Raw genomic sequence first — 57,154 nt, 5'->3', positions numbered from 1 at the left:
ACTTCGGCTAAAGCTTCGGCAAGTTCTACCCCGAACCCGTGAACCAGATTGTATTCTAGATATTCATTATTGGCGTAAAGCTCTTGTTCATACTCGCTAAATTTGTCTCCTACGCTAACACACGTTAGCGGCAACACATCATCACGGGTGTGGGTGAAGAAGTCACTTAGGGCGCGGTGCGGTGCTTTGCGCTGGCGCGGAAATTCAAACACATATTTGGCATTCCCGATCACCTCTTCGAGATTTTGGCGGTTAGCGTTTGCATCGATATTCCATCCACAGCTCTCATCGAAAATCAATAGTTCGCGGTCGCTACTTCGTACCGGATAGTATCCGTAGATCACCGTAGGATCAAACAATCCTCGTTTTACAATTTCACGTTTGATCCGCTCATACGCCGGATAGACTTTTGTCTCTAGAAGTTTTTTATACTCTTCTACCGGCATACCGGCTCGTTTGTATCCCCAGTGCAGTTTAAAGAGGCTCCGTTTATTGATCCATTCGCATACCATATCAAAATCGAGCTGCTCTTTGCGCAATACGCGCCGTCCCCAAAACGGAGGGGTCGGAATTTTTACTTCGCTTGGCATTTTTAGCTCATGATATGGAGGGATCACAATATCGATCACCTCTTTGGCAGGTTTTTCAATCATATCGCCGCCGAGGCGGGTATCAAGTCCTACGCTCGGATCGGCGTTGTATTTTTCGATGCGGCTCATTGCGATAACGCCGTCAAACGCGTCGCGACAGTAAAAGATTGCTCCACCGTAGATCGGTCGGCAGAAGTCATCGACGAAACTTCGGGTGAGCGCCGCACCGCCCAGCAATACCGGTGTCGTAATCCCACGGGAAGCCATGATTTCGAGATTGTCTTTCATTACTTGGGTCGATTTCACAAGTAATCCCGACATACCGATGGCGTGGATATCGTTCTCTTTCATAACGTCGAGATATTCTTCAAGCTCCGTTTTGATCCCGATATTGATTACCTTGAAGCCATTATTGGAGAGGATAATATCGACAAGATTTTTTCCTACGTCGTGGACATCACCTTTGACGGTGCCGATCACGAGGGTAGTATCGGTATCTTTTTCCTGTTTCGAGAGATAAGGGTTGAGATAATCGACGGTTGTTTTCATCGTCTCGGCACTTTGCAGAACAAAAGGCAGTTGCATTTTTCCCGATCCGAAAAGCTCACCGACCACTTTCATCGCATCGATGAGGATCTCATTAACGATGCGGTCGGGATTGATGGTATGACGCGCTTTTTCTACCAAAGGAATCATCCGCTCTTTATCTCCATCGAGGAGGAGTTGGGCAATTTTTTCCTCATCACTCATCGCCTCATAGGCTTCGTCGTTTTTGCCGTTATCAATAGTTTTGTCACTGAAATGACCGATAAATTTAAAGAGGGACTGATCATCGGGATGGAACAGTAGCTCTTCACAGATAGAGCGATCTTCCTCTGACATTTTGGCAAGCGGTACGATGTGTTTGACATTGATGATGACCGAGGTCATTCCCGCTTCGATACAATGGTGTAAAAAGACGCTGTTCAAAAAGACACGGGCATTCATGCTAAGACCGAACGAGATGTTCGAAAGCCCCAGTGTCGAGCCGACGTTCGGATATTTGGCGTGAAGTTGACGTATCGCTTCGAGGGTTTGGATCGCGGCATCTCGATACTCCACATCACCGCTTCCGACCGTAAAGGTGAGCATATCAAACATCAAGTTTCTAGGATTGATGCCGTGGCGGTTGACACACAGATCATAGATCCGATCGGCGATGCGCATTTTATCTGCCGTCGTTTTTGCCATCCCTTTTTCGTCGATGACGAGACAAACAAGTGCCGTTCCGAATTTTTTGGCGAGGGAGCAGATCGCATCGAGCCGCTCTTCACCGTCTTCGAGGTTGACCGAGTTGATGATCGGTTTTCCGCCGATACATTTGAGTGCCTCTTCCATCGTGTTGACCCGCGTCGCGTCAGGCATGAGGGGGAGGGGGATTTTTTGGTTGTAGAGTCTCATTACATGCGCCATATCGACGGCACCATCACGCCCCGCAAACTCGACGTTGACATCGAGGCAGTGCGCGCCATCACGCACTTGTGCCTGACCTACGCTGAGTGTCCCCTCGTAATCACTCGCGATGATGAGTTCGCGAAACGCTTTTGATCCCGTTGAGTTAGAGCGCTCTCCGATCAAGAGGGGTGCGGGTTGTTGGATCAGCTCGACACTATTAAAGAGTGATGCGATAGAGGGTTTCATTGCTCCGCTTGGTTTTTTCGGGGCGATAGAAGAGACTTTGTCGACTAATGCGCGGATATGTTGAGGGGTCGTTCCGCAACATCCGCCGAGAAAACTTACTCCATCGTAGTTTAAAAAGTCGCATTGGAGTTGTGCGAACTCATCGGGTCCCATCGGGTAGTACGAGTAACCGCCGCGATTTTGAGGGAGCCCCGCATTGGCGTGGACGGAGATCGGTTTAGCCCACACTTCTGAGAGGGTACGAACATGTTTGCCGTATTGCTCCGGTCCCGTCCCGCAGTTAAATCCGAGGCTGATGATGTCAAAGGGCTCCAAGATGGTAGCAATCGTTTGTGCATCGGTTCCGATGAGCATACTTCCCGCAAGCTCGATGGTAACAGAGACCATAATAGGAAGCTCAGTTCCTCGCTCACGGTTTGCCGCTTCGCAGGCATGGAGTGCCGCTTTGATTTGGAGCGGGTCTTGGCAGGTTTCTAAAAGAAAAATATCACATCCGCCGTCGATGAGTCCTAAACAACACTCCAAATATCCCGTAAACATTTCATCGTAGTGAATGTGTCCTAGAGAGGGGAGTTTCGTTCCCGGTCCGATGGAACCGAGGACGAATCGGGGATGTTCGGGTGTGGAGAATTTGTCACACTCCGTTTTACATACCGCCGCACCTGCACGGGAGAGCTCGTACGAGCGGTGTCCGATCCCGTATTCGTCCAAAACCCAGCTAAAAGAACCGAAAGTATTGGTGGTGATAAGATCGGCTCCTGCCGTGAGGTAGGCGTGAAAAATATCGCTCATCACTTCAGGGCAGGTGACATTAAGGAGTTCGTTACACCCCTCTAACCCCTCCCACGCGATATCAGGAATTTTGTCGGCACGCTCCTGAAGCTGAGTCCCCATAGCACCGTCAATGATAAGCGGGCGTTTGGAAATAATTTCAAGAAGTGTGTGCTTGAGCGACATCGTAGAGACCTTATGCAATAAAAATAATATGCGATTTTATCGAAGTGTAGCCTAAAGGGTTCTAAGTATGAAAATATAATTCTTTGGATACACTCATAAACATGAAAAAACTGCTCTTATTATCTCTTTTCTTTCTAACATTGGTATGGTCGAAAGAGTCTGTGACCCTACAGCTCCCGTGGCTACATCAGTTTCAATTTGCCGGATATTATGTGGCTAAACACAAAGGGTATTACTCTGATGCGGGGTTAGATGTTACGATTTTAGATGCGCACAATAAGCAACCCCCATTAAATGCGGTGTTAAAAAATAAGGCGCAATATGGCGTCGGACGCTCTTCGTTGATTGTCGATTATATTAACGGGACGCCGATCGTTCTTATGGCGGCGGTTTTCCAATCTTCGCCGATGATGTTGCTTACCCGTAAAGATGCCAATATCAATACTGTTTCTGAATTAAAAAATAAGCGGATTATGTTGACAGATGACACTGTTGAAGGTGCAGAGCTGCAGACGATGTTTCGAAGTGTCGGATTGAGTACCCATGATTTTAAGGTACAGGCGCATAGTTTTGATCCGATGTCTTTAGCTCGCGGCGAAACCGATGCGATGCTCGCCTATGTATCCAATGAGCCTTATGTACTTAAAAAAGCAGGCATAGAGACTCATGCAATCCATCCGAAAGAGCATGGGTTTGATTATTACAGTGATATCCTATTTACTACGAAAGCAGAGACGGCGCTGCATCCTGAACGAGCGGAAGCATTTTATGATGCATCGATTCGCGGATGGTTGTGGGCATTTGATCATATCGAAGAGACGGCGGAGATCATTTATCGTAACTATAATCCGCAGCATAAGTCACTGGATGCCTTGATTTATGAGGGGAACGTGCTTAAAGAACTCGCATTGCTTCCCAATACGACTTTCGGTTCGATTGATCCGGAACGTTTGGAGATGATTGCGCAGGGGTATCGACTGATGGGGGTAATTAGAGCAATCCCCTCGTTTGAACCGTTACTGTATAAGCATAACGGGTTACGGCTAAGTATCCAGGAGAGAGCCTGGTTAAAAGCACATCCTGTGATCCGTGTAGGAATAGATCATAACTGGCCTCCCATTGAATCGGTAGATGAAAAAGGGAGACATACAGGGATTAGTGCTTCGTATTTGAGCCTTCTTGAAAAACGGTTGGGAGTCCGTTTCGAGGTTGATTACAGTCGGAAGCTCTGGAGCGATTCACTCCTCTCCGTTAAAAACAAAGAGCTTGATATGCTTTCCGGCGCAGCGGTTACGGATAAAAGACGTGAGAGTTTAGTATTCAGCCGTCCTTTTTTAAAGCAGTCAATGGTCATCATTACCAACTCAAGGGTCGGATATATCAATGATTTAAATGATCTCAGCGGAAAAAAAGTGGCCGTCGTCCGCTCTTATGCGAGTGAGGAGTTTTTACGCACCCATTACCCAAACATTATTCCGGTTTTGGCCGATACGTCGCTTGAAGCACTTCAAAAAGTGGCTTCCGGTGATGTGTATGCGTGCGTTGAGGGATTAAGTGTTGCGAGTTATTTGATTGAGCGACACAATCTTAACAATATCAAAGTGGTAGGAGAGACGCCGTTTCGATATGAACTCGCATTTGCCTTTCGTAATGACTGGGGCATGTTGGCCTCCATCTCTGATAAGGTTCTCGCCTCAATTACTTCTGAAGAATATGAAGAGATACACGGGCGTTGGCTTGCGATGGAACAGCATGATCCGATCAATTATCATTTGGTCTGGGGCATTGCCGGATTTATGGCGATATTATTTCTGTTGGTTGCGTATAAAAATCGCCGATTGGATGTGCTCGTACGTCAACGTACTACAGAACTTGAAACGTTTAACCAGCGCCTCCAAGAAGAGATTGAAAAAGCGGTTGAGAAAAATCGGAAGCAGGAAAAACTTCTTATGCAACAGGCTAAAATGGCGGAGATCGGTTCTATGCTCGAATCCATTGCCCATCAGTGGCGTCAACCGCTGAATATTTTAGGACTTTCAATGACACGGCTCAATCTAAGCTGTGCCATGGGGGGGAAGGGTGAATCGACAAAAGTGATCGAGATTGCTGAAGCACAAATTGAATATATGTCACAGACTATCGATGATTTCCGTAATTTTTTCAAACAAGATCGCAGCCAAATTCCGGTCAACATTAATGGTATGGTTAATGATGTCGAAGCATTGCTAGGCCCTTTGTTAATTCGTAAAAAGATCACAATAGAGAGAGAAATTGATCCCGAAATAGAAGTTTTGGTTTACCCTAACGAGCTCAAGCAAGTTTTGATTAATCTGGTCAATAATGCGCGTGAAGCGATAGAACACCATCGTGGAGAAGAGCGTCTTATCCGTATCCGATGTACTACGGATGAGCGTTACTGTACGATTGCCATCGAAGATACGGGAGGGGGCATTGATGCATCGATTATCGATAAAATTTTTGACCCCTATTTTACGACGAAATTTGAATCTCAAGGGACGGGTATCGGTTTGTATATGGCCAAAACGATCATTGAAAAACACTTTTTAGGAAAACTGAGTGTCTATAATACTCTCAAGGGAGCTTGTTTTGAAATCCGTCTTAATCGAGAGATAAAAGGGGGTTCAAGCATACCACCTCAAAGCAATGACTCCCGTTCTCATACCGATAGTTGAGGGTGAAGTTGTGGGCATCGATGATAGATTTAATAATATAGAGTCCTAATCCGAAACTGTTCGTATTTTCATGATGATGCAAAAACGGTTCGCTCAATGTCTCCAGCGTACACTCCTCTCCCCAAGGTTCTCCCAAATTAGAGAAAAGAAACCTCTCTCCTTTTTGGAGAACACTCACTTTCCCCTCAGAGCTGTATTTAATGGCATTATCGATGAGGTTTTTAAAGACGGTAACCATGACCTCGCAATCGGCGACAATAAGTGTTCCGTCTAATGAGAGATCGATGGGGTCATCGTGTAGAAAAAGCAACGCTTTTGCCCTCTCAAGAAGAACTTTAGGATCGCATGTTTGTAGATGGGGAGCGAGTGCGCCCGATGTGATCTGCTCTAAGCGAACCAGCTCTGCGATTAGGTGTTCCATCCGAAAAAATGCCCGCTCCAAAATCGATTTCTCTTCAGACTTTTTTATAAACGGAAGAGAAAGTTTACCGACGGTGATCGGAGTTTTTAACTCATGCATGATGTTACGTAAAAAGAGCTTGCGTGCTTCGAGCAGGGCTTGATTCTTCTCCATGGCACTGTCCAGTGCGCGGGAAACGAGAGAGATTTCATCCTTCTTTTTGCTATGCATAGGGGTATAAATCCCCGATGCACCATACTGTGCTATTCCTTGGGTGATGGTTTTTAGAGGAAAAAGAGTTTTAATGATGAACCAATACAGAAGCAGTAGCGCCACTATCAAGGAGATCAAAAGTGCTTCACTCCAATGGGATTGTTTTGCCGCATCAGTTTTGATGACCAACAGAGGCGGTGAGGCTTTTGTTAAGTAAATGTAGAGATGATTCTCATCTCTCAAAATTTGTATTCGTCCCTCATGGAGTGAGGATTTAATCTCCTCAGGATAGTTTTTGGGGATAACGGTAAGGGCATTTTTGAGTGTTTTGATTAAATCAGGGTGAGGTTCGGCAACGCTGTAACCGTGCTCTTGCAAATAGGATCTGCGCATAGGGGGAGCGAGCGGGACACTTTTGCGTAAAACCAAAAGGATATTACCCGCTTCACTTTCTAATCTATGGGTATACTCTTGGGCCAGTTTTTGTTGCAAGAGAACAAAACCTAATCCCATCGCGATAAAGGTGACGAGAAAAAAGAGGGTAATACGGAGAAAAATACTATGCGTCATTACTTATCCTGAAAACCGATAGCCGCTTCCCCGAATAGAGTGAATGAAGCGGGGATTTTTTGGATCTTTTTCGATTTTTTGTCGTAAACGGCTAATAATGACATCGATCGTTCGTGCTGAACTTTCATAGGAAATTGCTTCAGAATTATTAGAGAGAAAGTCACGACTTAGTGTCTGATTGGGACGGAGGATAAAGAGGGATAATAGCTCGTATTCAGCACGTGTGAGGGAAAGGGACGAGCCGTTATAGAGAATGCTCTGCTCTTTTTCGTTAAGAATAAAGAGTTTATTTTTTTTCTCCATTGTAGGACGATAACGGCGTAGAACACTTTTGATCCGTGCAATCAGCTCACGCGGCTCATACGGTTTGGGGAGATAGTCGTCCGCTCCGTACTCCAGTCCGATCACTTTATCATTGATATCGCTTCGCGCACTTGAAATGAGGATAGGGATATCGGTTTTTTGACGGATCATTTTGCACAGCTCCAATCCATCCATCTGGGGCAGCGTCAAATCCAAAATAATGAGATCAAAATGATCGCTATCTAATAGACGTAAACCCTCCGATGGAGTGGAAACGGCATTGAGTGCAATTCCGTAATTTTTGAGGTAGTTAACTAATAAAGTTGTGATATCCGGATCATCTTCGACCATGAGGGCTTGAAGCATTGGTAGTCCTATAAAGGTATTATCCTGAAAGTATGACGTAATGAATGTTAACGGAAGGGAAAGGGTGGCATTTGGGAGGGGTTATTGCTCACTGTGAGCAAAAAAGAGTTTTAGTCAACCATCCAGCTGGCGCGTTTGGATCGGCGTAATTTTTTGACAAGGGTTTTTTCTAACGGTGTCATTTTTTCCATTGGGTTCTCCTTCTTTAGATTTACAAACGGCAGTTTATCGGTGAATCGTTACGGAACGGTAACTTAAAGGCTCAAAGCAATCCTCTTTATTCAACACCCTTACAGTGGAATGGGTAGATAATCACTCCAAAAAAGAGAAAGAGCGGGAACCATGGAAAAAGCTTTAGTGGGCGGCGGATGTTTTTGGTGTATCGAAGCGGTCTATAATCGTCTTGAGGGGGTTCAGCACGCACTCAGCGGTTATGCCGGAGGCTCGCGTAAGAACCCTAGTTATGAGCAAGTGTGCAGTGGAGCTACGGGGCATGCGGAGGTCGTTGAGATTACGTATGACCCCAAGATTATTTCGTATGAAGCAATTTTAGATATTTTTTGGGCGATTCATGATCCGACCACCCTTAATGCCCAAGGAGCTGACCGTGGGACACAATATCGTTCCGTCATTTATTACTACAATGCAGAGCAAAAAGAAAAAGCAGAATACTCTATGGCAAAGGCGCAAAAATCGCTCAGTACTCCTATCGTGACCGAGCTATCGCCTGCTCCTGAATTTTATGAGGCAGAGGGGTATCATCAAAATTATTACAGTGAACATCCGACGCAAGGATACTGTCATGTCGTGATTGCACCAAAGATTGAAAAATTTATGAAGAATTTTGGGGATAAAGTAAAAAGAAGTTAAATGAAGTGGCTCTCCCAGATACCTGCGGCACAAAACATGGACGGGTGTGCTGCTGTATTCCTACCCTGACACGATGTCCATCCATGCCCTTGCACAGGTCTAGAAGAGTTGGCGAATTATAGCCGTTTAAACCTGCAAATGCAAGATGGTGATATAATAAACCTATGATTTACCTTATCACTGCACTCGATGCCGAAGCGAGACCTTTGTGTGAATATTATCGTCTTAAACGCGATACGTCGCTCCCCTACACCCTCTATCGAAGCGAAGAGATGGTGTTGTTGGTGAGCGGAATGGGGAGAACGAATGCACTGATGGCATTGAGCGCGTTGTTGGGATGGCGGATTCCCGAAGATAAGGATATTTTGATCAATATCGGAATCTGCGGAGCACCTTTAGAATACAGAATCGGCGAAGCGTTGCTGATCCATCAAATTTTGGATGGAGATCGACGCTATTATCCCGATATTCTTTACTCCCATCTTCTCCGTGAAACGTCGATGAGGTGTGTCGATACCCCCCAATCACTATGCGGCGACTATCCGGTTGATATGGAGAGCAGTGCGATTTTTCAAGCCGCATCCCGTTTTTTCAAGCTTCATCAAATGGCATTTCTTAAAATTGTCTCCGATCACTGTACTCCCGAACTCGTGACGAAAGAGGGGGTTATGGAACTTCTCCGTTCTCACGTGGATACCTTGGATACCCTTATCTCAAGATTGCGCGCTATACAGAAAGAGTCGTCTTTCTTTTCCGCAGATGAACGGGATACAATCGATGTTTTTAAGACTCGTTTTACGAAAAGCCAAGGAGACGCTCTCGAAGATGCGCTCACGTATTTTCGATTCAGAAACAAAGGGAAATTTCCCCCCCTAAATCTTCTGATTCCTAACTCCAAACGTGAAAGGAGCTTATTGCTTGAAGAACTCATCGCAACCCTCACCGCCTAAGCTTTTTTCTCATCTCTACATCGAACGAGATGTGCTGGATCACCCGCAGAGCCAAATGATTCGGAGAAAATTTGCCGACTCGCAGGTTATACTAATTGATCATTACAAAGAGGTGTTTAACCGACCCTCACAAAGTTTTGCGGCGCAAAGCCATTCTAAAAAACTAATTCTCGCCCGAAAAGAGGGGAAGTTTTTGCATGAAGGGAGCCAATACAGCGACGGCTTCGGACATGAACAGTTTTTTTATGCCTCCAGCGTTAAGGGGTGTTTGTATGACTGTGATTACTGCTATTTGCAGGGGCTTTACCCCTCGGCTAACACGGTGTTATTCGTCAACCTCGAAGATGTGTTTGAACAACTACGCCCCTATTTAGGGAAAGTTACTCTTGTAGCGACCTCTTATGATACCGATACCCTTGCCATCGAATCGCTAACACACCAAACTTCAATGTGGTTAGATTTTGCAGATCAGTATGAAAATCTTTATCTTGAAATCCGTACTAAAAGTGCTAATATCAAGTCCCTTAGATCGATTTTCCCAAATCCGAGGGTAACACTGGCATGGACTCTCTCTCCGCAAGAGATTGTTGATCGTTACGAACACGCTACCCCAAGTCTCGAAAAACGGCTGGGAGCGGTGGCAGAAGCGATCACATTAGGCTGGAAAGTACGACTTTGCATCGACCCTGTTATCTATACAGAGAAGTTTGCTATACTCTACCCTGAACTGATTGAACAGATATTTAGAACCATCGATCCCGAAGCAATCGAACATCTCACATTGGGGAGTTTTCGTATGTCACAAAGCCATCTTCGTTCCCTTAAAAAACTTCGCCGCAGTGATGTCGCCTTTTACCCCTATATTGTACGTGATGAGATGGCAACCTACCCGGAAGCAATTGAAACCCATATTTTAGAGACATTATTGGCAAAAGCAACGCAGTATCTACCGAAAGAGAGGATCCGAACATGGCAACGGCAATCGTAACGGGAACGAGTTCAGGGATCGGTGAAGCGATAGCGCAGGTATTGCTACTAAACGGATATAACGTTATCGGACTAAGCCGTCGCAGAGGAGATATCCATCATCCTCTTTTCGAGCATTTACCGTGTGATCTGAGTGATCTGGCGGTGGTCGATATTCTCCAAAAAAAATTAGTAGAGATTGAAGATCTGGAAATTTTGGTCAATGCTGCCGGATTCGGACGGTTTGAACCGCATGAAGAACTCAGTTCTAAAACCATAACCGATATGATTGCCCTTAATCTCACCACCCCGATTTTACTCGCCAATGCATTGATGCGTCCTCTGAAAAAGTCCAAAGGGATGATCCTTAACATCACCAGTATCGAAGCGACCCGCCACTCCAAATTTTCCGCCCTCTACAGCGCAACCAAGGCGGGTCTGCGTGCATTCGGTTTGACCCTTTTTGAAGAGACCCGTAACAGCGGGGTTAAAGTGGTTACGATTAATCCTGATATGACCGAAACACCGTTTTTTGACGGGTTTAGATTCGGTGTGGGAAAAGAAGATGACACCAAACTTCTCACCTCCGATATTTCTCAAGCGGTACAATATCTTCTTGATATGCGAGAGGGGATATGTGTGACCGAAATCACGATTCGTTCTCAGCGATTCGGAATAACAAAAAAATAGTAGAGGAACCTTTTTTGCTTAGGGGTATGAGCTAAAGATTTGACCGTTTCGGTCGATATAGATTATACTAATATACAAAAGGATTTGTAATGGCAGGGACTGTAAGCTCACTCGGTATCGGTTCAAATGTTTTGACGGCGGATGTTATTGATAAGCTAAAAGCCGCAGATACTGCCAATATCGTTACTCCGATTGATAATAAAATTACACTTCAATCCCAAAAAGGGAGTGCGTTAGATTTATTAAGTAGCCTTTTGGGCTCTTTCAAATCAAGTGTCAGCAGTTTGTCTGATGATACGCTGTATCAAAAAAGAACCGTTTCGGGGAATACGGATGCGGTGAGCGTGAGTGCCTTATCCGGAAGTGCTATTCAGTCATTTTCGATCACCGATACGGTAATGGCTAAAAAAAGCATCCTCGAATCAGGATCATTTTCATCTACAACAGCGACGGTATCAAGCGGAGCAGGGACTATGTCTTTGGGGATTGACGGTGAGACCTTTAATATCGATTACACCGGCAGTACCACGTTAACCGATCTCAAAGAGGCAATCAATACAAAGGCCGGAGCGAAAGTAACAGCGTCTATTTTGCAAACAGGGGCGAATGAGTACCATCTCGTATTGACATCCAAAGCGACAGGTGCTAATCAGGCTATTACTCTTTCAGATTCGGTTGGCGGAACATTGAAAAATGAGTTGAAAACGTATGACGTATCAACCAACCCGACAGGCGTTCAAAGCATTCAAACTGCCAGTGATGCCTCCTTTAAATACAATGGAATCAGCATTACCAGAGCATCGAATAGTGTTAGTGATTTGATTATAGGTGTGAGTATTAATTTACTTCAAGATGCAGGAAGCACCAACATTAGTATTTCTCAAAATACTACGGCTATCAGTGATGAAATGAGCAATTTAGTGACGAGTTACAATACCCTCACGAAACAACTGGATGAGATGACGTTGGCGGATCTCGACAATGGAAAAGTGGGGATTTTTAACGGTGATAATACAATTAAGTCCATTAAACGTGAAATAACGAAAATGTTAACTTCAATGAGTTCTGATGGAAACTCACTCGCACAATATGGGATTGGACTGAGTGAAAATGGGACGATGACGTTTACCAAAAGTGAATTCGATACCAAAATGAGTAGCGATGCTACGGGCTTAGAGGCTTTTTTCAGCGGATCAACAAGTGAGTCGGGTGAATATACCGAAGGCATTTTCGGAAATATCGATACGTTGCTTGACTCCTATACAAGTTCAAGCGGTTTGATGAGTAACCTTTTGGACGGATCGAAAACGGAGACGAAAGCATTAAAAGATGAGAGAACGCGTGCAGCTAGCCTTTTGACGGCACGCTATGATACGATGACGGCTCGCTTTGCCATGTATGACTCAATAATCAGTAAACTCAATAGTCAGTTTTCTGCCGTTCAAATGCAAATTGATGCAATGGCGAATAGTAACTAACGCTAATTCTGTATTATTTTTCTGGCATTAAAATTGCTTTACAGTATTAACTGTGTAGAAGGGTTAATGTCATGCTCAACGGAAAAAATATTCTCATCCAAGATGAGCGGATGACACACTTTTGGCGTACTTATGAAGCGTTGATTAAAAAGATTACTTTGACACAGAATGAGGTAATATGATTCCGTATTCGGCTCAGTTTATCGAAGAGGATGATATCGCTGCGGTGGTTGAGATCCTAAAAGGTTCCCATCTGACTCAAGGAGCCAAAGTCGAGGAATTTGAGGAAGCGATTGCTCGGTATGTCGGGGCTCGATATTGTGTTAGTTTTAATTCGGCTACGTCAGCATTGCACGCGGCGTATGCAAGTGCCGGAATCGGTGAAGATGATGAGATCATTACGACCCCTATTAGCTTTGTAGCAACCTCAAATATGGCGATGGCTCTTGGGGCAAAACCGATTTTCTGCGATGTAAAACGAGATGGAAATATCGATGAAACTCTTATCGAAGAATTGATTACACCAAAAACAAAAGCAATCGTCCCCGTCGATTTTGCCGGAAAACCGGTTGCGATAGAGAAAATAAAAGAGATAGCTCAAAAGCACAATTTGCTCGTTATCGAAGATTCTTCTCACGCGTTGGGAAGTGCTGTTGATGAAAAAAGAATCGGATCCTTTTCCGATATGACGATCTTTAGTTTTCATGCTATCAAACCGATCACGACCGGTGAGGGTGGTGCCGTTGTAACGGATAACGAAGCGTATGCAAACGCCCTTCGCCTTTTCCGCTCTCACGGAATTATGAAAAAAGAGTTGTGGAATTCGGATATGGTGAGTTTAGGATACAATTTTCGCTTAACTGAATTTGCCGCCGCATTGGGACTCTCTCAGCTGAACAAACTGGATCGTTTTCTACAAGTACGTGAACAGATCGGCCGCTATTATGATGAGCGTTTTTCAGGATATAAACTTTTCACTACAATTTCTATCGATTCGAATGAACAAAGTGCACGCCATCTTTATCCCCTTTTACTGAATCCTGAACTTCATTGTGTTAAAGAGGAAATTTTTAGCGAATTGCAATCTCGTGGGATAGGGGTACAGGTTCACTATAAACCGATCTATCAAAACAGTTTTTACAAAGAGCGTTATGGTGAGCAACGTCTGAGTACTACCGAACATTTTTACCGCTCCGAAATTTCCATTCCCTGTCATCAGAAAATGACGTTAGAAGATGCCGTGATGGTTGCCGATACGGTTCTTGACGTGATGGGAAAATATTCCCATCGCGGATGCAGTTTTTAAAGGAGACTCAATGCGTGTCGCGATTATCCCTGCTCGAGGCGGGAGCAAACGGATACCTCGTAAAAATATCAAACTCTTCGCCGGGCTTCCTATCATTGCATACAGTATCAAAGCAGCTCAGGAGTCTGGTCTTTTTGATCGTATCGTTGTGACGACGGATAATGAAGAGATCGCCGATGTCGCAAGAGCATTTGGTGCGGAAGTCCCTTTTATCCGTCCCAAAGAGTTGAGCGACGATCACACCGCTACCATCCCCGTTATCGCGCACGCCATCCAAACACTTCAAAACGATTCGGTTATCGATTACGCTTGTTGTATCTATGCAACAGCACCGTTTATCCGCGCAGAAGATATTCGAAATACCTATAACGCCCTTATCACACATACCAAACAGTACGCTTTTCCTGTTACGACGTTCCCGTTTCCGATTCAGCGCGCAGTGATGCGTGACGAGCAAGGAAATATCGAAATGTTTTACCCTGAACATTTCGCAACACGTTCTCAAGATCTCGAAGAAGCGTATCACGATGTGGGGCAATTTTATTGGGGAACTCGTGAAGCATGGTTGGAGGGGAAACCTATTTTCTCCGATGCAGCGACGACAATTGTATTGCCGCGTCATTTGGTGCAGGATATCGATACGCTAGAAGATTGGATGCGCGCCGAGTTGATGCACAAAGTACTTCAAGAGCTATGAATATTCTAATACGTGCCGATTCCTCAAGTGAAATCGGCATGGGACATATTATGCGGGATTTAGTTCTCGCTAAGAACTATTCTGGGGACAGGGTGTCGTTTGCATGTCGGGATTTAGTAGGAAATATGATCGATCGTATTCCCTATACCGTTCATATTTTGTTATCTGATACCCCTGAAGAATTCATAGACCTTATTAGGGAACAAAATATCGACATGGTGGTGTTCGATCACTATGGTATCGATGTTGTTTTCGAGAAAAAAGTTAAAGAGGTGAGCGGGATTATTGTCCTCTGCTTTGACGATACCTATCAAAAACACCATTGTGATATTCTCCTCAATCATAATATCTCAGCCGATAAAGAGCGATACAGAGGGTTGGTTCCTGAACAGTGTGAAGTTCGATGTGGAAGTCTTTATACCCTTATACGGGATGAATTCAAGGTAGAGAAACAGATAAAACGGGAAAAATTGTACGATATTTTTATCGCTATGGGGGGCACTGATCCGATCAATATGACGCCGGATATTCTCAAAACACTGCGTGATGATATGAGTGTCTGTGTCGTGACGACATCCGGAAATCCCCACCTGAATGAACTGGAAATCTTTGTTAAAGAGAAAAAAAATATCACGTTAGAGATCAATTCAACGCGTGTGGCACAGCTTCTCCATCAAAGTCGCTTAGCGATTATCACCCCCAGTGTTATGGTGCATGAAGTTCTTTATATGGAAATTCCCTTTATTGCGCTCCAGAGCGCTACTAATCAAGAAGATATGGTTGAATATTTAGAAAGAGAGAACTATGTCGTTTTTAAGGAGTGGAATGTCGATGCGATTACTCGATTTTACAACGCTTGATACAAACCAGCTAACATTAGTGTTATCGTGGCGTAATCATCCGAAAATTCGTGAATGGATGCTCCATCCGAATGAAATTTCTATGGAGGAGCATCTACATTTTGTCGAATCACTAAAACGTAGAGAGGATAGACGCTATTTTTTGGTTCAACGAGAGGGTAAAAATATCGGCGTAATTGATTTTATGGATATAACGGAAAAATCTGCCGAACTAGGGCTTTATGCAAATCCCAAGATGAAAGGTGTCGGGGAAACGCTGATGAGAGCGCTGATCGACTATGCATTTGTAACTCTCAAGGTAAAAACGCTGATCGTCACTGTTTTTGCCGATAACGAAAGGGCTAAACATTTATACGAAAAATTCGATTTTGTAGAGACAAACCGAACCGCGTATGAAAAAAGAGAAATGATTAAAATGGAGCTGCATCAATGAACATCGGACACCATAATACGGATGAGAAAGTATTTATCATCGCCGAGCTCTCCGCCAACCACAACGGTTCCCTCGATACGGCACTCAAAACAATTACCGCCATGAAAGAATCCGGTGCCGATGCTATAAAGCTCCAAACCTATACTCCTGATACGATCACCCTTGATTGCGACAGCGAACTATTCACTATTTCTCAGGGAACGTTGTGGGACAAGCGAAAATTTCACGATCTCTACGCCGAAGCGATGACGCCGTGGGAGTGGCATCCAATCCTTTTTGATCATGCTAAAAGTCTCGGTATGGAAGCGTTCTCTTCCCCTTTTGATACCAGTGCCGTCGATTTCTTGTCCGAGCTGGAGGTTCCGGCCTATAAAATCGCCAGTTTCGAGATCACTGATATCCCTCTCATCGAGTATACGGCTTCTAAGGGAAAGCCGATCATCATCTCCACCGGTATCGCGACGCTAAGTGATATCGAAGCGGCTCTGGAGGCGTGTAAGCGTATGGGAAATGATCAAATTACCCTCCTTAAATGTACCTCTGCCTATCCTGCGGCGTTGGAGGAGATGAATCTCCTCACAATCGCCGATATGAAAAAACGATTCGGGGAAAATGTGGGTTTGAGCGATCATACGATGAGCCTCTCTGCTCCTGTTGCCGCTGTTGCGTTAGGTGCTCGTGTAATCGAAAAACATTTCATTCTCGATCGGAGAATGGGGGGAGCCGACAGCGCGTTTAGTCTGGAACCGGATGAGTTTAAAGCGATGGTCGATGCGGTGCGTGATACCGAAAAGCTTCTGGGCAAAGTGACGTATGAGCTTTCTGAGAAAAGTCTCAAATCACGCGAGTTCTCTCGCAGCCTCTTTATCGCGGAGGATGTGAAAGCCGGAGAGACGATTACTGCCGCAAATGTCCGTTCCGTCCGTCCCGGTTTCGGGCTTGCTCCAAAATATCTCTCGGAGATTCTAGGTAAATCATTTGCTGCGAATGCTTCCAAAGGGACACCGCTGAGTTGGGAACATATCGGATGAAAATCGCCGTTGTTTCTCACGATGCCGGGAGTTCAGAGCTTATTTGCGCTTTTATGAAAGAGTATACAACAAAGGCTGATTGGCATGTTTTCGCAAAAATGTCCAGCCCGATGGCTGAGATATGCAAACGCCATAATTTACCCTATGCTCCGATGGCGGATGCGGCGGAACAGTTGGAAGACATTCATCCCGATCTTTTGCTTTTCGGCACCGGATGGCAAGATAAATGTGAGCAACCTTATGTCCATTATTGCAAAATGCATGGGATTCCCACCGTCGCATTTCTTGATCATTGGAGCAATTATCGGGAGCGTTTCGGATATCCCAAGAACGGATGGGAAGAAAATCTAGGTGATTTTACGGCGGTACATGATGAGAGGGCGTATTCGCTTGCCGTATCGATGGGTCTTCCGAACCCGTTAAAACTCTCTAATCATTATCTCATACGTCTTATTGAGCAAGCGGTGAAACAGAAAGCTGAGGTAGGTAAGACGCTGTTGTTTTTAAGCGAACCGACCGATGCAGTCGCACAAAAAACATACGGTAATCCACTTTACTGGGGATTTACCCAATATACGGCATTGGAAGATATATTAGAGCATTTTGAGGATTTTCAATGCGAAGATCTCATTATTCGCCTCCATCCGAGTGAAAGATCTTCAAACTACAATGCGATACTGCGCCGTTATCCCACTATATCGGTGCAAATCCATGACATCCATTCTGCAGAGCTGATGGATGAACTTTTGTGTGCCAAAGTGATTATCGGATTTGATACTATGGCTCTCTATATCGCAGCACTTTTAGGTAAATCGGTTATTTCGTATCTCCCTACCAAAGCGCGTGAGTTTCTTCTCCCTTTGCCAAAAAACCGTCAATTAAATCATTTGGATCACCTCTCTCATGAGCTTCTTGATGGTTCTGTTTTACACATGGATAAATTCGGTATAGATTTTGCTACATTCGTAAATACTGTTACAAAGGCTGATTGAATGGGCGAGACCCGACTTAACGCACTTATTATCGGAGCCGGAAGTATCGGCGGCCTTATCGACTCTCCGGCATCGAATGCGGTTGCCAGCCATGCCCATGCCTACACGCTTTGTTCTGAGACGCAATTGAGCGCTATTTGCGAACCCTCTGAATTGAACGTTTTTGCATTTATGGAGCGGTGGGGCGAAGTACATCGCTATTTTTCAATCGATGATGTCAGTGCAGATGAACATTACGATATCGCGTCCATCTCTTCCTCTACTGCATCCCATTTCCGTGATCTTACGACATTGCTGAAACGGATAGATTGCTCGATGATATTATGCGAAAAACCGATTGTCGCGTCCAAAGAAGAGTTCCACTCACTGATCAGCGCGCTCCAAAATAGCGATAAAAAGATTCTGATTCATTTGATGCGCCGATACAATAAAGCTTTTATCTCCCTCTCAGCACGAATAAAAAATGATGAGTTTGGAAAAGCTTTGGGCTTCCAAGGGGTATGTACAAAAGGGCTGCTTCATAACGGCTCGCATCTGTTAGGTGTTTTGAGCCATTTTTTAGGTCATCTAAGTGCAATAAAACCGTTTAAAGCATCACATTGTAACGGTGATTTATGCGGTGAATTCGGCATTTCGTTAAAAAATGGCGACGGGAATATTTCTGTTTTGAGATCTCCCGATTATTCGCTGTTTGAACTCACGGTATGGTTTGAAAAAGGGGTCGTTAAGATTCTTGAGGGGGGTGATAAAATAGAGATTTATTCACGTGTCCCCTCCAGTACCTATGAAGGATACTTTGCTCTTACGCTGAAGGAGAGTATTACGACCAATCTTTCTCGTTATGCCCTAGATTCGGTTGAATTTTTGATCCGTGAAAACGATCAAACCTGCAATGAAATTTTTAAAGAGCATCTTCACCTGCATGAATTGATTTTTCAAGCTTTCATAAAAGTATATCCCTCATGAAGCTCGCAATTCACGGAGGAGAGAAACTCCGAACGGCTCCGTTTCCCGCGTATAATACGATCGGAACTGAAGAGGAAGAGGCCGTATTGCGGGTATTGCGCAGCGGTAAACTCTCTACCTTTTTAGGGACATGGCACGATGATTTTTTCGGAGGGCCTGAAGTTCGTGCTTTAGAGTCCGAATGGGCGACATATTTCGGTGTTAAACACGCGATCAGTGTCAACTCCGCGACATCGGGGCTTTATGCCGCCGTTGGAGCATGCGGGATAAGTCCGGGAGATGAGGTTATCGTCAGTGCCTATACGATGAGCGCATCGGCTACGGCTGCTCTCGTTTACGGTGCTATCCCGATCTTTGCCGACATCGAAGAGGATTTTTATTGTTTGGATGTCAAAAGTATCGAAGCCAAGATCACTCCGAAAACAAAAGCGATCCTTGTTGTTGATATTTTCGGTCAGCCTTATGATGCGGAAGCGATCAATGCGCTTGCAAAAAAGCACAACCTCTTTGTGATTGAAGATACGGCACAAGCGCCCGGTGCGATGTTGGATGGGAAATACGCAGGGACGTTGGGGGATATCGGCGTGTACTCGCTGAACTACCACAAACACATTCACAGCGGTGAGGGGGGAATTATCGTCACCGATGATGATACCTTAGCCGATAAAATCCGCTTGATCCGAAATCATGCCGAAGCGGTTCTCTCCGCACGGGGGATCAAGGATAAATCTGAACTCGTCAATATGGTCGGTTACAACTACCGAATGACGGAGATCGAAGCCGCTATTGCCCGATGTCAGCTCAAAAAACTCCCTGCATTATTGGCGCAAAGGCTTGAAAATACCGAGTATCTCAATGAGCAGTTAGGACAAATCCCCTGCATCAAGCCGACCAAAATCCGTAAGGGGGCAAAACACGCTTTTTACGTGCATCCATTGCAATTTGACGCGGAGGTTGCACACATGCACCGCAACCGTTTTATCGATGCGGTAAAAGCGGAACTTCCTCCGACGCTGTTACGCGAAGAGTCGGTAGTACTGCTTAGTTATGGGTATGTGAAACCGCTCTATCTTCAGCCTCTGTATCAAGAGCGGATTGCATTCGGGCGGGACGGATATCCGTTTACACTTAGTGAGGTTACCTACGAAAAAGGACTTTGCCCGATAACGGAAGAGATGCATTTTAATCGCCTCGTCACGCATGAGTTTATGCGTCCGGGAATGATGAAAAGTGATATGGATGATGTGGTGAGAGCATTTCAAAAAGTATGGGAAAACCGGTCGGAGCTTTTATGAGATTAGAAGGAGAGCAAATTTATTTGCGGCCGATTGCACTCAGTGATGCAACCGGAGCATACCCCTCATGGCTCAATAATCCCGAAGTATGCCGCTATAACTCACACGGCGAGATTTTGTATACGCGTGAAATGGCTCAGGCGTATATTGAAAATACAATCAACAACCCCTCTTGCGTTGTTTTTGCGATTTGTTTACAAGAGGATGATCGTCATGTCGGCAATTTATCCCTCCAGCAGATTTCAGTTAAAAACAGCAGTGCCGAGTTTGCGATTTTGATCGGAGATCCTTTCGTATACGGAAGAGGGATCGGGTATGAAGCGGGAACCCTGTTGCTGGAGTATGCTTTCAACACCTTAAAGCTGCATCGTCTCTATTGCGGGACGCACGCGGAAAATAATGCAATGCAGAACTTAGCCCTTAAACTGGGGATGAGCGAAGAGGGGCGTAGACGTGACGCTCTTTTCAAAAACGGTTATTTTGCCGATATAGTGGAATATGGAATTTTAGCGGATGAATATTCAGAGGGATTAAGATGAGACGGTGCAAAACGTGTGTCGAAACCGATACCCGTCCTACAACGGATTTTGATGAGCATGGCGTGTGTCTCCCGTGCCGTTCTGTTTCGCTTACCAGTGTCGAAGCGATCGATTGGGATGAACGCAATGCGATTTTGAAAGAGATTATTGTATGGGGAAAAGCGCACAGCGGCCCCTCTGGATACGATTGCATCATCGGTGTCAGCGGAGGAAAAGACAGTACTCGCCAAGCCTTGTATGCCCGTGAAATAGGTTTGAACCCTTTGCTCGTTTCGTGTGTCTATCCCCCTGAACAGCAAACGAAGCGGGGAGCGGCGAATCTAGCCAATCTCATTGAACTTGGATTTGATACGATAGTCGTTGCGCCGGCTCCACAGATCTCTAAAAAACTGATGAGGAACTGTTTTAAGAGCTTAGGGAACCTTTTTAACGCATCGGAACTTGCTCTATACGCTTCCTTACCGATTACGGCGATTGCGTATAACATCCCCCTAATTTTACTTGGAGAAAATCCGGGACTCTCGTTCGGAACAGATGTCGGAAGCCGTGACTACAACGGCAATAAAATGAAAAATATGAACACCCTCCAAGGCGGTGATCCGAGACGTTTCGCTACGGATGAGATGGAGGATAACCAACTCTACTGGTACCGTTATCCGAGTGATGATGCGATGGAGCGAGCCGATCTGAGGATCGTCTATCTGGGTTATTTTATGAGCGATTTTAACGATCATACGAATGCCCGTATCGCGATTGAACACGGATTACAAGTGCGTATGGGAGAAGATGCTAAACCCGAAAATATCGGGGGATTGGCGACGGAAGTAGCGCTGGATGATGATTTTGTTATCGTTAATCAGATGCTTAAATATATGAAATTCGGATTTGGAAAATGTACTCAGGAAGTGGGCGTTGCTGTTCGAAATCACCTGATGAGCCGAGAAGAAGGGCTTGAATTGATACGTCGCTATGATGGAAAATGTCATCCTAAATATATTAAAGCTCTCACCGATTATCTTGAAATGAGTGAAGATGAATTTTGGGAAATTGCCGAGCACTATCGCGGCGTAGAGTTTTTTGATCGCGATGATGCGGGAGTGTGGCATTTAAAAGAAGAGCTTTACCGATGAAAAAAATCGCTATTATCGATTATGGGATGGGAAATGTTCAAAGCGTTGCCAATGCGCTTGAATTGTTGGGATATACCGCCACGATTACGGATGATCATGAGGTACTCAAAGCGGCTGATGCTTATATTCTTCCCGGTGTCGGTGCATTTGCCGAAGCGATGAACAATCTTCGTGCGCGTCATTTGCTCCCTTTGCTTCATACGCAGGTGATAGAAGCGGGCAAACCGATTTTTGGTATCTGTTTGGGAATGCAACTGTTTTTACAAAGCTCCGAAGAGATGGGATTGCATGAGGGGCTCGGCTGGATCGAGGGGAAAGTGATAGCTATGAAGCCTGATAGCACTTTGCGGGTTCCCCATGTCGGGTGGAATGATATTATTGCGAAAGAGGACTCTCCTCTTTTTATGGGGATAAATAAAGACGCCCATTTTTATTTTGATCATTCGTATCATGTTGTGTGTGAAGAGCGTTATATCAGTGCAAAATGTCAGTACGGCTCTTATGAACTGACTGCCGCATTGCAGTATAAAAACCTGTTTGCCACTCAGTTTCATCCTGAAAAGAGTCAAACCAAAGGTCTTAAACTTCTCCGCAACTTTCTCAATTTTGTCGAGGAATATCCATGCTGAAAAAACGGCTGATTGCTTCATTGGTGATTAAAAACGGAATCGTTGTTCAAAGTATCGGATTTGAACGGTACCTCCCGATCGGAAAACCCGAAATCACGGTTGATTATTTGAATCAGTGGGGAATTGATGAGATCATTATGGTGGATATTGATGCGGCGCGTGAGGGTCGATGTATTGATCCCGAGTTGGTCAAAAGAGTCGCGAAACGATGTTTCGTCCCTTTGAGTGTCGGGGGAGGAATCACGAGCGTGGATCAGATTCATACTCTGATCCATTCAGGGGCAGATAAAATTTCACTCAACACCCAAGCATTTATAAACCCTTCCTTGATAGAAGAGGGGGCACGTTTTTTCGGGAGCCAGTGTATGGTTGTCTCCATTGATGCTAAAGGGGATGCTGATGGAAGCTACAGAGCGTATACGCACGGCGGGAAAGCAGATACTGCCTTGTCACCAGCAGAGCTCGCACGACAGATACAAGAGTGCGGTGCAGGAGAAATTCTGATCAATTCGATTGATCGTGACGGATATAAAAACGGATACGATATCGATTTGATCCGTAGTCTCTTGAGTGCTACTAATCTTCCCCTTATCGCTCTTGGGGGGGCGAAAGATCCCCTTTGTATGAAAATTTTGCTGGAAAGTTGCGACGTATCGGCAATCGCCGCAGGCAATTATTTTCATTTTGTCGAACACAGTGCGACGATAGCAAAAGCCTATCTTTCACGTTATTTTCCGGATCAGATTCGACTGGACGGTTATAGCGATTATCGAGATTTTTCTTTTGACGAAAGAGGTCGAATCGTAAAAAAAGAGGATAAATCCTTGCGGGATATGTTGTTTGAATTTCATCCGAAGGAAGTGATATGAAGCAATGCAAACGATGTTTATACACGGAAAACCATCCGCTCAATATCACGTTTGACGACGAGGGTGTATGCAGCGGGTGCCGAGTGCATGAAGAGAAATTTACTCTTGATTGGAGTGAGAGAGAAGAAAAACTCCGTGCCATCTTGGAGAGTTACCGTAACGCTGATGGGATGAATTACGACTGTATCGTCCCCGTTAGCGGAGGACGTGATTCGTACTACATTGTTCATCTACTCAAAAATGTTTACGGCATGAATCCGTTACTCGTAAGTTACAACAAACACTATAACACCCATGTCGGAATCCGAAATTTTCAGTATCTCAAGACGATTTTTGATTGCGATACGTTGCAGATGGTCGTTCAACCTCAAAAGGTTAAAAAGATTACCAAATCGACGATCAAACACTTGGGAAGCATCTACTGGCATGTTCTGGCGGGGCAGAGTGTCTTTCCGGTTCAGTGTGCGGTTCGTTTTAAAATACCTCTGATTGTCTGGGGTGTGCATCAGGGCGTTGATCAAGTCGGTATGTATTCGCATACCGATGAAGTTGAGATGACACGACGCTATCGCAAAGAGCATGATTTGATGGGGTACGAGGCTGAGGATTTACTCACTCTTGATCCTGATCTCACCCAAAACGATCTTATACAGTATGTCTATCCGCATGATAAAGAGATTGAAAAAGTAGGGGTTCGCGGTATCTATCTGGGTAATTATATCTCTTGGGATACGAAAAAGCAGCATGAGGAAATGATCGAAAAGTACGGATATGAAACCTTGTCGCAGCAGCGTACCTTTGATAGTTACAATGATGTCGATTGCGTCCATTACTCGGGATTGCATGATTTTATCAAATATATGAAATTCGGTTATGCCAAAGCAACCGACCATGCCTGCCGTGAAATACGATGGGGACGTTTGAGCCGTGATGAAGCCTTTGAATTAGTCAATGCGTATGAAGGTATTCTCCCCTCGGATACCCGCTATTTGCTTGAGTGGTTGGAGATGAGTGAAGAGGAACTATCGACTCTACTGGCACCGTTTCAAAAAGTAGTACCGAAAGTACCGGCGGCTCATTATTCCGCGGAGCCGCCGAAGGAGTGCCGATTTACCTTAACACTTTCAAAATCACCGAGTGTGAAAGAAGAGGGATATACCCTTTTAGAAAAAGGCTATATTTAGTCTCTCTCTACTGTTATTATTTTCCGAGGATCTCTTTAGGAGATTCAGTTTCAATAATTTCCAGTGAATTATGAATAATTCCACTGAGGGTAAATAACCAATAGCGGTGCGCTAAGATCCATTGGATTGCTTTGATTTGATTGTCACGAGGATTATCAACATAACGCACTTTGATTTCAGCTAAATCGAGTTCTTGCTGATAGAGCATTGATTGTGCAAGGCTGGCAAAGAAATCACGATAGACTCTATTCGTCATGATAGTTTCACGAATAGAAGAAATTTCATCCAGTATTTGGATGGTCGTATTGGTATCCATAGCTTCAATCGCTTCATCCATACCGATATTCTCAAATACTTTACATGCTTCGGTTATCAGAAGAAAACTTGTGTCGATTTTATTTTGAAGCTCTACCCCTTCTGTCAATAAAATAGTGAGTTTCTCTTTAATCTTCTTGAGATTCTTTTTGTGTTCTTTTGCCGATATCCTATCAACGTGGATCTCTTTTTTCGGTGCTTCTAATGCATATAATTTTAATACTTCCGCAAACGGCATTTCGGTTGAACCGTGAATTCGAGCACCGCCCTCTGTTGCATTAATGGTTTCCATTATCCCATCCGATTGCTCTATCGTCTGTTCGATAAACCGTAAAAACACTTCCCAGAATATCATACTCTCTACCATTCCGTCTCCCCCGTATGCCGGGATGAGAATCGTTTCATAATGGGCATTATTATCAGCAGTATCTATACCGTCTTTAATTTGTTCTTCCCCATAAACATGTCCTTTACTATGACTTGTTCCGTCTTTTCCGTACGCCAAGTCTTGTCCGATAAAGGCACATTTCTCATATCCCATATGAAAGGCGACTTCATGAGCCATATTTGCAGCACTCATCCCTCCGCCGACATATCCGTAATCTTGTAATTCAAAATAGAGACTTACCCCAAGCGGTCGCATTGCGAGTAGAGTGGTTCCCCCTTTAATAGCATCAAAAACTGCCTGATGCTGTAATGAAGCACATAAAAAAATGATCCCCTCTTGTTCTTCTTGGGTTGTTTCTTGGAAGAATTTAGCGGTCGGTTCATCTCTTTCCATGGAGACAACGATATCCGGCTTAATACCGCTACGAACAAGAATCGGAAACGAAGCATCAACACTGATGATAGTGATATACGGTGCGGCCTCTTTTAACAGCGGAAGTTGTTTAGCAAGACTCGGTCCTGTGGAGACGACTACGGCAAGTTTGCTGTTTTGGTGTTTGATAAAATCACGGTATCTTGGATGTTCAACCATTCGGGATAAGTTTTTTACGTGATGACGAAGACCGAGCATCGCGTCTTGTATGTTGTTACCAAAAGCGGTAATAACATGCTCGAAAGATTTTAGATAAATCTCTAACACTCCTCGGTAAGATTCGAGATAATGTTCAAGATAATACTCAGCAACACTGTGCAGATAAAATACTTTTGCATAAAAACGGACATTTTCATTAATGACGATCTCTATACCTCTTTGAAAAGTCAAATCTTCGGGCTGCAAAATAACGAGTCGTTTACTTTGCATGACATCACTAACATCGATAAGATGCAAAGCGATATAGATAAGTTCTATTTCTGGTTCAATGACAATAATTTGCTGATGCTTTGCGTTTTCAAGCAATCGCGAGATGAGTTCACCATCGGCTATACCGAATAAATAGAGGTATAAATATTCACGATATTGTTTGAAATGTTCGAGGGAGGCTCTGTTTTCATCATTACTATAAATAAAAACATTTAATTGGGTATCGAAAATTTTGTATTTTCCCTCTACCGTTTGATCGAGACGATACCGTTTGTTTTCGCCGATTATTTCTAATCGCGGATAGAGAGGAGAATCGATCTCTTTTAAGATAGCAAGATTTTTATAATATTGATTTTCCATGATTTTCCCGTATTAAATGACTTGGTAAATAGCTATAGCGACGAGTAGTAGATGTGATGATTCATACTGCCGTTGATGGCAGTATGATTTTTATTGGAGAAGTTTAAGTACGTTTTGTTGAACGGCATTTGCCTGACTCATAGCGTATGAGCCCGATTGCGCAAGGATATTGTATTTAGAGAAGTTAGCACTCTCTGCTGCAAAGTCGACATCACGGATTTGTGATTCTGCCGCTCTAACGTTTACTTGTGTTACCGAGATATTATTGACCGTAACAACGAGTTGGTTTTGTACCGACCCGAGGTCTGCACGGATCGCATCCAAACGGGCAATTGCAGCTTCGGTGATATCCATCGCTTTTGCTGCTCCTTGACGGGTTAACAATAGACCTACTTCGTCCGTACTGTTGATTAATCCGTCGTTATTATCATCAACTTGACCGTAGATCAAATCGCTGAGAACGCGAGTACTTCCCACTTCACCCATTGTTTTTGCTGTAGTAATGGCAGTTGTCAATCCTGCATTGCTGTAGTGGGCTGAACTGGCCGTGATATCACCGCCACCTTGTTTGACCAATTCTAAACGTCCGGCATAAACACCGTCATTAATTCCTGCCGCCGCACTCAAACCGCTCACATTAATAGCGCGTCCATCGGATGAAATAGTGATCGTACCGTCATTCTCAAGATTCGCTTTGACCCCTGTAATAGAAGATTGGGAATTGATGGCTCCAACAAGAATATTATTGGTGTCTCCGCTCTCAATCGATGCCCCGGCACTAAGGATGGTTGTTCCGTTGATGGTGATATTGGAGAGTAATGTTCCCCCTTGTACGGCGATAGTACTGTTGATATCGGTATTCGCAACCGCTTTAACACCGGTTTGACCGGAAGCAGCATTGATAAGATCGGCAATACGGCCAATACCGGTTTGCGCTACACCGTTACCACTTGAATCGGTCATTTGTACACCGTCAAGTTTAACGCCTTCAACCGTGTATTGAGCATAATCCGACGATGCGAAGGTCGTTCCCATACTGGCACGGGTATTCATCGATACGGTTGCATTTGAAATAACTCCGGCTGTACCTGCAGCAGCGGCAGACCAGATAAGAACCCCTGAAGTTGTCCCTGTTGATGCTCCGGCAACACTGACAAGTGTATAGGTCATGGATGAGCCGTCACTGATGGTAACGCTCATTTTATCGCCGATCGCAAAACCTGTTGTATTGGTAGTATTTAGTGTCATGGTAACACCGCCGGTAACCGCTGTAGCTGAGAAAGAGCTCAGATTTTCAGATGTGGTTTTAACCAAACCGACACCGAAAGAAGAACCGACGCTCAATGTTTTACCGAGTGCACGATCGAGTGTAATTGCGATCCCTGACATGGTTCCAGCTGTAGTCATCGTTCCGCTGATGTGTTGGATTGTAAAATCGCCGACACCGTCGATACGGATTGTATCACCTGCCGCCAAACCTTGTGCATTGATACCATCGGCTCCGGTAAATGTCAATACCGTTGTATTTTTATCAAGAGGATGGAGCAATGTGCTGGTTGCAAAATTTCCTACTTGAACTTGGTCGACCTTACTGGTCGTATTTCCGATAGCCAAACTTTGGGTATTGGAAATAGACGTTTTAATCGTTTGATTGCTGTAAGCCCCGACTTGGAACTCTTTATTCGAGAAGTTTCCGCTCAAAAGCTGTGTTCCGTTGAACGCCGTTGTTTTTGCAATATTGTCCAATTGTTCCAAGAGACGGTTAACGTCTTTTTGAATCGCAGTACGTGATGAAGCACTTTGTGAATCCGATGCTGCTTGAATTGCTTTGGTTTTAATGGTATCGAGAATTTTTAATTGCTCATCCATTGCTTTATCGGCAACTTGGATAATTCCGACCGCATCATTTGCATTGGCAATTGCTTGTCCTAATGAGTTTGACTGCATACGCAAGGAATCCGCAATAGACATCCCAGATGCATCATCCGCCGCTTTATTAATACGTAGCCCCGAACTCAATTTAGAGAGAGAATCATCCAAACTACGATTGTTAACCGTTGAATTTGTATGTGCGTTCATTGCCGCAATGTTAGTGTTAATTCTGAAACCCATGATAAATCCTTGATGTGGTTTTGCGTCCATGCGCTTATCTAGTCAGAATTAAAGCAAAAAGAGTTCCAATATTTGGATATAACAATAATAAATAGAGAAAAAGAAGAATCGATAAAGAAAGTAATGTTTTTTAGGTTGTGAAGAGAGGGGATTAGAGAGATGACGCAGTCAAAAGACTGCTGTCACGAGAAATTGTCCTCGCTATCTTACGATAGCTCAGTCAGACTACTGAAGTAGTCTTAGGACGTTTTGTTGAACAGCGTTTGCTTGACTCATAGCGTATGAGCCAGATTGCGCAAGGATATTGAATTTAGAGAAGTTTGCACTCTCAGCTGCAAAGTCGACATCACGGATTTGTGATTCTGCCGCTCTAACGTTAACTTGTGTTACCGCGATGTTATTCACCGTAACAACGAGTTGGTTTTGTACCGACCCGAGGTCTGCACGGATCGCATCCAAACGGGCAATCGCAGATTCTGTGATATCCATAGCTTTTGTTGCACCCTCACGAGTTAACAAAAGACCTACTTTGTCACTGGTGTTTACCAAGCCGTCATTGTTATCATCTACTTGACCGTAGATCAAATCGCTGAGTACGCTTGAACTTGTTGTATCTGTTAAAGCCTTCGCTGTTGTAAGTGAGGCAGTTAACCCTGAATTGCTGAAGTGAGACGAACTAACCGTGATATCACCGCCGCCTTGTTTGACCAATTCCAAACGTCCGGCATAAACACCGTCGTTAAGTCCTGCTGCAGCACTCATACCGCTCAAGTTAACCGCACGTCCATCAGAAGAAAGAGTTAACGTACCGTCACTTTCCAAACTGGCGGTAACACCGGTCAATGACGTTTTATCGTTGATAGCCGTAACCAAGGTATTATCCGTATCACTACTTAGGATCGACGCTCCAGAACTGAGGATTGTTGTTCCGTTGATGGTGATATTGGAGAGTAATGTTCCCCCTTGTACGGCGATATTACTGTTGATTTCAGTATTCGCAACCGCTTTAACACCGGTTTGACCGGAAGCAGCATTGATAAGATCGGCAATACGGCCAAGACCACTTTGCGCTACACCGTTACCGCTTGAATCGGTCATTTGTACACCGTCAAGTTTAACACCTTCGATGGTATATTGAGCGTAATCAGCTGATGTAAAATCGGTACCCATGCTCGCACGGTCATTTACCGAGACGGTTGCAAGAGAAATAACTCCGGCTGTACCTGCAGCAGCGGCAGACCAGATAAGAACACCTGAAGTTGTCCCTGTTGATGCTCCGGCGACACTGACAAGAGTATAGACTAAAGATGAACCGTCACTGATGGTAACGTTCATTTTATCGCCGATCGCAAACCCGTTAATGTTACTGCTATTGGTAGTCATAGTAACACCGCCCGTGACTGCTGCAGGAGAAAACGTACTGAGGTTTTCAGCGGTTGTTTTTACTAATGACACACCAAAAGAAGAACCGACGCTCACTGTTTTACCGAGTGCACGATCGAGTGTGATCGCGATACCTGACATGGTTCCCGCAGTAGTCATTGTTCCGCTGATGTGTTGGATTGTAAAATCGCCGACACCGTCGATACGGATTGTATCACCTGCCGCCAAACCTTGTGCATTGATACCATCGGCTCCGGTAAATGTCAATACCGTTGCATTTTTATCAAGAGGATGCGCTAAAGTGCTGGTTGCAAAATTTCCTACTTGAACTTGGTCCACTTTCGTAGAGGTATTTCCGATAGCCAAACTTTGAGTATTAGCGATAGAAGCTTTAATGGTTTGATTGCTGTATGCACCGACTTGGAACTCTTTATTCGAGAAGTTTCCGCTCAAAAGCTGTGTTCCGTTGAACGCCGTTGTTTTTGCGATATTGTCCAATTGTTCCAAGAGACGGTTAACGTCTTTTTGAATCGCTGTACGTGATGAAGTACTTTGTGAATCAGACCCTGCTTGAATCGCTTTGGTTTTAATGGTATCGAGAATTTTTAATTGCTCATCCATTGCTTTGTCGGCAACCTGGATAATTCCGATTCCGTCATTTGCATTGGAAATAGCTTGTCCTAGTGAGTTTGCTTGTGTTCGTAGAGAATCGGCAATAACCATCCCCGATGCATCATCCGCCGCTTTATTAATACGTAGACCCGAACTCAATTTAGAGAGAGAATCATCCAAACTACGATTATTAACCGTTGAATTTGTGTGTGCGTTCATTGCCGCAATGTTAGTGTTAATTCTGAAACCCATGATAAATCCTTTTATCGCAAGAGCGTTTTGCTCTTAAGTTAGTTCAGCGTCCTTGCTGTTACAGACTATATCGGAGGATAAACAAAAAACTTTAACGATTAGGGGGAAATTTGAGTCCAGTTGCCATCGGTGGTATTATACATATACAAAGTGGAATTGTTCTCGCTGTACCAGAGTGTTCCATGAATCGGCGATGCGGGCTCTGTTGCGGATACAATGGCACTGTTGTAGCCACGAGTTTGAGTGGTGACTTCTGAACCGTTATAGAGTTTTAAGTGATTCGTTTCACCAATTCCAATTTCGACCATAATATCATCGCTTTGAGCACTTGAATGGGTTGCATTGGTTTGTAAAATACCGTCTTCTCCTCGGCTGATCAGACGCCCAAGTATATTGGCATTGGGAGAGATAGAGGTTGTATTGTTATCGGCATAGGTTGCATTAGAATTATGGGCACCGAAATCGTAGGTAGAATAGTAAATATTACGTCCCCAAGCATCTTTACCAAGACCCACTACAACCGGAACCGTTGAACCGGCTTCTTCTTTAAGTAACTCAAAATAGGAGTCATTATCAGGGTTTGAAGCCGAATTGAGCAAACGGCTTCGGATAACTTCCAGTATTGTTTTGCTATTTTGCTGCTTGAGGGTATTGCCTTGGATAACCGTGTAATAACCGATCGTAGCTAAGACAGCAGCAAGAAGCCCGGCCATAATAATCGCAACCATTACTTCTATCAGCATAAACCCTTTTCTCATCCGATCCCCCTTATGCCCGACCCGCACTATTAACGATTTCTTGCTGAATCAACACTTGGGTCAAGACAATCGTGAAAAATTCGACAAATACCGCAAATGCCAATAATAAGATAGCCAGTATAGTAATGATACGAAAAAATTTCCCTGCCATAGCAAGTGCATTAAGTCTCGCACGATCGGCAAATTGTTCTAATATATCTCCCAGTTGAGTAACGGTTCCTGCGCCTGCTAGCAAATGCTGTTCGATATCTTCGAAAAATGGGATAGTCCAAAAGTTTTTTTCACCTCGACTCACTTGGGCAAGAATTCCGTTAAATTGTTTTGCAATACTGGGAACCAGCGTGCCTGCTGCTGCTGTTTTAAAAGCTGTCTTCAAGGAGACTCCATTTTTTAACATGGCACTGAGTAAACTCAACAGGATAAATTTTTCGAAGTACTCAATGATTTTTGATGACATAGGAAGCCGTGAAGCAAATCGTTTAGCAATTCCTTGCACGATCCCCGTGTAGTTAAAGAGGGCAATCATAACAATAAAAAAATAGGCTGAAAAGAGAAGTAGCCCCCCGAAGAGCAAATTGCTTAAAGCAAGAGCCATATCTAAATGCTCGGCAATAATGACAAAAATTTTCGGGTCATACGTTTTGGCTTCTTGTATATGAAAGGGGACCGCAAAGAAACGGACGAAAATAATAATCGTAGCCGTTAACGTAAAATAGATCATCGGAAGAGCAATTTTATCATTAGACTCTTGGTGAAACTTATTTTTTATTTCAAGATAGCTCACCACAGATTTTAGGGTTTTTACAAACGATCCCCCCTTTTCCGCCATGGCAACAAATTGGATAATGTCGGGAGAAGGAGAGACATATTTTTCTACCGCTTTTGAAAACGAAGCGCCCTCTTGGATAGAGCGTGTGATTTTCCCGTAAGCAATACGCTCATCTTTGTTTTTTGTTGTATTTTGCAATAAATTAAGGGCATTGGTAAGACTTTTGCCATTTTCCAATGAGAGTTGAAGCGTCTTTAAGAGAGTGAGAATATCAGGTTTCATGAACGTATCCTAAGGACAACAATTCACGAGAGAGCGTTTCGTAATCGCAGAGTCCCATTTCGAATAAATAGGCGGCAGATTGAAAATAGCTAAAGGTAATAAAGTGCTCCCATGCTTTAAACACCGTACTGTTTTTGAGGGCAAGATAGAATTGATAACGAACCTTCATATCTCCGGGTATAAAGACCATATCCATGAGCAATGCCCGTCCGCTGTACCCGGTAAAATTACACCGGATACAGCCACTTTTCTCAAAACCGTAACTCTCAGTCGTAAAAAATGCTTTTCCGTCTTCAACATTACACGGTTGTTTACATGTACAAAGTTTTGGGACTAGGCGCTGTGCGACAACACCGCTGAGAGAATAGGCAAGGATAAATAAATCTCCCCCCTCATCTCGGATCCGTTCCATCGCCATAAAACTGTTGGGGGTATGGAGGGTGGAGAAAACCATGTGTCCGCTGTGGGCCGCTTTAAGTCCGGTGAGGATCGATTCACGATCACGCATCTCCCCGATGACGATGACGTCAGGGTCTTGACGCATGATTGATTTCATCCCCTCCGCAAAGGTAAAACCACTGGATTCATTTATTTGGTATTGGGTTACAAAGTCGATTTTGTACTCGATCGGATCTTCAATCGTATAAATAATTTCATGCAATCTGTCGCGTTGATTCAAAATAGCATTGAGCGTCGTTGTTTTACCGCTTCCGGTCGGTCCTACGACGAGGAAGAATCCGCTGGATTGGTTGACGAAATGGTGAACGTGCTCCGACATCGGATGGCTTTTAGGAAAAAGGGTATTGAGTGATTTGATATTACTGGCTTTGTCCAAAATACGTAAAACAACATTTTCGCCATATTGTGAGGGAGCAATCTCAATACGAAAATCGATCGTACGGTTTTCGTATTCGCGTGAAAAGCTTCCCCCCTGTGGGGCAAAAACATTGATCATATCGATATTACAACGCTCTTTGATGATGAGTGCAAAACGTCCGGCCAGTTCATGGTTTAGAAGGTAGCGGGCTATGATTTTGCCGTCGATTCGATATCGGAGCCAATAAAATGACTCATACGCATTGATATGAATATCACTGGCAGAACGTTGAATGCCGTATTCGAGGAGCATTTCAAAGATATCAATAACTTCATTTTCTTCGTAATCCATCGCATTAAATTGTTTGATTTTGCGTTCAATGCTTTCGGGGTCAACACGAAGAAGAGCTGTATATTTTTGTTGAAATTCACGTACGGGAATATTTTTTTGTTCAACTTTTTTATGTACTTTTTGACTGAGTTCAGCAAGGCGTTTTTCGCCCAAAAGCTCTTTACGGAGAATTTTGAGAAGATCATCGCTCTCTTCGGCGATGACCATCTCATACTCTTTCATGAGTTCTAGATTGTAGGTTTTAGAAGTCTCTTTTTTCTGGACAAAGTGATGAGAAAGTGCAATATCGAGAAGATGTTTTTTAATGCCGATTTGCTGATAATAGTATTGCTCTTTTTGGCATACTTCAAATTGCTTTGGCGTTAATATCTTTTTAATATTCATTGGCACTTTTTGGTTTAATTATAACACAAAAAGGGGATAATCAGCGTGATAGGTAAAATTTGAAAATTGCCGAAGTGGCATTGTGCTCCAAACTTGCTTGTTGAGGGGTGTAGTTAAGGATAAGACTTTTAAGGGCATCGTCTTGCGTGGAATTATTGTCTGCACTCGTTGCAATGAAAAATATACTTCCTGATTCTGTTGCTTTATAGGGTGTAAAACCGGTAGGGGGAAGGGGAATAAATCCATTTCTCCCTCCATTCAAAGAATAAGGAATTGAGGTATTGCACTCCAGCTCTGTTAAAAGGGTATTCGACGCATTAGTAGAGCTATCAAGCTCTTTAGGAAACTGCTCGGATAAACTTTTACACTGGAAAACCATAGATTCAATTAAATTGAAATGTGATTGTAACGCGCTTTTATACTGACTTTTATTGAGCGATGAGAGATTGATATAATAGTATGTCAATGCTCCCATAAGCCCCGCTAAGAAAACACTCAAGGCTATTTCAATTTGAGTAAAAGCGCTTCTTTGCATCGTTTTATTTTACAACCGCTATCCAATGTTTGTAACCGGTGGTACCATTACTCTCGGAAAAGCAAAAACTATCTCCGTATCGTGCATAGTTTGTAACCATATCACCATAGTCCACAGCATGGTTGGAGGTGTTAAGTTCTACTGTTTTATTGATTTCATGATTATAAATCGCACAGTAAAGATCATCATCCCCTAACGAATTATACGTAGTACCGTTAAGATCGATCGGAAATAAGAATGCAGGACGTCCTACCGGTGTTGTGGTATTCAATTCCCATCCGACGGAGGTCATTTCACGGATATCATTTGGAAGTCTTCGTAGAATCAATACATTGGTAGCATTAAATTCACTTAAATCAGTAAGAGAGGGTGAATAACCCATTTGAGCCTGAAATACATCATAGGCTCCTGAGAGCTGATAACCTTGATCCATCAAAGCAGCAATCCGTGCTTTTTTTGATGTTAAATCAATATTAAAAAGATTTTTGTAATAGAGCATTGCAACCGTCGATAAGAGAGCGAATAAGATAACGGCAATCGTCATCTCGACAAGAGAGATACCCTTTCTCATTCCATTGTAGGGTTGTGTCATGTAAAACTCCTTTTATAACACAGTATTCGGGTATATCGGCAGGGAAGAAAAAAACTTTAATAAGAAGGTTTTAAAATGAAGAAAAACTGAGGACGTAGTGGATGATATGTGATCCCCTGCAAAAGAGGGGATGTGTAGAAAAGAATTACGGTTTGACGATAAAGAGAGTCAAATGCGAACCGTTATTCCAGCAAAATACCGGACCAAGGTTCGTATATGCTGTTGTTGGATTTGTAGGGAAGAGTGTAGCGTTTGAAGCGTTGAATTCAACACTTGCATTAAACTCATGGTTGATAATCGCGCAGTATTGCTCATCATCCGATGTAACTGATCGACCTGTCGCATTCATGTCCAATTTGTATTGGAGTGCAATACCGCTTGTTCCGACAATACCGGTACTTTTATTCAATTCCCATGCACCGGTACCATCAGCAAGCCCCGTTGCCATTCCATCGATTGCTACCGGAAGTCTAGTAAGGATCGATACGTTGTGATCGTCAAGCTCTGTCAAGTTGACATCAAGATTTGCAATTGTCCCTACTTGTACAATATAGGCATCATACGCATTTGACATTTGCGAACCTTGATCGAGCAATGCCGCAACACGTGCTTTTTTAGCCGTCAATTCGGTGTTGAAAAAGTTTTTATAGTACTTAATACCGATCGCTGCCAAGGTAGCAAATAAAATAACGGCGATAATCATCTCAACGAGAGAGATACCCTTTCTCATTCCATTGTAGGGTTGTGTCATGTCAAACTCCTTTTATCATTGATTTTGAGTATATCGGTACTGAATAAAAAAACTTTAATAAAAAAGTGTAAGTTAAAAAAAAGAGAGGAAAAGGGGGAGTGGTTTTATCCCCCATAAAGGGGGATGGGTAGAAAATTGTGAAGAGGCGGCTTGTGCCGACCTTACACTTATGGTTTGACGATAAAGAGAGTCAAATGTGTACCGTTATCCCAGCAAAATACTGGACCATATGCATTGTATGCATCTGTTACAACTGTAGGGAATACTGTAGCATTTGAAGCATTGAATTCAACACTTGCATTAAACTCATGGTTGATAATCGCGCAGTATTGCTCATCATCCGATGTAATTGATCGACCTGTTGCATTCATATCCAATTTGTATTGGAGTGCAATACCGCTTGTTCCGCTAATGCCGGTACTTTTATTCAATTCCCAAGCTCCGGTGCCATCAGCAAGTCCAGTTGCCATTCCAGCGATTGCGACAGGAAGTCTAGAGAGGATTGATACGTTAGCATCATCAAGTTCTGTCAAGTTGACATCAAGATTTGCAATGGTTCCTACTTGTACGATGTATGCATCATACGCATTTGACATTTGTGCACCTTGATCAAGCAATGCCGCAACACGTGCTTTTTTAGCCGTCAATTCGGTGTTAAAAAAGTTTTTATAGTACTTAATACCAATTGCTGATAAAGTAGCAAACAAAATAACTGCAACAATCATCTCTACGAGAGAGATACCTTTTCTCATTCCTGTGTACTGTTTCATTGTGTATCCTTTTTTTGTGATCAACAGTTTTTTACTGCAAGATCGGTTTTTTTAATTATGGAATCTTTAAGACATACGGATGAATTGTGATTGAAAATCCAAATTCATCCCCCGTGCATCCTTGTCCGATGCAGCTGTTGACTAATTCAACGTCATCATTCTTGACAACATCCAAGAGCCGTTTCAATAGTAAGTATGAATAGGTGTCATGAATGCCTCCTTGGATAATTAATTTTTTTTGGTCGATCTTTACTTCCGCTTCCATACCCAATTCTTGGATTAGAGCGTTGTATTGATCATTTTTAGTACGCAGAACATCATCTTCCGCATACACAGCAACTGGTTGCTCAACGGCAGTTTTTAAAGCACTAAAGGTCTTCACCTCTTCGGCTACCGTTTTATTTTCGTATACAATATCGAGAAAATAGAAGTATGCTGAGACTAAAATTGTTATTAAAATAACAATAAAAAGACCAACAAGACTATATTTTTTCATTACAATATTGCACGATGCCTAGAGCAACGTCTTCCTTTATAATTTTCGCTTCCGGTGGTAACAACCTGACAAAAGCGTTGAGGTTTGGTGTCACCACCTCAGCACATAAGCTATCATTTTGATAGCTTATCTGCTGAAGGGTGGACTCCGTTTCTTTAGTCATTTGCTCTACTTTCTCCAATTCATGGACAATATCCACTTTTTTGGTCATTGCAAATGAGGTTTGGCAATTTTTAGTCACCAGTTCTTTGTATTCTTTAACCAGTACATCCCTGTTTGTAAGATTGATTTCCGTAGCATTTAAATATCCATACCCCGCATACAGAATTCCTGAGGTAATAACGATGGTACACGCTAACAAAAAGCTTCCAACCCATGTATCTTGTCGCTCCTTATCAAGATTGAGAGAGACGAGTTTGTCCCCTTTAGTGTTATCAGCATAAAGGGTTCCATAACTGCGCTCCGTTGCAAATTCTTCAGGTTTATCAAGAATATAGTCAATGATTTTGTCATCTTCAACAACCACACCCACATTTTTATAATCAAGTTCAAAAATGATCACACTGTTCCCTTGATTCTTGGAAGCCAAAGAGAGGACGTTTTCATAAACGAGTTTCTCTTTAGGGAGAAATGCAATATAGTTAATCCCATTGCTATGTTTTCTCAAAGAGACTTTAACCGCGGTAGAATCAAGATCGCTACGTGCGTAGCGGTATATCTGTGCGCGGATATTGCTAATATCACTACTAAAATCAAGAGATCCTGCCGTAAAAATTGCCATGGTTATCTCATCACATACTTAATTACGCGAGGGGTAACAACGATTACCATTTCACTTTTCGTACTGGAGACATGGCGCGCTCCCCCTACAACTCCTGCTGCGCTATCACCGAGTCCCGGAAGCCCACTCCACCCTTTATCGCTTTTATTGCGGAAAAGGCCTGAGATAACGATCGGAACACCCGGCTGAACGCGCATCGTATTGTTGATAGCTTTCGTGACGGTTTGCGGTTGAGAAAATTTGTTTCCATCGATTTCAAATGAGGTATAACCGACGATATCATTTATTTTCAGACCGATATCGGTGATAACCGTACCATCGAGCATATTGGATTTAAGATTGATCTCTAAACCGCTGAGGGCGGTTGCACTGGTAGTAGAAACCTGAGATGCCCCGCTGCCGCCAACGGAGGTGTTTTGAATTCCGCTGATGTAGGGGGCTTCGATGCCGTCGGTGAGTTTGACATTGGTTCCTGCAAGTCCTAAAAGTTTTGGTCGTTGAACGCTTTCAACTTTTCCGAAATTCTCCAAGGCATTGACGAGGGCTTTTCCGTTGTAGTTATCATTTTTCAAGATCATCCCAAAGGTGAGAGGAGCGGCTGATGCACCGGCTGATCCCAGTCCTGCTGCAGCAGAAGCGACGAAGCCGATACCGTTTTGAGCGAGGGTAGGAACGAGGCTCCAGTCAATACCGAGGGCATAGTTGTCTTTGAGCTCGACATCGTAAATGGATATTTCATATTCAATGACATAGAGATTGTTTCGGAGTATCTCAAGATACTTCATAATATCCCCGTACTCTTTTTCGCGTGCTGAAAAGCTGACGGAAGAGGTAATAGCATCTGTCGTTACATTGCTTGCACCCATAGAAGAGATACTTGCTTTTAGGATTTCAGGAAGACCGCTAACCGAAGGGATTTTGAGGGTCACTGTCCGCAAATTTCCTAGATAAAAGGTATCGTCATCATAGAGAATGCTGAGTTTATCTCCTACTGTTTTTTGAAGCATTTTTCCAAAAGGGATATTGGAGGCCGAGAGGTTGATATTTGTTTCAGAAAGCAAATAATCATTTTTGCCTGTGTATGCATTGGCAGCGTTTCCGCTAGAGGAGGATGAAGTTGTATTATATTTGTTCGAATTGACAGATTCAGCCTGAAGTTGGAAGACAATGTTTTCGTTGGTCGCTTCGGTCAGCAATGCGATGACATCACTGAGCTCCGCACCCATAATTTTCGCCCGCTTGATGATCTCTTTATCGGGGATGGTTTGTGTTTCAATATGAAAATTATCAGCATTCACTTCAACGACTTGCATTGCCGGTTCTGTACGCTGAATCTGTGTGATCGGATTGTCCAGTTCTTTAAGCTGCATTTCCGGAGTCAGGGTCTCTTTTTTACTGGCGACACTACATCCGCTCAATCCTAAAAGGACGACAGCAAGTATAAGAGAACGCATTATTGACCTCCTGTCGTGAAATAGATGGTTTGGGTTCGTCCGGCATCATCAACGGTAATATAGTTGCTGGTGATGTTTCGTATGAAATATTTAGTGTTATTCGCATAAAAAGGATCGCCCTCTTTTAGAACAACGGTATTTTCTCCTATTTTAAGGAGTATGAATTTCCCCTTATCTGTTTCTAAAAAACAGTTATAGACGAGTTGAGATAGATCAAAAGTCGGTTTAACGGCCGGCAATGAAGGTGGAGCTAATAATGGCGGCAGAGGCATAGGACGTTCTGACGTTACTACGGGAGCTTTCTTCGGTTTTACAGGTTCACGAAAAAACGGGTTATAAGCCGCATTTAGCGAGAGTGTAAGGAAAAGAAATGACCAAAAATAGTTCATGCCACCACTTTCATTGAGATTATTTGAGGATAAAAAGCAAGAAGTGTGCCAATTTTAAATTTCGTTTTTTTATAAGACCTTGATGCTATAGGAATAAGATGGACTATTAATTGCTTATTCTTGATAAGAACGTAAATAATAGAAAAAGAATATTTCACATTATGAATAGACAAACGAGTGAACCTTCCCTTTTTGATCCTTCGCGGAGAGTGTTTATCAAAAGTGCACTTGCTCTGAGCCTATCGGCACCTCTATATGCAAACGTGAAAGAGAAAGATGAAGTTTTGAATGTGATTCGAAACGGCACCAGTTATAAAATTCCTTTTGTTCGAAACGGTAAGATAGAAGAAGAAGGTTATAGCGATTTGTGCCGCATTTTTGCCGATGTACGTGCTGGTGTAGCCGTTCAAATGGATCCAAACCTATTTATGGTTTTATCAAAAGCGCAACAGTGGTTATCGAGTAATCACATCAATCGTCCCATTATATTGACCTCAGGCTATCGAACCGAACATACCAATAATTCGATCGAAGGGGCAGCCTTCAACTCAATGCATTTGTACGGCAAAGCGGCCGATATTAAAATCGAGGGAATTCCCAGCGATTATCTGGCACGACTCCTTCGAATGTGCGGTGGATCGGGGATCGGAATCTATTCCAGCTTCGTTCATGTGGACACTTGGCGAGAGAGAGCGTGGAGAGGTTAGTTTCTTACTTATAAGATATGGCTTTATTTTGACATTTTTTTGTTACACTTTCGAAACTCATCCATATATATAGGATTCATTTTTTGAAACTCATCATTGTCGAGTCTCCGGCCAAAGCCAAGACGATCAAAAACTTTCTCTCCAAAGATTACGAGGTAATTGCTTCAAAAGGGCATATCCGAGATCTTCCTAAAAACCGTTTCGGTATTAAAATCGATAACGAAAAAATCGTTGCTGAGTATCGTATCAGTGAAGACAGTACCGCTACCGTCAAACAGATCCAAGAGTTGGCGAAGAAAAGCGATACTATCTATATCGCGACCGACGAAGACCGTGAGGGAGAAGCGATCGGATGGCACATTGCCCATGCGATTGACAAAGATCCCGAGTCACTTCCCCGTATTGTGTTTCATGAGATTACGAAAAATGCGATCATTCATGCGTTGGAAACTCCTCGTAGCATCGATATGGACCGTGTTAATGCACAGCAGGCACGTCGATTGCTGGATCGTATCGTGGGGTATAAGCTCTCTCCGCTTCTTGCCAGTAAAATTCAAAAAGGGCTATCCGCAGGACGGGTACAGTCCTCAACACTTAAAATCGTTATAGATCGTGAACGTGAAATCCGTGCCTTTGTTCCCGAAGAGTATTGGACAATCGATACCCTTTTCAAAAAAGATATTGAAGCAACTCTCGTCAATTTTGAAAATGAGAAAATTGATAAACTCACCGTCAAAACGGGTGCTGAAGCTGCTCGGATCGTAGAGACTCTGAAAAAAGAGGCGTTTAAAGTCGGTGAGATTGAGACGAAAGAGCGTAAAAGCTCTACCCCTCCGCCGTTTATGACCTCGACACTCCAGCAAACGGCCAGCTCACAGCTTGGATTTTCTCCTAAAAAGACGATGATGGTCGCCCAATCATTATACGAAGGGGTTAAAACTCCTGAGGGGACAAGCGGGGTTATCACCTATATGCGTACCGACTCACTGAACCTCGCAGCCGAAGCGGTTGAAGCTGCGCGTGAAGTGATTTTGAGTCGTTACGGCAAAGAGTACCTCCCTAAAGAGGTAAAAGTTTATACGAAAAAATCCAAAGGGGCACAAGAGGCGCATGAAGCGATTCGTCCGACGATGCTCGACTTTACCCCTGAAATAGCGGCAACGTTTCTCAAGCCCGATGAGATTAAACTCTACCGTTTGATCTATAATCGCTTTTTAGCGTGTCAGATGAACGATGCCCGCTTCGAGCAGCAAAGTATCACATTTGAATCGGAAAAAGCGGAGTTCCGTGCCACCGGACGTAAACTCTTGTTTGACGGCTTTTACCGTGTAACGGGAAGCGACGACAAAGACAAGTTGCTCCCCTCTCTTACAACGGGTGATGCAATCGATATCCAAAGCATATCGACGGAACAACACTTCACCGAGCCGCCATCACGTTACTCTGAAGCGAGTTTGATCAAAAAACTCGAATCCGAAGGGATCGGTCGCCCATCAACGTATGCACCGACGATCAGTACCCTTCAAGCGCGCAATTACATCGAAATCGAGAAACGTGCCATAGTCCCCACTGAGATCGCTTTTACGGTAACGGAAATGCTGGAAACGCATTTTAATGAAATCGTTGATGCCTCTTTTACCGCAACGATGGAAGAGACGCTTGATGAGATCAGTGAGAGCGGAAAATCATGGCATAAAATCTTACTTGATTTTTACTACCCGTTTATCGAAAAAATCGACGCCGGTAAAAGCAATATCGTCAGTCTTAAAATGGCAAAACCTCTCGGACGAAACTGCCCGCAGTGCGGCAGTGAACTATTACTTCGCTCCGGACGCTTCGGAGAGTTTATAGCATGTAGCGGTTTTCCGAAGTGTAAATACACCGAGCAAACCGAAGAAAACCAAAAAGAAAATCCCGCAACTCCCGATGAAGTGAGTGAAGAGGTATGTGACAAATGCGGTAGCGCGATGGTGGTAAAAAACGGTCGTAACGGGAAATTTTTGGCGTGCAGCGGCTATCCGAAATGTAAAAATACGAAAACACTTAACCAAGAGAGTAAATTTTCCGAAGTGCCGTGTCCTGAATGCGGCGGTAAACTGCTATGGCGTCAATCACGAAGAGGGGCTTTTTGGGGATGTGAACACTATCCGAAATGTAAATTCATCTCCAAATTTGAACCATCCGATAAAAAATGTGAAGTCGAAGGGTGCGGTGGGGCTTTGGCACCGCGAACCTACCGCAACAAAGAGGTATACGAGTGTGTCAAATGCAAAGACCGTACTCCGCGAGAGGAAACCGGTGAATGAAAATCGGATTGTTATCCGATACCCATTCTAAAAAAGGGCGTTCGCAAAAAGTAATTGATCATTTGGTTCAAGAAGGGGCTGAATTTTTAATTCATGCGGGGGATATTGTCAAACCCGAAATTCTAGAACAGCTTAAAAGTAGCGGATTGCGTTATGTTGCCGTGTATGGGAATAACGATGCAGGATTGATTGAGTACCATGACCGGTATAATCTCGTCCAGGAACCCCATTATTTTAAACTCGGCGGAGCGAGCTTCAAACTGATGCATTTACCTTTTTATATGAACGGTGATGTCGAAGTGATTGTCTTCGGACATACGCACGTGTTTGAATGCGATTTTAAAAATAGAACGCTCTTTTTGAATCCGGGAGAGACATGCGCACGTGATGAACCGTTCTCTGGTTGCGCCATGTTAGAGATTACCGATAATGCCTTCAATGTTACCCATTATTTCCGCGAAGTCGGGAGTGAACATTTTGAAGAGCGCCATTATTCATTTGAAAGGGCATAATATGGCTCAAAAGATTTTTCTCTGCTCAATTTGTAATATTAACAGTGGAACTTGTAACGAAGATTGCAAATTTTGTAGCCAAAGCGTCAAATACAAAGCCGATATTGAGCGTTATAAACAAAAACCGATTGCGGAAATTTTAGAAGAGGCACACCGACTTGAGGCATTAGGGGCATTAGGATTTTGTCTTGTAACCGCACAAAAAGGGTTGGATGATAAGACGCTCGATTTTGTCTGTAATGTTGCCTCTACTCTGAAGCGCGAAGTTCCCCGTTTACGTCTGATCGCCTGTAACGGTACGGCAACGTTGGAGCAATTAAACGAGCTTAAGCAGGCAGGGATAAGTGCCTACAACCACAATCTCGAAACGAGTCGCGATTTTTATCCTCAGGTGTGCACGACACATCCATGGGATGAGCGGTATGAGACGTGTGAAAACGTTAACCGCTCAGGTTTAAAACTAATCAGTGGCGGGATTTTCGGAATGGGTGAAACACAGGACGATCGCCTTAGTATGCTTTATTCTCTAAAAGAATTGAATCCAATTTCGGTCCCCCTTAATTTTTATCATCATAATTCTGCATTGCCGCTTAATCCTAATCCGCTTAGCGTCGATGAATCATTGGGTTTGATTACCCTTGCACGGGAAATTTTGGAGAATGCGGATCGGATTATGATTGCCGGAGGGAGGGAGATCACCTTTAAAGAGCGTCAGCATGAAATTTTCAAAGCAGGCGCTAATAGTATTGTGATCGGAAATTATCTCACGACAGCTGGACGAGAAGCTCACAGCGATTTGATGATGCTTAAAGACCTCGGATTCGAAATTGCGATAACACCTGAGGATAAGTAAGCTATAATAACAGCATAAAAATAGTTAAAAGGGGTTAATAGATATGTCTCAATCCGTATTATTAACCATCGCACGAACCTCTATCGAAGAAGTTTTACAAGGACAAAATTCTATAGAGCGACGTGAACTACTTGAACAATACCCGATTTTACGTGAGCCGATGGCGACACAAATTACCCTTTATCTCGGTACTAAAATTCGAGGGATGTCTAAGACGCAAACAGTAGAGCGTTCTCTTTTGGAAGATATCATCTATAATGCTAAAGCAGCCGCATTTCAGGATGAAGATTTTGATCCTCTCGTCACCTCTGAATACCTTCATGCGACAATACAGCTCACCGTTTTTAGCCCTGATGGAGAATTAAGCCATCAAAGCGAACCTATCCTGAAAGATTAATTTATAAAGATTTTATATAGTGGGCAATCGCAAAACCGTGATTTAGCCCTAATGCAATCGAACCGCCCGATTCTTGAGTGATATCACCTGCTACAAACAATCCCTCAACATTGGTTTGATAATTTTCATCATGTACCGGTTTGCCGTCTTCTTCACGGATGCCGCTCCCCGATAAAAATCCGCTTGGTGTTGTTCCTCCGATAGCATAGACAATCCGATCAAAAAGTTCGGATGAGTCGTCCCCAAAGTGGACTTTTACTTTTCCGGATTCACTATCAAGCTCTGTAATTTCAGTATTCAGTAGTGCTCTAACACATCCATTGGAAACAGCTTTATCGATATCGGCCTGATTGGTAGGATTGGCTCGACGGAATGTCCCTCGACGATAACAGATGGATACCTCATTTTTATCACACAACTCTACAGCGTATTCGATGGCAGAGTCTCCACCTCCGACGACCATGATCTTTTCATTGGTTCCGCATCCATCAAGGGTAAAATGGATTTGATTTTTGATAGAGGGGGGGATTTTGTAATCGGGCTTATTCGGTTTACCCATACGCCCGATGGTGACGACGACATATTTAGCCCGAATAGATCCTCCGGCAATAAACACCTCAAATCCTTCGGATGTTTTTACTATCTTTTGCACTTCCGTATGGGTTCGAAGCTCTAAAGATTCATGATCGAGGAGTTGATCGAAAAAATCGAGGGTAGACTCTTTGGTTCCGTCCATAAAATAGATAGTGCCGTCCAGTTCTACTTTTTGCCCTTTCCAATCTTTATCGACCCGTTTGTTATCTTTATAAAACTTTCGAATAGTTGCGTTATGGTTTTCATCTTTTTCGAGCAAGATAATATCCCGCATTCCTACCGCATAGCTTTCGATCGCTGTCGCTATCCCTGCAGGACCTGCTCCTATAATGGCTAACTCATACAGATGTTCCATATACACTCCCTTTTAATCTTCCAATACTTTATCACAAAGAGCGATAAAATTCAATTTATGTTATACTTATCCGATGTACTATGTAATCCAACGACACCATGGCGATCCAAAAAAACATTATCTTGCGTACACCGTACCACGATATATTAGTTCTGAGAATTCTCAGAATATTATTTTTGAATTTCGCCACAATGATACGGTAAAACGTAAATGGGCTCCTAAAGATGAGATTGTTCTTCTGACGGATGACGAACAGCTTTTTCAAACGACACTTCAAAAACTTGAAGGTCTTAAGCGTTCACATCTTGAACGGATAGATGCCGCTGAAGCGCAACTTAACCAAGAGGTTTTTGCGATGCTCACGACGATGCAAACTGAATTTGAAACCATTAAGAAAAACAATTAAATATTTTTTAGCGATATTCAGAATGTGTTTTTGTTATAATTATTTTATACTACTGTCTTAAGGAGACTATACCATGAAAAAATTAGTATTTTCCAGCTTACTTGCCGCAACACTGCTTGGCGCAAGCGATTATAATTATGAAGTGACGCCGGTAGTCGGCTATCTCTGGAACAGCACATCCGATGAAACTAACCCAAGCGCTATGGGTGGTGTGGATAATCACGCTGTGTACGGCGTGGAGCTACAAATGAATAATGCCTGTGAAACTATTAAACCAGAGCTTTCCGTTCTATACGGACGTGACAAAGTTACAGGTGAAGCAGGCAAAACCGGAGTTTTGACAACAATGCTCAACGGTGTTTATGAAATGCCGACCGATAGCATGATTACTCCGTTTGCGAAAGCAGGTTTGGGGTACGAGTGGTACACGAACACACATCCAAGCGATTATGATGGGATGCTTTTAGATGCGGGTCTTGGATTAAAAGCGGACATTACCAAACAAATTGCGCTCAAACTTGAGGCACTTTATCTGTATAAAATGAACAATAACGGAGTTGACGGAAGCAACGGTGAAGTTCATAATGTTGCCGCACTTGCAGGATTGACATTTAGTTTTGACGAAAAGGCGGCTCCGGTAGTTGCTGCCGTTGCCGCTCCGGTTGTCGCTACAGCGCTTGCACCTGAACCGAAACCTGAGCCGAAGCCGGTAGTTGTCCCTGCCCCTGTGGTACAACCTGCAAAAGCTGCTGCACCGATCGACAGCGACAAAGACGGTGTAATGGATGATAGCGATAAATGTCCAGGCACGCCTGCAGGATTTAAAGTGGATGTGGACGGGTGTCCTCTTAAAGCGACATTGCATTTGAATTTTGGTACAAATTCCAATAAAGTAGATGCGCAAGGGACTGCAAAAGTTGCGGCATTCGCTGATTTCTTAAAAGCGAGTCCGGCGTACAGTGCAAATATTATCGGACATACCGATAGCACAGCATCAGACGTATACAATCAAAAACTCTCCGAAAAACGTGCGGAAAAAGTAAAATCAATGCTTGTAGAAAACGGTGTTGATGCTTCTCGTTTAAGTAGTGCAGGCAAAGGTGAATCACAGCCGGTTGCCTCGAATAAAACGAAATCAGGACGTGCTGAAAACCGTCGTATCGAAGTTGAGCTTACCCACTAAGGGGAAGGCGCTCTATTCGTCTTCTTTTCTATAACTTCCCGCCTTGCAGCCGCTTGGACTGCTGGGTGGATTGTCTCGTAAATAACATAAATCCTCATGCGCTTGTTTCAGTACCTTGCTCTCTCTCAACAACGGCAGCATCTTTTCATCTTTTTCACTCAGTGAGAGGGAGTTATTGTAAAGCAGAGCTTTGACTTCGGCATCAACGGCAGCCAGTGCCGCTTCAATATGGGTAAGTGAAATCATAAAACCTCTTTTTAATAGACAAGAGATTATAGCGACGAGGTTCTAAAACCAACTTTGCTCACATGATTTAAGATAATTCATCAGAATCGGTAATGATTGAGAAACAGTGATATCCATTTTTGTAATCGTAGATAAGTGAAAAACCGTGTTTACTCACAATTTTACTGACGATATTAAGCCCCAAACCGAACCCTTGAGTCGTGCGTGAACTCTCTTGACGGGTAAAAGGGGTCAGAAAATAGCCGAACTCTCTCTCCAGCGGGCCTCCGTGATTAAAAACGCTGATACGATTCGAGGCGACTTCCAACGTTATGGGAAGCTGATCGGTGTATTTGAGGGCATTGTCGAGCAGATTTTTCAATGCCAGTGAAAGATACTGCAGATCCCCTTTAAGGATAAAATTTTCTTTGATAGTCACGTGGATAGAGGATTCGTCGCTAAGGCAAAGCTTAGAGAGGGCTTCCAAAATGAGTGTTTCACTACTGAAGCTCTCAGATTTTATGATGTCAGTTGCCTGTAGTTTTTCGATCTCGAGAAGTTCCCGAGTCAATTGATCGAGTTCTTTAAAAGAGTGTTTTAAGATATCTCGCCCTTTGGAATCGTCGATCTCCTCAAGCGCAAACAATCCTCTGGCAATGGGGGTACGCAGTTCATGTCCGACATCACGGAGTAACTCTTGGCGCGAAATGATCAGATTCTCGATCGTTTGGGCCATTTCATTATAGGTATGTGCCACTTCTCCTATCTCATCGTGAGTGTTTATAGTGCTACGGCTTTCATACTCTCCCCGCGCAAATCGGCGCATACTTGTCGCGATAGAATTAAGAGGGGAGAGCATCCTAAGAATAATGATAAAAATAATCGCCAATACCACCATATCGGCAAGAACCAAAGCGTTAAGCACCCATCCCTCTTTTTGTGTCTCCTCTAATGTTGTATCACATAAATAAAGATCTTCGTCAAAATATCGGACATGGAGGATGTATTCTTCATTGAACGATTCATATACCTCAAGAATACCGAACGTATGAGGTTGGCGCAGAATGATCCGTTTGGGGGAAGAGGGGGGTGTTTTTAGTAGATTTAATGTTTTAAGCTGATTATCAAGTTGGTCGGTCGAGGATGTTGCCATCCACGTAAATATTTTACGAGCATCTGTTTTGTATTTTTGGAGAATAATCGATTCATATTTTTGGGTATTGATCGTGTCTATTTGATAGCCGATTCCCACCATAAGGAGGAAGCTGATACTGAATAAAAGGGTAATTTTCGTAAAGATAGACATAGATTATCCTGTAAATTTGTAGCCGATTCCCCACACCGATTTGATGTAACGGGGCTCTTTTGCATCATCCCCTATTTTTTGGCGGATATTGCTGATATGCATATCGATGGTACGGTGTTTGGTTTCATCGCCGAGTCCTAAAGAGCCGATGATCTGATCACGGGAGAGATTTTTACCCCGATTTTTGATCAAGAGTAAAAAGATATCGAATTCAATCCGTGTTAAATCGATCGGATACCCCTCCATAAGTATCGAATGATTGGCTTCATTGATCGCGAAATCGGAGACGACAAGTTCATTTTTACGTCCATATCGGCGGAGTATAGCTTCTAAGCGGAGGACTAGTTCTCGGGGCTCATACGGTTTGTCAAGATAATCATCGGCACCCAAATCGTAGCCGTAGATTTTATTTCCAATATCGGTACGGGCAGAGGAGATTATGATAGGTATATCGAGCTGGCTTTTAATCTTTTTGGCGACATCAAATCCATCCATTCCCGGCAGCATCAGATCAAGAACGACGATGTCAAAAGGCTCGCGGCGATCCAACAAAGCTTCAAGAGCCTTTTTCGGATCGGCATACCCGAGGGTTTCAAATCCGTACGAATCCAAAAAAGAGATAATTAACTCTTGTAATGAGATGTCATCTTCTATTAAAAGGACTTTTTTACTCAATGTCCCACTCCTCAATATGTCGAATAAAACGCCGTTTCTGCTCAGGAGTCAAAATCGTATGGAGGCGGGAAAACAATCGTATTCGAATCTCTATTGAGCCACGTGCCATCTCCATGTTTTTAGTGCGAAATGTTTTTTCATCGAATATTGGATCCAGAAGCAAGAGATTCGATTCTTTTTCTATTTGCTCATTTTGGCGGTGAAAGCGGCGGTAGTCGTGTTGGTACTCTTTCATAGCCGATTCTACCGCTTTGTGTTGCTGCGGGGACAACTTCAAATCATGCAGATCCATCGGAAAACGGTGATTGTCATCATCGGCGTAGGCATGGGTGAGAGCTAACATCATCGCTAGTATTAAAAAAATATAGGATTTCATCCGTTCCCTCCGATCGGTAGGATTTTAATGGCACTGTCTTCAATACGTCCCTCCTCTACATCGGAGTGACACACTTTGCAGTTTGCGCGGCTTTTAACCTTATCGCTTTTAAAAATCTCTTCCGATATATGCTTATGTCTTTTTTTCCAAAACGGTGTTTGGGTAATTGCTATCATATCGCGTTTTTCAAGTGATTGCATCATTTTGAACGACATCTCCTGCGTGGAAGTTTCTGCCGAATGTGCTAAGAGATACTCACGTATTGATTGCTGATCGGCCGAATCTAGCGAAGCATCGTCACCAAAATGATTCGATAAATCCCCCATCAATTTCACCCACGACTCCCTGGGCAGAAGGGAAGGGGGATAGAGGGTATGGCATGAACCGCATTCATTAACGAAAACGGGATTGACTTTTGCGTAATCAACCTTTTTATTGTACCCTGCGATAAGAGGGTTGTTTGGAGTTGTGAGAGCATAGACGAGAAGTGCAATAGTACCGCCGATACCGATAAGGGCTACGACTTTTTGGTACCATGATAAAGTGGCACTCTCCCCCTCCATATTTTTATGTCCGTCGATGATAGAGTTGAGGGTGCGATCCTCTTTGTGCAGGAGTCGATCAACCAACACTCCCCCCACATGTGCCGCAATCAAAACCCATAAGAGATTGACAAAAAACTCGTGAATCTCTTCAAATATCTCCATGTCTTGAAAAAAACCTGTATGCAACGATGCGAGTAGACCTCTGTTTTCCGCTATGCCATAGGCAAGCATACCGCTGGATACGGCAAGAACTACCGTAGAGAGCATCGCAACCATCACATAGCTAGCCGCCGGATTGTGCCCAATAGTGCGGCGAGATGGGTTTAAAAGGGATAAAAGGTACTCTTTTAATGCATCAATAGAGAGATGAAAATCACCGAAACGGGAATATCTTGGCCCTATGATTCCCCACACAATCCGAAAGAGAACCAATGCGCCCACGGCACTCCCGATCGCAGCATGGATATTTAACCATCGATCTTCTTCGGTACTGATCAAGCTAGCTATAATCAGTAAGACAAACAGCCAGTGAAACAGCCGCGTAGGAAGTGTCCAGACATATACTCGTTTCATAATGTGCTCCTATACTCTATTAATCTTCCCAGCGTCCGTAATTGGGAATACTGATTTCACGTTCACGGTAGCTTCCGCTTTCGGCTTTGGTGTGACATGCGTTACAGTTGGCAAAACTTTTGACCTGAGGTTGAGTCACCATTTTTTTGGTTACCTCTCGATGTTTGCGGACGAAGTACGGTGTTTCTGAAATACGCAGAGCAACAGCTCCTTTCATATCGACGAGGCGATCATTTTTCGATGCATACGATGCTAAATAATTTTGAATTGTTTTATGATCCGACGGATCGAGTGTCGCATCAGTGCCGAAATGGTTATCCAACGTATTCATTGTTTTATCCCATGAACGTTTTGGCAACAATGAGGGCTGATAGGCCATATGACACGAAGAGCACTCTTTTTTGTAGAGTGCTGCGGATACTTGATCTTGCTTGCTCAACGGCTTTGCAACGACGGAAGAGCGGTGGTGTTCGCCTTCTTCATGATCATCATCCGCATACAGATAGACTCCGCCTGCCAAAATAAGTGCTGCTACTGATAGGTTTAACAGTGTTTTCATTGTGTTTCCTTTGTATTAATTTTTCATGATATAGGTAAGGACGTCCCCTTTTTCTTGAGCCGTCCCTTCGCGTGCATAGACATCCATAAAATTGCGTTTCAGCCACTTTTTGACCTCTTTTGCGCTGGTGAGCCGTTGCGGATTCGCACGAGGGGAGAGGGGATCGATCACTTTTCCGGTAAGAGAGTTTTTGCCGGGGTTAGCGAGATTGAGGGAGTGACAACTGGTACATGCCATCGGTTTGCCTTGTTTTCCGGTATGGGTAGAGGTAAAAATCTCTTTACCTCTCACTGCGTCAAATCCATTAAAAGTGCGGTTTTCAGTTTTTGCCACCGATTCCAGTTCTTTCATATATTGAACCACTTCGGGTGAAGCCGCCATAAGCGACGTTGAGAAGAGTAATGCCAATGCTAGGTATTTCATAACCTGCCTCCTAAACTTTTGATGTTCAAATATTAGGATAAAGGTGTCAATAGCTCACGGTGACTCTCTTGACACTTTCTTGACACGTTTATGAGGGAGTAAGAGGAGATTAAAACAAACTGGGCTGGAGGGTTTTGAGTTTAAAACTTTTACGGTGGATCTCGCAATGCCCGTATTGGCGGATTGCTTCGATATGGGAGGCACTTCCATATCCCTTGTGCCCTTCAAAGCCGTACTGAGGATAGAGGGGGGAAAGTTCTACCATCTCACGATCTCGCGTTACTTTGGCCAATATCGATGCGGCACTAACTTCAGGAATGGTCGCGTCGGCTTTTACCATGGTTCGCAGACCGCTCACGCCGAATTTAGAATTACCATCATAGAGATAATCGGCTTCCCCTATGGCAGCCATGATCTCACGCAACCCCGTCGCCAAACATGCAGATAGCCCCAGTTCATCGATTTGTGCGGCACTAAATCGTGCGATATGATACGTTGAGTTCTCACGAATGAGTTCGAAGAGCTCTTCGCGCTTTTTCTCAGTCAGTTTTTTAGAGTCATTTAACCCGCTAATCGGCACATGTAAAATAACCCCTGCGATAGTAAGCGGCCCCGCCAATGGTCCCCGTCCCGCTTCATCGATTCCGCAGAGTTTCATATATTCTCCTATTCATCTGATAACGCCCATCTTTCAAACGGAATCATCTCAATTCGTGAGATGGGGTGTGAGAGGGTACTCTCTAAATTCATCGTTACCGCAATGACTTCGCGGACACGATTGGATACGATAAATCCCTCTAACGCTTCTACCTTCTTAAAGAGAGCATGTTCATTCGCAAACGCAGATGCAATAATAATTTGCCCACGTTCAGGGAGATAAAAATCAATCCCCTCATCATAATAACATTCGATGTGGTGCTTATCGAGTTCCAAAAATACGAGGTTTTCAAAAATACGGCCGAAATGTTTTTGGAGGGTCAGGGCATGCTTGATAGCAATATCGCACAAATAGAGTTTTTTGACGGCACTGGGGTGGTTAAATTTACTCAAGCTTTTAAGATACCCGCGATCAAACAGTGATTGCAGATGGAGGTAGAGTTTATCTTTGGATATTTTTCTCTCCCCTTTAAGCCGCTCATACAGATTAAAGGCAGAAACTTTTTGTGTCACCATTTTCGAGGCTTGGGAGAGGATTGAAAACTCAATCGGCTCCAATGCACGGCTCATGGTGCTTTGAAGATAAAGAACCCGATCTTCGCTGGGGATACGGTGCATTGCGGGGAATCCCCCGAGCTGGAAAAAATGGTTCAGTGCCGTACTATCAAATTTACTCTCAAACGCTAAAAACTCTTCATAATCTAGTAGTTCAAGATGAATCGTATGATAGGGGAGTTCCAGTGAGGTTTCGCTTGAGAGGATGATTTGATCGATTTCTATTAGAGTAATCTCTTCATAATAGTTATCCAGTGCAAGTATCGATATTTTATGTTCACGGCAAAATTGGCTCAACGTGTCGTTTAACTCAGTGATGTCGATCCGCATGTCACGGCAGTCGATATAAAGATAGGTTGATTTTTTATGGGTGAGGAGATAATTTTTAATCAGCGCACTCTTCCCTGACTGGGTAATTCCGTAAATCAGGGTATTTTCATCGCCGATTGAGTGCTTGCGTTCAATAAATCCAACATTGTGCAAATCGTACCGATAGTATTCATCTAATAAAGCATTCATACCTAAAATCATACCCTAAAAAATAGTACATCCTTATTAAAAGGAAGCAAATTTAATACTATTAGCATTTTTTACCCCTAAAATCCTTGACCCGAAGGGGATATGTCAGTATAATTTCGCCGCCTTATATAGTTCAGACTAGATCTGACGAGTTCTTTTATCTAAGGAAAACATTATGGAAAAAATTCGTTTAAAACTTAGAGCGTACGATCATCGTGTACTTGATCGTTCAGTTGCCTCTATCGTTGAAGCTGTAAAGCGAACGGGTGCGGAAATCCGCGGCCCAATCCCTTTGCCAACCAAGATTCGTAAATATACGGTTCTTAAATCTCCGCACGTCAATAAAGACTCACGCGAGCAATTTGAGATTCGTATGCACGCACGTTTGATCGACATCGTGTCGGCTACGCCAGATACAGTTGATTCGTTGATGAAGCTTGACTTGGCTCCGGAAGTGGACGTAGAAGTTCGCTCTATGGACAAGTAAGGAGTAGGGTGTGGAATACATTGTAGAAAAGATCGGCATGAGCCGAACAATTGGCGTACCAAGTAAAGCGGTAACTCTTTTAAAAGTAAAAGAAGTGAAAGTTTGCGAAGTAGTAGATGGCACTGCTCTCGTAGCATATAGCCAAGGAAAAGCACGCAATAAGCCTATTGAGGGTCAGCAAAAGAAATATAACCTTTCTGCTGAATTCAACAAATTCGCTACATTGGAAGTTGCTAACACCGAAGCCGGTGATTTGGATATGACACCTTTAGCGGATGCTAAAAAAGTTAAAAGTGCATTCAATACTAAAGGTCGCGGTTTTACCGGCGTTATGAAACGTTGGAATTTTGCCGGCGGACCTGGCGCACACGGTCACCGTTTTCACCGTACTGGTGGATCTATCGGTAACCGCGAATGGCCTGGTAAAGTCCAAAAAGGACGTAAAATGTCAGGTCAATACGGTAACGAATTAGTTACTGTAAAAAATGAAGTAATGTCATACGACGCAGAAAACGGTGTATTAGTTGTAGTGGGCGCTGTCCCAGGTGCAAACGGTGCATTAGGTCGAGTAAAGGTAGTGAAACAATGAGCGCGATTGTACTGAACGAAAAATTCGAAAAAGCCTCTGAATTGGCATTGCCTGAGAGCTTCAGCGGTATCAATACCCATAACCTCTATTTGTACGTTAAATCGTACCAAGCGAGTATCCGTTCTAATACGGCATCTGCAAAAACTCGTTCTGAGATGCGCGGTGGTGGGAAAAAACCATGGGCTCAAAAAGGTAAAGGTGGCGCACGTGCCGGTTCACGTCGTTCACCGATCTTCGTTGGCGGTGCTGTTGCACATGGTCCAAACACAGGTCGTAACTACGATCAGAAGATCAATAAAAAGCAAAAGAAACTAGCGCTTAAATGTGCGTTGGATGCTTTGGCAACAGCTGGGAAACTTTTCATCGTTGATTCGATTGAAGTTCCGACTGGTAAAACAAAAGACGCATTGGCGTTGTTCAATGCATTGAATGTTCGTGATGCGTTGTTGGTGAAAAAGATTCTCGATGAGAATACCTATCTTGCATTCCGTAACATTGCTTCTACGTACGTTGTAGAAGAGAATGAACTCAACGCCTTTTTGGCTGCGACATACCGTTCGGTGGTTATCGAAAAAGCGGTATGGGAAAATCTGACTAAAGAGAGCTAAGATGGCAGATATTACTGATATCAAATCAATCCTGTATACAGAGAAGACCCTTGGTCTTCAAGAAGAGGGTGTAATCGTTGTTCAAACGTCTCCACGTATGACAAAGAACGCTCTTAAAGAGGTGTTTAGAGAGTATTTCGGAATCGTTCCGGCTCGCGTAAACTCACTAAACCAAAGCGGAAAAGTTAAACGTTTCCGTGGTCTTGCTGGCAAACAAAATGACTTTAAAAAGTTTTATGTGAAATTGCCAGAAGGCGCACAAATCGATAGTTTGGCGGTGTAATATGGCGATCAAAACGTATAAACCAACAACCCCGAGCCGACGTTTCTATACCAACGTTGACAACTCGGATATCACGGCAAAAGCGTCTGTTCGTTCTTTGTTGATTAAAATTCCTGCAGCTGCGGGACGTAACAACAACGGTCGTATCACATCACGTCATAAAGAAGCGGGAGCTAAAAAGCTTTACCGTATTATCGATTTCAAACGTAACAAATTCGGTGTTCCGGGTACTGTTGCTGCAATCGAATACGATCCGTACCGTAACTGTCGTATCGCTCTTATCAATTATGTAGACGGTGACAAACGTTACATCCTCCAACCTAAAGGTTTGGTAGTTGGTGATGTTGTTGCTGCTGCTGAGAGCGGTTTGGACATTAAAGCGGGTAACGCGATGAAATTGATGAATATCCCTGTGGGGACAACGATTCATAACATCGAACTTAAACCGGGCAAAGGTGGGCAAATCGTCCGTTCAGCCGGAACATCTGCGCAAATCATGGGTCGTGAGGGGAAATATGTTTCTCTTCGTCTTCCATCAAGTGAAATGCGTTATGTATTGGGTGAATGTATGGCGACTGTCGGTACTGTCGGTAACGAAGAGTACATCAACATCGTTCTTGGTAAAGCAGGTCGTACTCGTCATATGGGTATCCGTCCTCAAACACGTGGTTCTGCTATGAATCCTATCGATCACCCGCATGGTGGTGGTGAAGGTAAAACAAACTCAGGACGTCACCCGGTTACTCCATGGGGTAAACCGACTAAAGGTGCTAAAACACGTAAGAAGAAAGCAAGTGATAGACTTATTATTACTCGCCGTAAATCAAATCCGAAGAGGTAGATAATGGCTAGATCAGTAAAAAAAGGACCGTTTGTTGACGGACACCTAATGAAAAAAGTGATTGCTGCCAAAGAGACGAAAAGCAACAAGCCTATCAAAACTTGGTCACGCCGTAGTGTGATCTTGCCAGATATGATCGGTTTAACGTTTACCGTCCACAATGGCCGTCAGTTTGTACCGGTTTTCGTAACGGAAAACCACGTTGGTTACAAACTTGGTGAATTTTCACCAACACGTACGTTTAAGGGCCATAAAGGTTCTGTACAAAAGAAAATCGGGAAATAAGGAAGAGATATGGCAAGAGCACTATTAAAATTCGTTCGCGTATCTCCGACTAAATCTCGTTTGATCGCTCGCGAAGTTCAAGGAATGAATGCAGAGCAAGCAATGGCTGCATTGGAGTTTACTCCAAACAAAGCTGCAAAAATCATCGCTAAAGTGGTTGCGTCAGCAGTAGCTAACAGCGGTATTGATGCGCAAGATTGTGTTATCAAATCATGCCGCGTTGATAACGGTCCGGTACTTAAACGTTTCACTCAACGTGCACGTGG

The 57,154-nt window shown here is 43.6% G+C and carries 60 protein-coding genes and 1 other RNA gene (2 of these 61 only partly in view); 33 read left to right on the top strand and 28 right to left on the bottom strand.

The window, feature by feature from the left end; genetic code table 11:
• Positions 1 to 3,227: the 5' portion of a methionine synthase gene (gene metH / locus Q8O20_RS02745; RefSeq protein WP_305529881.1), read on the bottom strand. It extends 271 nt beyond the left edge of the window; 3,227 of the gene's 3,498 nt are visible here — the first part of the coding sequence; its start codon is at positions 3,225 to 3,227; the stop codon falls past the left edge of the window.
• A gap of 101 nt (positions 3,228 to 3,328) precedes the next feature.
• Here metH and Q8O20_RS02740 point away from each other — a divergent pair, with 101 nt between their 5' ends.
• The gene (locus tag Q8O20_RS02740) at positions 3,329 to 5,920 is read left to right on the top strand and encodes an ABC transporter substrate-binding protein (RefSeq protein ID WP_305529880.1); all 2,592 of its coding nucleotides are present in this window, start codon (positions 3,329 to 3,331) and stop codon (positions 5,918 to 5,920) included.
• Here Q8O20_RS02740 and Q8O20_RS02735 read toward each other — a convergent pair.
• A complete protein-coding gene (locus Q8O20_RS02735; protein ID WP_305529879.1) occupies positions 5,847 to 7,103 on the bottom strand; it encodes an ArsS family sensor histidine kinase in 1,257 nt (418 codons plus the stop codon). The two genes, Q8O20_RS02740 and Q8O20_RS02735, sit on opposite strands and share 74 nt — an antisense overlap.
• A 3-nt stretch (positions 7,104 to 7,106) precedes the next feature.
• Positions 7,107 to 7,772 carry a response regulator transcription factor gene (locus Q8O20_RS02730; RefSeq protein WP_305529878.1) on the bottom strand — a complete coding sequence of 222 codons (666 nt, stop codon included), beginning with the start codon at positions 7,770 to 7,772 and terminating at the stop codon, positions 7,107 to 7,109.
• 342 nt (positions 7,773 to 8,114) lie between these two features.
• Here Q8O20_RS02730 and msrA point away from each other — a divergent pair, with 342 nt between their 5' ends.
• Positions 8,115 to 8,642: a peptide-methionine (S)-S-oxide reductase MsrA gene (gene msrA / locus Q8O20_RS02725; RefSeq protein ID WP_305529877.1), complete on the top strand. Its 528-nt coding sequence runs from the start codon at positions 8,115 to 8,117 to the stop codon at positions 8,640 to 8,642.
• A gap of 8 nt (positions 8,643 to 8,650) precedes the next feature.
• Here the strand turns inward: msrA and ffs are convergent.
• Positions 8,651 to 8,748: signal recognition particle sRNA small type (gene ffs / locus Q8O20_RS02720), an RNA gene on the bottom strand.
• 58 nt (positions 8,749 to 8,806) lie between these two features.
• Here ffs and Q8O20_RS02715 point away from each other — a divergent pair.
• The 17 genes from Q8O20_RS02715 (at position 8,807) to Q8O20_RS02635 (ending at position 24,657) form a co-directional block, all read left to right on the top strand.
• Positions 8,807 to 9,592, top strand: coding sequence for a hypothetical protein (locus Q8O20_RS02715; protein ID WP_305529876.1), 786 nt, complete (start codon positions 8,807 to 8,809; stop codon positions 9,590 to 9,592).
• A complete protein-coding gene (locus Q8O20_RS02710; RefSeq protein WP_305529875.1) occupies positions 9,561 to 10,580 on the top strand; it encodes a spore photoproduct lyase family protein in 1,020 nt (339 codons plus the stop codon). The genes Q8O20_RS02715 and Q8O20_RS02710 overlap by 32 nt, the downstream gene beginning before the upstream one ends.
• Entirely contained in the window at positions 10,562 to 11,248 is a 687-nt protein-coding gene (locus Q8O20_RS02705) for an SDR family oxidoreductase (RefSeq protein WP_305529874.1), read from the top strand. The genes Q8O20_RS02710 and Q8O20_RS02705 overlap by 19 nt, the downstream gene beginning before the upstream one ends.
• Before the next feature lie 89 nt (positions 11,249 to 11,337).
• Positions 11,338 to 12,726, top strand: a complete 1,389-nt coding sequence (fliD, locus tag Q8O20_RS02700) for a flagellar filament capping protein FliD (RefSeq protein WP_305529873.1) — start codon at positions 11,338 to 11,340, stop codon at positions 12,724 to 12,726.
• Positions 12,727 to 12,904: 178 nt separating this feature from the next.
• The gene (gene pseC, locus Q8O20_RS02695) at positions 12,905 to 14,032 is read left to right on the top strand and encodes a UDP-4-amino-4,6-dideoxy-N-acetyl-beta-L-altrosamine transaminase (RefSeq protein WP_305529872.1); all 1,128 of its coding nucleotides are present in this window, start codon (positions 12,905 to 12,907) and stop codon (positions 14,030 to 14,032) included.
• A gap of 10 nt (positions 14,033 to 14,042) precedes the next feature.
• Positions 14,043 to 14,729 (top strand): pseudaminic acid cytidylyltransferase, encoded by a 687-nt coding sequence (gene pseF / locus Q8O20_RS02690; RefSeq protein WP_305529871.1) that lies wholly within the window; start codon positions 14,043 to 14,045, stop codon positions 14,727 to 14,729.
• The gene (gene pseG, locus Q8O20_RS02685; RefSeq protein WP_305529870.1) at positions 14,684 to 15,589 is read left to right on the top strand and encodes a UDP-2,4-diacetamido-2,4,6-trideoxy-beta-L-altropyranose hydrolase; all 906 of its coding nucleotides are present in this window, start codon (positions 14,684 to 14,686) and stop codon (positions 15,587 to 15,589) included. The genes pseF and pseG overlap by 46 nt, the downstream gene beginning before the upstream one ends.
• The gene (gene pseH, locus Q8O20_RS02680) at positions 15,555 to 16,022 is read left to right on the top strand and encodes a UDP-4-amino-4,6-dideoxy-N-acetyl-beta-L-altrosamine N-acetyltransferase (protein WP_305529869.1); all 468 of its coding nucleotides are present in this window, start codon (positions 15,555 to 15,557) and stop codon (positions 16,020 to 16,022) included. The genes pseG and pseH overlap by 35 nt, the downstream gene beginning before the upstream one ends.
• A complete protein-coding gene (pseI, locus tag Q8O20_RS02675) occupies positions 16,019 to 17,053 on the top strand; it encodes a pseudaminic acid synthase (RefSeq protein ID WP_305529868.1) in 1,035 nt (344 codons plus the stop codon). Before pseH ends, pseI begins: the two co-directional genes overlap by 4 nt.
• Positions 17,050 to 18,045 (top strand): hypothetical protein, encoded by a 996-nt coding sequence (locus tag Q8O20_RS02670; protein WP_305529867.1) that lies wholly within the window; start codon positions 17,050 to 17,052, stop codon positions 18,043 to 18,045. The genes pseI and Q8O20_RS02670 overlap by 4 nt, the downstream gene beginning before the upstream one ends.
• Positions 18,046 to 19,011 carry a Gfo/Idh/MocA family oxidoreductase gene (locus Q8O20_RS02665; RefSeq protein ID WP_305529866.1) on the top strand — a complete coding sequence of 322 codons (966 nt, stop codon included), beginning with the start codon at positions 18,046 to 18,048 and terminating at the stop codon, positions 19,009 to 19,011.
• A complete protein-coding gene (locus Q8O20_RS02660; RefSeq protein WP_305529865.1) occupies positions 19,008 to 20,306 on the top strand; it encodes a DegT/DnrJ/EryC1/StrS aminotransferase family protein in 1,299 nt (432 codons plus the stop codon). Before Q8O20_RS02665 ends, Q8O20_RS02660 begins: the two co-directional genes overlap by 4 nt.
• A complete protein-coding gene (locus tag Q8O20_RS02655) occupies positions 20,303 to 20,845 on the top strand; it encodes a GNAT family N-acetyltransferase (RefSeq protein WP_305529864.1) in 543 nt (180 codons plus the stop codon). The genes Q8O20_RS02660 and Q8O20_RS02655 overlap by 4 nt, the downstream gene beginning before the upstream one ends.
• Entirely contained in the window at positions 20,842 to 21,975 is a 1,134-nt protein-coding gene (locus Q8O20_RS02650) for an N-acetyl sugar amidotransferase (protein WP_304742923.1), read from the top strand. The genes Q8O20_RS02655 and Q8O20_RS02650 overlap by 4 nt, the downstream gene beginning before the upstream one ends.
• Positions 21,972 to 22,604, top strand: a complete 633-nt coding sequence (gene hisH / locus Q8O20_RS02645; protein WP_305529863.1) for an imidazole glycerol phosphate synthase subunit HisH — start codon at positions 21,972 to 21,974, stop codon at positions 22,602 to 22,604. Before Q8O20_RS02650 ends, hisH begins: the two co-directional genes overlap by 4 nt.
• Positions 22,598 to 23,473 carry an imidazole glycerol phosphate synthase subunit HisF gene (gene hisF, locus Q8O20_RS02640; protein ID WP_305529862.1) on the top strand — a complete coding sequence of 292 codons (876 nt, stop codon included), beginning with the start codon at positions 22,598 to 22,600 and terminating at the stop codon, positions 23,471 to 23,473. The genes hisH and hisF overlap by 7 nt, the downstream gene beginning before the upstream one ends.
• Positions 23,470 to 24,657, top strand: a complete 1,188-nt coding sequence (locus tag Q8O20_RS02635; RefSeq protein WP_305529861.1) for an N-acetyl sugar amidotransferase — start codon at positions 23,470 to 23,472, stop codon at positions 24,655 to 24,657. Before hisF ends, Q8O20_RS02635 begins: the two co-directional genes overlap by 4 nt.
• A 16-nt stretch (positions 24,658 to 24,673) precedes the next feature.
• Here Q8O20_RS02635 and Q8O20_RS02630 read toward each other — a convergent pair whose 3' ends face one another.
• From Q8O20_RS02630 to Q8O20_RS02565, 14 genes are all read right to left on the bottom strand, one after another.
• On the bottom strand, positions 24,674 to 26,581 hold the full coding sequence (locus Q8O20_RS02630) for a 6-hydroxymethylpterin diphosphokinase MptE-like protein (RefSeq protein ID WP_305529860.1): 1,908 nt from the start codon (positions 26,579 to 26,581) through the stop codon (positions 24,674 to 24,676).
• Between the two features lie 90 nt (positions 26,582 to 26,671).
• A complete protein-coding gene (locus Q8O20_RS02625) occupies positions 26,672 to 28,693 on the bottom strand; it encodes a flagellin (protein WP_305529859.1) in 2,022 nt (673 codons plus the stop codon).
• Between the two features lie 225 nt (positions 28,694 to 28,918).
• Positions 28,919 to 30,940, bottom strand: coding sequence for a flagellin (locus tag Q8O20_RS02620; protein ID WP_305529858.1), 2,022 nt, complete (start codon positions 30,938 to 30,940; stop codon positions 28,919 to 28,921).
• Positions 30,941 to 31,038: 98 nt separating this feature from the next.
• Positions 31,039 to 31,698 (bottom strand): hypothetical protein, encoded by a 660-nt coding sequence (locus Q8O20_RS02615; protein WP_304741366.1) that lies wholly within the window; start codon positions 31,696 to 31,698, stop codon positions 31,039 to 31,041.
• 10 nt (positions 31,699 to 31,708) lie between these two features.
• Positions 31,709 to 32,749 (bottom strand): type II secretion system F family protein, encoded by a 1,041-nt coding sequence (locus Q8O20_RS02610; RefSeq protein WP_304741368.1) that lies wholly within the window; start codon positions 32,747 to 32,749, stop codon positions 31,709 to 31,711.
• Positions 32,739 to 34,301 carry a GspE/PulE family protein gene (locus Q8O20_RS02605; protein ID WP_304741370.1) on the bottom strand — a complete coding sequence of 521 codons (1,563 nt, stop codon included), beginning with the start codon at positions 34,299 to 34,301 and terminating at the stop codon, positions 32,739 to 32,741. Before Q8O20_RS02605 ends, Q8O20_RS02610 begins: the two co-directional genes overlap by 11 nt.
• 40 nt (positions 34,302 to 34,341) lie before the next feature.
• Positions 34,342 to 34,836: a hypothetical protein gene (locus tag Q8O20_RS02600; RefSeq protein WP_305529857.1), complete on the bottom strand. Its 495-nt coding sequence runs from the start codon at positions 34,834 to 34,836 to the stop codon at positions 34,342 to 34,344.
• 4 nt (positions 34,837 to 34,840) lie between these two features.
• Positions 34,841 to 35,428, bottom strand: coding sequence for a prepilin-type cleavage/methylation domain-containing protein (locus Q8O20_RS02595; protein ID WP_305529856.1), 588 nt, complete (start codon positions 35,426 to 35,428; stop codon positions 34,841 to 34,843).
• 145 nt (positions 35,429 to 35,573) lie between these two features.
• Positions 35,574 to 36,179, bottom strand: coding sequence for a type IV pilin protein (locus Q8O20_RS02590; protein ID WP_305529855.1), 606 nt, complete (start codon positions 36,177 to 36,179; stop codon positions 35,574 to 35,576).
• Positions 36,180 to 36,346: 167 nt separating this feature from the next.
• Complete coding sequence (locus tag Q8O20_RS02585) at positions 36,347 to 36,949, bottom strand: Tfp pilus assembly protein FimT/FimU (RefSeq protein ID WP_304741378.1); 603 nt, start codon at positions 36,947 to 36,949, stop codon at positions 36,347 to 36,349.
• A 55-nt stretch (positions 36,950 to 37,004) separates the two neighbouring features.
• On the bottom strand, positions 37,005 to 37,445 hold the full coding sequence (locus Q8O20_RS02580) for a hypothetical protein (protein ID WP_304741380.1): 441 nt from the start codon (positions 37,443 to 37,445) through the stop codon (positions 37,005 to 37,007).
• Positions 37,432 to 38,226: a hypothetical protein gene (locus tag Q8O20_RS02575; protein WP_305529854.1), complete on the bottom strand. Its 795-nt coding sequence runs from the start codon at positions 38,224 to 38,226 to the stop codon at positions 37,432 to 37,434. The genes Q8O20_RS02580 and Q8O20_RS02575 overlap by 14 nt, the downstream gene beginning before the upstream one ends.
• Before the next feature lie 2 nt (positions 38,227 to 38,228).
• Complete coding sequence (locus Q8O20_RS02570) at positions 38,229 to 39,680, bottom strand: type II secretion system protein GspD (protein WP_304741384.1); 1,452 nt, start codon at positions 39,678 to 39,680, stop codon at positions 38,229 to 38,231.
• The gene (locus Q8O20_RS02565; RefSeq protein ID WP_304741386.1) at positions 39,680 to 40,069 is read right to left on the bottom strand and encodes a hypothetical protein; all 390 of its coding nucleotides are present in this window, start codon (positions 40,067 to 40,069) and stop codon (positions 39,680 to 39,682) included. Before Q8O20_RS02565 ends, Q8O20_RS02570 begins: the two co-directional genes overlap by 1 nt.
• Positions 40,070 to 40,230: 161 nt before the next feature.
• On the opposite strand from Q8O20_RS02565, the gene Q8O20_RS02560 reads away from it, so the two are divergent.
• From Q8O20_RS02560 to Q8O20_RS02540, 5 genes are all read left to right on the top strand, one after another.
• Complete coding sequence (locus Q8O20_RS02560) at positions 40,231 to 40,776, top strand: D-Ala-D-Ala carboxypeptidase family metallohydrolase (RefSeq protein ID WP_304741388.1); 546 nt, start codon at positions 40,231 to 40,233, stop codon at positions 40,774 to 40,776.
• 83 nt (positions 40,777 to 40,859) lie between these two features.
• Positions 40,860 to 43,082, top strand: a complete 2,223-nt coding sequence (gene topA / locus Q8O20_RS02555; protein WP_305529853.1) for a type I DNA topoisomerase — start codon at positions 40,860 to 40,862, stop codon at positions 43,080 to 43,082.
• Entirely contained in the window at positions 43,079 to 43,594 is a 516-nt protein-coding gene (locus tag Q8O20_RS02550) for a metallophosphoesterase (RefSeq protein WP_305529852.1), read from the top strand. The genes topA and Q8O20_RS02550 overlap by 4 nt, the downstream gene beginning before the upstream one ends.
• A gap of 1 nt (position 43,595) precedes the next feature.
• Positions 43,596 to 44,447, top strand: coding sequence for a biotin synthase (locus tag Q8O20_RS02545; protein WP_305529851.1), 852 nt, complete (start codon positions 43,596 to 43,598; stop codon positions 44,445 to 44,447).
• A 43-nt stretch (positions 44,448 to 44,490) separates the two neighbouring features.
• The gene (locus Q8O20_RS02540) at positions 44,491 to 44,844 is read left to right on the top strand and encodes an AMMECR1 domain-containing protein (RefSeq protein WP_305529850.1); all 354 of its coding nucleotides are present in this window, start codon (positions 44,491 to 44,493) and stop codon (positions 44,842 to 44,844) included.
• Between the two features lies 1 nt (position 44,845).
• Here Q8O20_RS02540 and Q8O20_RS02535 read toward each other — a convergent pair whose 3' ends face one another.
• A complete protein-coding gene (locus Q8O20_RS02535) occupies positions 44,846 to 45,793 on the bottom strand; it encodes an NAD(P)-binding domain-containing protein (protein WP_305529849.1) in 948 nt (315 codons plus the stop codon).
• A 73-nt stretch (positions 45,794 to 45,866) separates the two neighbouring features.
• Between Q8O20_RS02535 and Q8O20_RS02530 the strand changes: the two genes are divergently transcribed.
• Together Q8O20_RS02530 and Q8O20_RS02525 are read left to right on the top strand one after the other, a co-directional pair.
• A complete protein-coding gene (locus Q8O20_RS02530) occupies positions 45,867 to 46,199 on the top strand; it encodes a hypothetical protein (RefSeq protein WP_304741400.1) in 333 nt (110 codons plus the stop codon).
• A gap of 73 nt (positions 46,200 to 46,272) precedes the next feature.
• Entirely contained in the window at positions 46,273 to 47,382 is a 1,110-nt protein-coding gene (locus tag Q8O20_RS02525; RefSeq protein ID WP_305529848.1) for an OmpA family protein, read from the top strand.
• A gap of 12 nt (positions 47,383 to 47,394) precedes the next feature.
• Here the strand turns inward: Q8O20_RS02525 and Q8O20_RS02520 are convergent, their stop codons facing one another.
• The 9 genes from Q8O20_RS02520 to Q8O20_RS02480 all read right to left on the bottom strand — a co-directional run bounded on the left by Q8O20_RS02520 (position 47,395) and on the right by Q8O20_RS02480 (position 53,795).
• On the bottom strand, positions 47,395 to 47,628 hold the full coding sequence (locus tag Q8O20_RS02520) for a hypothetical protein (protein WP_304741404.1): 234 nt from the start codon (positions 47,626 to 47,628) through the stop codon (positions 47,395 to 47,397).
• A gap of 67 nt (positions 47,629 to 47,695) precedes the next feature.
• The gene (locus tag Q8O20_RS02515; RefSeq protein ID WP_305529847.1) at positions 47,696 to 48,913 is read right to left on the bottom strand and encodes an ArsS family sensor histidine kinase; all 1,218 of its coding nucleotides are present in this window, start codon (positions 48,911 to 48,913) and stop codon (positions 47,696 to 47,698) included.
• A 3-nt stretch (positions 48,914 to 48,916) separates the two neighbouring features.
• Positions 48,917 to 49,588 (bottom strand): response regulator transcription factor, encoded by a 672-nt coding sequence (locus tag Q8O20_RS02510; RefSeq protein WP_305529846.1) that lies wholly within the window; start codon positions 49,586 to 49,588, stop codon positions 48,917 to 48,919.
• Entirely contained in the window at positions 49,581 to 49,964 is a 384-nt protein-coding gene (locus Q8O20_RS02505; RefSeq protein ID WP_305529845.1) for a Spy/CpxP family protein refolding chaperone, read from the bottom strand. Before Q8O20_RS02505 ends, Q8O20_RS02510 begins: the two co-directional genes overlap by 8 nt.
• The gene (locus Q8O20_RS02500; RefSeq protein ID WP_305529844.1) at positions 49,961 to 51,082 is read right to left on the bottom strand and encodes a cytochrome b/b6 domain-containing protein; all 1,122 of its coding nucleotides are present in this window, start codon (positions 51,080 to 51,082) and stop codon (positions 49,961 to 49,963) included. Before Q8O20_RS02500 ends, Q8O20_RS02505 begins: the two co-directional genes overlap by 4 nt.
• 19 nt (positions 51,083 to 51,101) lie before the next feature.
• The gene (locus Q8O20_RS02495) at positions 51,102 to 51,641 is read right to left on the bottom strand and encodes a diheme cytochrome c (protein ID WP_305529843.1); all 540 of its coding nucleotides are present in this window, start codon (positions 51,639 to 51,641) and stop codon (positions 51,102 to 51,104) included.
• 15 nt (positions 51,642 to 51,656) lie between these two features.
• Positions 51,657 to 52,064 carry a DUF1924 domain-containing protein gene (locus Q8O20_RS02490; RefSeq protein WP_305529842.1) on the bottom strand — a complete coding sequence of 136 codons (408 nt, stop codon included), beginning with the start codon at positions 52,062 to 52,064 and terminating at the stop codon, positions 51,657 to 51,659.
• A 109-nt stretch (positions 52,065 to 52,173) separates the two neighbouring features.
• Complete coding sequence (locus Q8O20_RS02485) at positions 52,174 to 52,722, bottom strand: ribonuclease HII (RefSeq protein WP_305529841.1); 549 nt, start codon at positions 52,720 to 52,722, stop codon at positions 52,174 to 52,176.
• An 8-nt stretch (positions 52,723 to 52,730) separates the two neighbouring features.
• Positions 52,731 to 53,795 carry an ATP-binding protein gene (locus Q8O20_RS02480; protein ID WP_305529840.1) on the bottom strand — a complete coding sequence of 355 codons (1,065 nt, stop codon included), beginning with the start codon at positions 53,793 to 53,795 and terminating at the stop codon, positions 52,731 to 52,733.
• 175 nt (positions 53,796 to 53,970) lie between these two features.
• Here Q8O20_RS02480 and rpsJ point away from each other — a divergent pair, with 175 nt between their 5' ends.
• The 7 genes in view from rpsJ to rplV are tightly spaced (at most 10 nt apart) and all read left to right on the top strand, a layout consistent with a single transcriptional unit that may run on beyond the window.
• Positions 53,971 to 54,282: a 30S ribosomal protein S10 gene (rpsJ, locus tag Q8O20_RS02475; protein WP_013459053.1), complete on the top strand. Its 312-nt coding sequence runs from the start codon at positions 53,971 to 53,973 to the stop codon at positions 54,280 to 54,282.
• Between the two features lie 10 nt (positions 54,283 to 54,292).
• Positions 54,293 to 54,871, top strand: coding sequence for a 50S ribosomal protein L3 (gene rplC, locus Q8O20_RS02470; protein ID WP_294895725.1), 579 nt, complete (start codon positions 54,293 to 54,295; stop codon positions 54,869 to 54,871).
• Positions 54,868 to 55,479, top strand: coding sequence for a 50S ribosomal protein L4 (gene rplD / locus Q8O20_RS02465; RefSeq protein ID WP_295051685.1), 612 nt, complete (start codon positions 54,868 to 54,870; stop codon positions 55,477 to 55,479). Before rplC ends, rplD begins: the two co-directional genes overlap by 4 nt.
• A gap of 1 nt (position 55,480) precedes the next feature.
• Entirely contained in the window at positions 55,481 to 55,762 is a 282-nt protein-coding gene (locus tag Q8O20_RS02460; protein ID WP_015652595.1) for a 50S ribosomal protein L23, read from the top strand.
• A 1-nt stretch (position 55,763) separates the two neighbouring features.
• Complete coding sequence (gene rplB / locus Q8O20_RS02455) at positions 55,764 to 56,603, top strand: 50S ribosomal protein L2 (RefSeq protein WP_294896898.1); 840 nt, start codon at positions 55,764 to 55,766, stop codon at positions 56,601 to 56,603.
• Between the two features lie 3 nt (positions 56,604 to 56,606).
• Positions 56,607 to 56,888: a 30S ribosomal protein S19 gene (gene rpsS / locus Q8O20_RS02450; protein ID WP_015652597.1), complete on the top strand. Its 282-nt coding sequence runs from the start codon at positions 56,607 to 56,609 to the stop codon at positions 56,886 to 56,888.
• Positions 56,889 to 56,897: 9 nt separating this feature from the next.
• On the top strand, positions 56,898 to 57,154 hold the 5' portion of the coding sequence (rplV, locus tag Q8O20_RS02445; RefSeq protein WP_013459059.1) for a 50S ribosomal protein L22. Its footprint extends 61 nt past the window's final position; the window shows 257 of its 318 coding nt (coding positions 1–257); it begins with the start codon at positions 56,898 to 56,900; its stop codon lies off the right edge, out of view.

Source organism: Sulfuricurvum sp. (genome assembly GCF_030691015.1).
GTDB lineage: Bacteria > Campylobacterota > Campylobacteria > Campylobacterales > Sulfurimonadaceae > Sulfuricurvum.
This window is presented reverse-complemented; position numbering and strand designations above follow the sequence as displayed.

Excerpts from the sequence above, each read along its gene's own strand:
- msrA (WP_305529877.1), top strand. The coding sequence starts at position 8,115 with ATGGAAAAAGCTTTAGTGGGCGGCGGATGTTTTTGGTGTATCGAAGCG.
- hisF (WP_305529862.1), top strand. The coding sequence starts at position 22,598 with ATGCTGAAAAAACGGCTGATTGCTTCATTGGTGATTAAAAACGGAATC.
- Q8O20_RS02485 (WP_305529841.1), bottom strand. The coding sequence starts at position 52,722 with ATGAAACTCTGCGGAATCGATGAAGCGGGACGGGGACCATTGGCGGGG.
- pseH (WP_305529869.1), top strand. The coding sequence starts at position 15,555 with ATGTCGATGCGATTACTCGATTTTACAACGCTTGATACAAACCAGCTA.
- Q8O20_RS02650 (WP_304742923.1), top strand. The coding sequence starts at position 20,842 with ATGAGACGGTGCAAAACGTGTGTCGAAACCGATACCCGTCCTACAACG.
- Q8O20_RS02505 (WP_305529845.1), bottom strand. The coding sequence starts at position 49,964 with ATGAAATCCTATATTTTTTTAATACTAGCGATGATGTTAGCTCTCACC.
- Q8O20_RS02535 (WP_305529849.1), bottom strand. The coding sequence starts at position 45,793 with ATGGAACATCTGTATGAGTTAGCCATTATAGGAGCAGGTCCTGCAGGG.
- Q8O20_RS02740 (WP_305529880.1), top strand. The coding sequence starts at position 3,329 with ATGAAAAAACTGCTCTTATTATCTCTTTTCTTTCTAACATTGGTATGG.
- Q8O20_RS02515 (WP_305529847.1), bottom strand. The coding sequence starts at position 48,913 with ATGTCTATCTTTACGAAAATTACCCTTTTATTCAGTATCAGCTTCCTC.
- Q8O20_RS02615 (WP_304741366.1), bottom strand. The coding sequence starts at position 31,698 with ATGAGAAAAGGGTTTATGCTGATAGAAGTAATGGTTGCGATTATTATG.
- Q8O20_RS02575 (WP_305529854.1), bottom strand. The coding sequence starts at position 38,226 with ATGGCAATTTTTACGGCAGGATCTCTTGATTTTAGTAGTGATATTAGC.
- Q8O20_RS02620 (WP_305529858.1), bottom strand. The coding sequence starts at position 30,940 with ATGGGTTTCAGAATTAACACTAACATTGCGGCAATGAACGCACACACA.
- Q8O20_RS02610 (WP_304741368.1), bottom strand. The coding sequence starts at position 32,749 with ATGAAACCTGATATTCTCACTCTCTTAAAGACGCTTCAACTCTCATTG.
- Q8O20_RS02660 (WP_305529865.1), top strand. The coding sequence starts at position 19,008 with ATGAAGCTCGCAATTCACGGAGGAGAGAAACTCCGAACGGCTCCGTTT.
- Q8O20_RS02530 (WP_304741400.1), top strand. The coding sequence starts at position 45,867 with ATGTACTATGTAATCCAACGACACCATGGCGATCCAAAAAAACATTAT.
- fliD (WP_305529873.1), top strand. The coding sequence starts at position 11,338 with ATGGCAGGGACTGTAAGCTCACTCGGTATCGGTTCAAATGTTTTGACG.
- Q8O20_RS02635 (WP_305529861.1), top strand. The coding sequence starts at position 23,470 with ATGAAGCAATGCAAACGATGTTTATACACGGAAAACCATCCGCTCAAT.
- Q8O20_RS02585 (WP_304741378.1), bottom strand. The coding sequence starts at position 36,949 with ATGAAACAGTACACAGGAATGAGAAAAGGTATCTCTCTCGTAGAGATG.
- Q8O20_RS02705 (WP_305529874.1), top strand. The coding sequence starts at position 10,562 with ATGGCAACGGCAATCGTAACGGGAACGAGTTCAGGGATCGGTGAAGCG.
- pseC (WP_305529872.1), top strand. The coding sequence starts at position 12,905 with ATGATTCCGTATTCGGCTCAGTTTATCGAAGAGGATGATATCGCTGCG.
- Q8O20_RS02730 (WP_305529878.1), bottom strand. The coding sequence starts at position 7,772 with ATGCTTCAAGCCCTCATGGTCGAAGATGATCCGGATATCACAACTTTA.
- Q8O20_RS02735 (WP_305529879.1), bottom strand. The coding sequence starts at position 7,103 with ATGACGCATAGTATTTTTCTCCGTATTACCCTCTTTTTTCTCGTCACC.
- rpsJ (WP_013459053.1), top strand. The coding sequence starts at position 53,971 with ATGGAAAAAATTCGTTTAAAACTTAGAGCGTACGATCATCGTGTACTT.
- Q8O20_RS02540 (WP_305529850.1), top strand. The coding sequence starts at position 44,491 with ATGTCTCAATCCGTATTATTAACCATCGCACGAACCTCTATCGAAGAA.
- Q8O20_RS02550 (WP_305529852.1), top strand. The coding sequence starts at position 43,079 with ATGAAAATCGGATTGTTATCCGATACCCATTCTAAAAAAGGGCGTTCG.
- pseF (WP_305529871.1), top strand. The coding sequence starts at position 14,043 with ATGCGTGTCGCGATTATCCCTGCTCGAGGCGGGAGCAAACGGATACCT.
- Q8O20_RS02460 (WP_015652595.1), top strand. The coding sequence starts at position 55,481 with ATGGCAGATATTACTGATATCAAATCAATCCTGTATACAGAGAAGACC.
- Q8O20_RS02655 (WP_305529864.1), top strand. The coding sequence starts at position 20,303 with ATGAGATTAGAAGGAGAGCAAATTTATTTGCGGCCGATTGCACTCAGT.
- Q8O20_RS02595 (WP_305529856.1), bottom strand. The coding sequence starts at position 35,428 with ATGACACAACCCTACAATGGAATGAGAAAGGGTATCTCTCTTGTCGAG.
- Q8O20_RS02480 (WP_305529840.1), bottom strand. The coding sequence starts at position 53,795 with ATGAATGCTTTATTAGATGAATACTATCGGTACGATTTGCACAATGTT.
- Q8O20_RS02665 (WP_305529866.1), top strand. The coding sequence starts at position 18,046 with ATGGGCGAGACCCGACTTAACGCACTTATTATCGGAGCCGGAAGTATC.
- Q8O20_RS02590 (WP_305529855.1), bottom strand. The coding sequence starts at position 36,179 with ATGACACAACCCTACAATGGAATGAGAAAGGGTATCTCTCTCGTTGAG.
- Q8O20_RS02500 (WP_305529844.1), bottom strand. The coding sequence starts at position 51,082 with ATGAAACGAGTATATGTCTGGACACTTCCTACGCGGCTGTTTCACTGG.
- Q8O20_RS02490 (WP_305529842.1), bottom strand. The coding sequence starts at position 52,064 with ATGAAATACCTAGCATTGGCATTACTCTTCTCAACGTCGCTTATGGCG.
- rplB (WP_294896898.1), top strand. The coding sequence starts at position 55,764 with ATGGCGATCAAAACGTATAAACCAACAACCCCGAGCCGACGTTTCTAT.
- hisH (WP_305529863.1), top strand. The coding sequence starts at position 21,972 with ATGAAAAAAATCGCTATTATCGATTATGGGATGGGAAATGTTCAAAGC.
- Q8O20_RS02625 (WP_305529859.1), bottom strand. The coding sequence starts at position 28,693 with ATGGGTTTCAGAATTAACACTAACATTGCGGCAATGAACGCACATACA.
- Q8O20_RS02565 (WP_304741386.1), bottom strand. The coding sequence starts at position 40,069 with ATGAACTATTTTTGGTCATTTCTTTTCCTTACACTCTCGCTAAATGCG.
- pseI (WP_305529868.1), top strand. The coding sequence starts at position 16,019 with ATGAACATCGGACACCATAATACGGATGAGAAAGTATTTATCATCGCC.
- Q8O20_RS02600 (WP_305529857.1), bottom strand. The coding sequence starts at position 34,836 with ATGCAAAGAAGCGCTTTTACTCAAATTGAAATAGCCTTGAGTGTTTTC.
- Q8O20_RS02630 (WP_305529860.1), bottom strand. The coding sequence starts at position 26,581 with ATGGAAAATCAATATTATAAAAATCTTGCTATCTTAAAAGAGATCGAT.
- rpsS (WP_015652597.1), top strand. The coding sequence starts at position 56,607 with ATGGCTAGATCAGTAAAAAAAGGACCGTTTGTTGACGGACACCTAATG.
- Q8O20_RS02545 (WP_305529851.1), top strand. The coding sequence starts at position 43,596 with ATGGCTCAAAAGATTTTTCTCTGCTCAATTTGTAATATTAACAGTGGA.
- rplD (WP_295051685.1), top strand. The coding sequence starts at position 54,868 with ATGAGCGCGATTGTACTGAACGAAAAATTCGAAAAAGCCTCTGAATTG.
- Q8O20_RS02495 (WP_305529843.1), bottom strand. The coding sequence starts at position 51,641 with ATGAAAACACTGTTAAACCTATCAGTAGCAGCACTTATTTTGGCAGGC.
- Q8O20_RS02670 (WP_305529867.1), top strand. The coding sequence starts at position 17,050 with ATGAAAATCGCCGTTGTTTCTCACGATGCCGGGAGTTCAGAGCTTATT.
- Q8O20_RS02560 (WP_304741388.1), top strand. The coding sequence starts at position 40,231 with ATGAATAGACAAACGAGTGAACCTTCCCTTTTTGATCCTTCGCGGAGA.
- Q8O20_RS02715 (WP_305529876.1), top strand. The coding sequence starts at position 8,807 with ATGATTTACCTTATCACTGCACTCGATGCCGAAGCGAGACCTTTGTGT.
- Q8O20_RS02570 (WP_304741384.1), bottom strand. The coding sequence starts at position 39,680 with ATGCGTTCTCTTATACTTGCTGTCGTCCTTTTAGGATTGAGCGGATGT.
- Q8O20_RS02605 (WP_304741370.1), bottom strand. The coding sequence starts at position 34,301 with ATGAATATTAAAAAGATATTAACGCCAAAGCAATTTGAAGTATGCCAA.
- Q8O20_RS02525 (WP_305529848.1), top strand. The coding sequence starts at position 46,273 with ATGAAAAAATTAGTATTTTCCAGCTTACTTGCCGCAACACTGCTTGGC.
- Q8O20_RS02520 (WP_304741404.1), bottom strand. The coding sequence starts at position 47,628 with ATGATTTCACTTACCCATATTGAAGCGGCACTGGCTGCCGTTGATGCC.
- Q8O20_RS02580 (WP_304741380.1), bottom strand. The coding sequence starts at position 37,445 with ATGAAAAAATATAGTCTTGTTGGTCTTTTTATTGTTATTTTAATAACA.